This window comes from Butyrivibrio sp. XPD2002 (assembly GCF_000423945.1).
Lineage (GTDB): Bacteria > Bacillota > Clostridia > Lachnospirales > Lachnospiraceae > Butyrivibrio.
Genome location: NZ_AUIY01000001.1, coordinates 576,715 through 634,385, shown reverse-complemented (window position 1 = coordinate 634,385; position 57,671 = coordinate 576,715). Strand labels below are relative to the sequence as shown.

At 41.6% G+C, this 57,671-nt stretch carries 47 protein-coding genes and 1 other RNA gene (2 of these 48 only partly in view); 40 read left to right on the top strand and 8 right to left on the bottom strand.

The window, feature by feature from the left end; translation table 11 throughout:
* The 3 genes from G587_RS0102725 to G587_RS0102715 all read left to right on the top strand — a co-directional run.
* Positions 1-1,583 carry the 3' portion of a DUF6449 domain-containing protein gene (locus G587_RS0102725; RefSeq protein WP_026490995.1) on the top strand. 667 nt of this gene lie to the left of the window's left edge, so 1,583 of the gene's 2,250 nt are visible here — the last part of the coding sequence; its start codon lies off the left edge, out of view; it ends in the stop codon at positions 1,581-1,583.
* 145 nt (positions 1,584-1,728) lie between these two features.
* A complete protein-coding gene (locus tag G587_RS0102720) occupies positions 1,729-4,194 on the top strand; it encodes an EAL domain-containing protein (RefSeq protein WP_081673583.1) in 2,466 nt (821 codons plus the stop codon).
* 271 nt (positions 4,195-4,465) lie between these two features.
* The gene (locus tag G587_RS0102715; protein ID WP_196812490.1) at positions 4,466-5,128 is read left to right on the top strand and encodes a flagellin; all 663 of its coding nucleotides are present in this window, start codon (positions 4,466-4,468) and stop codon (positions 5,126-5,128) included.
* Here the strand turns inward: G587_RS0102715 and G587_RS21110 are convergent.
* Together G587_RS21110 and G587_RS0102705 are read right to left on the bottom strand one after the other, a co-directional pair.
* Complete coding sequence (locus tag G587_RS21110; RefSeq protein ID WP_242830014.1) at positions 5,125-6,177, bottom strand: FAD:protein FMN transferase; 1,053 nt, start codon at positions 6,175-6,177, stop codon at positions 5,125-5,127. The genes G587_RS0102715 and G587_RS21110 overlap by 4 nt on opposite strands.
* 88 nt (positions 6,178-6,265) lie before the next feature.
* Positions 6,266-7,081, bottom strand: coding sequence for an AP2 domain-containing protein (locus G587_RS0102705; RefSeq protein WP_035785320.1), 816 nt, complete (start codon positions 7,079-7,081; stop codon positions 6,266-6,268).
* Positions 7,082-7,302: 221 nt separating this feature from the next.
* Between G587_RS0102705 and thrC the strand changes: the two genes are divergently transcribed.
* From thrC to G587_RS0102635, 14 genes are all read left to right on the top strand, one after another.
* Positions 7,303-8,787 carry a threonine synthase gene (gene thrC, locus G587_RS0102700; RefSeq protein ID WP_026490991.1) on the top strand — a complete coding sequence of 495 codons (1,485 nt, stop codon included), beginning with the start codon at positions 7,303-7,305 and terminating at the stop codon, positions 8,785-8,787.
* Positions 8,788-8,806: 19 nt separating this feature from the next.
* Positions 8,807-10,186 carry a citrate/2-methylcitrate synthase gene (locus tag G587_RS0102695; RefSeq protein WP_026490990.1) on the top strand — a complete coding sequence of 460 codons (1,380 nt, stop codon included), beginning with the start codon at positions 8,807-8,809 and terminating at the stop codon, positions 10,184-10,186.
* Positions 10,187-10,208: 22 nt separating this feature from the next.
* The gene (locus G587_RS0102690) at positions 10,209-12,026 is read left to right on the top strand and encodes an aminopeptidase P family protein (RefSeq protein ID WP_026490989.1); all 1,818 of its coding nucleotides are present in this window, start codon (positions 10,209-10,211) and stop codon (positions 12,024-12,026) included.
* A gap of 220 nt (positions 12,027-12,246) precedes the next feature.
* Positions 12,247-12,456, top strand: a non-coding RNA gene (gene ssrS / locus G587_RS24945) — 6S RNA.
* A 140-nt stretch (positions 12,457-12,596) separates the two neighbouring features.
* Positions 12,597-13,826: an EAL and HDOD domain-containing protein gene (locus G587_RS0102685; protein WP_026490988.1), complete on the top strand. Its 1,230-nt coding sequence runs from the start codon at positions 12,597-12,599 to the stop codon at positions 13,824-13,826.
* A 227-nt stretch (positions 13,827-14,053) separates the two neighbouring features.
* Positions 14,054-15,358 (top strand): aminotransferase, encoded by a 1,305-nt coding sequence (locus G587_RS0102680; protein WP_026490987.1) that lies wholly within the window; start codon positions 14,054-14,056, stop codon positions 15,356-15,358.
* Positions 15,355-17,274: a YgiQ family radical SAM protein gene (locus G587_RS0102675; protein WP_026490986.1), complete on the top strand. Its 1,920-nt coding sequence runs from the start codon at positions 15,355-15,357 to the stop codon at positions 17,272-17,274. The genes G587_RS0102680 and G587_RS0102675 overlap by 4 nt, the downstream gene beginning before the upstream one ends.
* Positions 17,275-17,721: 447 nt before the next feature.
* Positions 17,722-18,729, top strand: a complete 1,008-nt coding sequence (locus G587_RS0102665) for an energy-coupling factor ABC transporter permease (protein ID WP_026490985.1) — start codon at positions 17,722-17,724, stop codon at positions 18,727-18,729.
* 59 nt (positions 18,730-18,788) lie between these two features.
* The gene (gene cbiQ / locus G587_RS0102660) at positions 18,789-19,562 is read left to right on the top strand and encodes a cobalt ECF transporter T component CbiQ (RefSeq protein WP_026490984.1); all 774 of its coding nucleotides are present in this window, start codon (positions 18,789-18,791) and stop codon (positions 19,560-19,562) included.
* A 13-nt stretch (positions 19,563-19,575) separates the two neighbouring features.
* Positions 19,576-20,325, top strand: coding sequence for an energy-coupling factor ABC transporter ATP-binding protein (locus G587_RS0102655; RefSeq protein WP_026490983.1), 750 nt, complete (start codon positions 19,576-19,578; stop codon positions 20,323-20,325).
* Positions 20,318-20,641: a metal-sensitive transcriptional regulator gene (locus tag G587_RS0102650; protein ID WP_026490982.1), complete on the top strand. Its 324-nt coding sequence runs from the start codon at positions 20,318-20,320 to the stop codon at positions 20,639-20,641. Before G587_RS0102655 ends, G587_RS0102650 begins: the two co-directional genes overlap by 8 nt.
* A 52-nt stretch (positions 20,642-20,693) precedes the next feature.
* Positions 20,694-21,779, top strand: a complete 1,086-nt coding sequence (gene mnmA, locus G587_RS0102645) for a tRNA 2-thiouridine(34) synthase MnmA (protein WP_026490981.1) — start codon at positions 20,694-20,696, stop codon at positions 21,777-21,779.
* Between the two features lie 183 nt (positions 21,780-21,962).
* A complete protein-coding gene (locus G587_RS0102640; protein WP_026490980.1) occupies positions 21,963-22,520 on the top strand; it encodes a hypothetical protein in 558 nt (185 codons plus the stop codon).
* A gap of 65 nt (positions 22,521-22,585) precedes the next feature.
* Positions 22,586-23,128 carry a hypothetical protein gene (locus G587_RS0102635; protein ID WP_026490979.1) on the top strand — a complete coding sequence of 181 codons (543 nt, stop codon included), beginning with the start codon at positions 22,586-22,588 and terminating at the stop codon, positions 23,126-23,128.
* On the opposite strand, the gene G587_RS0102630 is transcribed toward G587_RS0102635, so the two are convergent.
* Complete coding sequence (locus G587_RS0102630) at positions 23,121-23,723, bottom strand: NUDIX hydrolase (protein WP_051205989.1); 603 nt, start codon at positions 23,721-23,723, stop codon at positions 23,121-23,123. The two genes, G587_RS0102635 and G587_RS0102630, sit on opposite strands and share 8 nt — an antisense overlap.
* A 96-nt stretch (positions 23,724-23,819) precedes the next feature.
* Between G587_RS0102630 and G587_RS0102625 the strand changes: the two genes are divergently transcribed.
* The 4 genes from G587_RS0102625 to G587_RS0102610 all read left to right on the top strand — a co-directional run bounded on the left by G587_RS0102625 (position 23,820) and on the right by G587_RS0102610 (position 28,683).
* Positions 23,820-24,929: a cation diffusion facilitator family transporter gene (locus G587_RS0102625; protein WP_026490977.1), complete on the top strand. Its 1,110-nt coding sequence runs from the start codon at positions 23,820-23,822 to the stop codon at positions 24,927-24,929.
* 654 nt (positions 24,930-25,583) lie between these two features.
* Positions 25,584-26,915 carry an HD-GYP domain-containing protein gene (locus tag G587_RS24065; RefSeq protein WP_051200581.1) on the top strand — a complete coding sequence of 444 codons (1,332 nt, stop codon included), beginning with the start codon at positions 25,584-25,586 and terminating at the stop codon, positions 26,913-26,915.
* A gap of 100 nt (positions 26,916-27,015) precedes the next feature.
* Complete coding sequence (locus G587_RS0102615; RefSeq protein WP_026490976.1) at positions 27,016-28,107, top strand: YARHG domain-containing protein; 1,092 nt, start codon at positions 27,016-27,018, stop codon at positions 28,105-28,107.
* 21 nt (positions 28,108-28,128) lie between these two features.
* Complete coding sequence (locus tag G587_RS0102610; RefSeq protein WP_026490975.1) at positions 28,129-28,683, top strand: hypothetical protein; 555 nt, start codon at positions 28,129-28,131, stop codon at positions 28,681-28,683.
* Positions 28,684-28,708: 25 nt separating this feature from the next.
* Here the strand turns inward: G587_RS0102610 and G587_RS0102605 are convergent, their stop codons facing one another.
* Complete coding sequence (locus tag G587_RS0102605) at positions 28,709-29,539, bottom strand: AraC family transcriptional regulator (RefSeq protein WP_026490974.1); 831 nt, start codon at positions 29,537-29,539, stop codon at positions 28,709-28,711.
* Between the two features lie 165 nt (positions 29,540-29,704).
* Between G587_RS0102605 and G587_RS0102600 the strand changes: the two genes are divergently transcribed.
* The 9 genes from G587_RS0102600 to G587_RS0102560 all read left to right on the top strand — a co-directional run bounded on the left by G587_RS0102600 (position 29,705) and on the right by G587_RS0102560 (position 44,902).
* Positions 29,705-31,918, top strand: a complete 2,214-nt coding sequence (locus G587_RS0102600) for an alpha-galactosidase (protein ID WP_026490973.1) — start codon at positions 29,705-29,707, stop codon at positions 31,916-31,918.
* A 106-nt stretch (positions 31,919-32,024) separates the two neighbouring features.
* Positions 32,025-33,386, top strand: coding sequence for an ABC transporter substrate-binding protein (locus tag G587_RS0102595; protein WP_026490972.1), 1,362 nt, complete (start codon positions 32,025-32,027; stop codon positions 33,384-33,386).
* Between the two features lie 158 nt (positions 33,387-33,544).
* Complete coding sequence (locus tag G587_RS0102590; protein ID WP_026490971.1) at positions 33,545-34,435, top strand: carbohydrate ABC transporter permease; 891 nt, start codon at positions 33,545-33,547, stop codon at positions 34,433-34,435.
* Between the two features lie 18 nt (positions 34,436-34,453).
* Positions 34,454-35,278, top strand: a complete 825-nt coding sequence (locus G587_RS0102585) for a carbohydrate ABC transporter permease (RefSeq protein WP_026490970.1) — start codon at positions 34,454-34,456, stop codon at positions 35,276-35,278.
* Positions 35,279-35,457: 179 nt separating this feature from the next.
* A complete protein-coding gene (locus G587_RS0102580; protein WP_026490969.1) occupies positions 35,458-35,805 on the top strand; it encodes a hypothetical protein in 348 nt (115 codons plus the stop codon).
* Between the two features lie 66 nt (positions 35,806-35,871).
* A complete protein-coding gene (locus tag G587_RS0102575; protein WP_026490968.1) occupies positions 35,872-37,335 on the top strand; it encodes a sensor domain-containing diguanylate cyclase in 1,464 nt (487 codons plus the stop codon).
* Positions 37,328-39,187, top strand: a complete 1,860-nt coding sequence (locus tag G587_RS0102570; RefSeq protein WP_026490967.1) for a DUF3298 and DUF4163 domain-containing protein — start codon at positions 37,328-37,330, stop codon at positions 39,185-39,187. The genes G587_RS0102575 and G587_RS0102570 overlap by 8 nt, the downstream gene beginning before the upstream one ends.
* 177 nt (positions 39,188-39,364) lie before the next feature.
* Complete coding sequence (locus G587_RS24060; RefSeq protein WP_051200579.1) at positions 39,365-42,931, top strand: carbohydrate binding domain-containing protein; 3,567 nt, start codon at positions 39,365-39,367, stop codon at positions 42,929-42,931.
* A gap of 198 nt (positions 42,932-43,129) precedes the next feature.
* On the top strand, positions 43,130-44,902 hold the full coding sequence (locus G587_RS0102560) for an MATE family efflux transporter (RefSeq protein WP_026490966.1): 1,773 nt from the start codon (positions 43,130-43,132) through the stop codon (positions 44,900-44,902).
* A 19-nt stretch (positions 44,903-44,921) separates the two neighbouring features.
* On the opposite strand, the gene G587_RS0102555 is transcribed toward G587_RS0102560, so the two are convergent.
* A complete protein-coding gene (locus G587_RS0102555) occupies positions 44,922-45,665 on the bottom strand; it encodes a helix-turn-helix domain-containing protein (protein ID WP_026490965.1) in 744 nt (247 codons plus the stop codon).
* A gap of 81 nt (positions 45,666-45,746) precedes the next feature.
* On the opposite strand from G587_RS0102555, the gene G587_RS0102550 reads away from it, so the two are divergent.
* Positions 45,747-47,108: a sodium-dependent transporter gene (locus G587_RS0102550; protein WP_026490964.1), complete on the top strand. Its 1,362-nt coding sequence runs from the start codon at positions 45,747-45,749 to the stop codon at positions 47,106-47,108.
* Positions 47,109-47,183: 75 nt separating this feature from the next.
* On the opposite strand, the gene G587_RS0102545 is transcribed toward G587_RS0102550, so the two are convergent.
* Both G587_RS0102545 and G587_RS21095 read right to left on the bottom strand, forming a co-directional pair.
* Entirely contained in the window at positions 47,184-47,948 is a 765-nt protein-coding gene (locus G587_RS0102545) for a ParA family protein (RefSeq protein WP_026490963.1), read from the bottom strand.
* A gap of 12 nt (positions 47,949-47,960) precedes the next feature.
* On the bottom strand, positions 47,961-48,215 hold the full coding sequence (locus tag G587_RS21095) for a DUF6465 family protein (protein WP_035785317.1): 255 nt from the start codon (positions 48,213-48,215) through the stop codon (positions 47,961-47,963).
* A 165-nt stretch (positions 48,216-48,380) separates the two neighbouring features.
* Here G587_RS21095 and G587_RS0102535 point away from each other — a divergent pair, with 165 nt between their 5' ends.
* The gene (locus G587_RS0102535; protein ID WP_026490962.1) at positions 48,381-48,605 is read left to right on the top strand and encodes a hypothetical protein; all 225 of its coding nucleotides are present in this window, start codon (positions 48,381-48,383) and stop codon (positions 48,603-48,605) included.
* 54 nt (positions 48,606-48,659) lie between these two features.
* Here the strand turns inward: G587_RS0102535 and G587_RS0102530 are convergent, their stop codons facing one another.
* Positions 48,660-49,769, bottom strand: coding sequence for a cation diffusion facilitator family transporter (locus tag G587_RS0102530; RefSeq protein ID WP_026490961.1), 1,110 nt, complete (start codon positions 49,767-49,769; stop codon positions 48,660-48,662).
* Positions 49,770-49,894: 125 nt separating this feature from the next.
* Here G587_RS0102530 and G587_RS0102525 point away from each other — a divergent pair, with 125 nt between their 5' ends.
* From G587_RS0102525 to G587_RS0102490, 8 genes are all read left to right on the top strand, one after another.
* Complete coding sequence (locus G587_RS0102525; RefSeq protein ID WP_026490960.1) at positions 49,895-50,491, top strand: manganese efflux pump MntP; 597 nt, start codon at positions 49,895-49,897, stop codon at positions 50,489-50,491.
* Positions 50,492-50,505: 14 nt separating this feature from the next.
* Complete coding sequence (locus G587_RS0102520; RefSeq protein ID WP_026490959.1) at positions 50,506-51,114, top strand: NUDIX hydrolase; 609 nt, start codon at positions 50,506-50,508, stop codon at positions 51,112-51,114.
* Between the two features lie 100 nt (positions 51,115-51,214).
* Complete coding sequence (locus G587_RS0102515; RefSeq protein ID WP_035785312.1) at positions 51,215-51,913, top strand: YggS family pyridoxal phosphate-dependent enzyme; 699 nt, start codon at positions 51,215-51,217, stop codon at positions 51,911-51,913.
* Between the two features lie 118 nt (positions 51,914-52,031).
* Positions 52,032-52,304, top strand: coding sequence for a hypothetical protein (locus G587_RS0102510; protein WP_026490957.1), 273 nt, complete (start codon positions 52,032-52,034; stop codon positions 52,302-52,304).
* 41 nt (positions 52,305-52,345) lie between these two features.
* Entirely contained in the window at positions 52,346-53,497 is a 1,152-nt protein-coding gene (locus G587_RS24055; RefSeq protein ID WP_051200574.1) for a GGDEF domain-containing protein, read from the top strand.
* A 97-nt stretch (positions 53,498-53,594) separates the two neighbouring features.
* A complete protein-coding gene (locus G587_RS21085) occupies positions 53,595-56,279 on the top strand; it encodes a right-handed parallel beta-helix repeat-containing protein (protein WP_081679301.1) in 2,685 nt (894 codons plus the stop codon).
* Positions 56,280-56,298: 19 nt separating this feature from the next.
* Positions 56,299-57,600, top strand: coding sequence for a hypothetical protein (locus G587_RS0102495; protein ID WP_026490956.1), 1,302 nt, complete (start codon positions 56,299-56,301; stop codon positions 57,598-57,600).
* A protein-coding gene (locus G587_RS0102490) for a DUF6320 domain-containing protein (RefSeq protein ID WP_026490955.1) crosses the window boundary here: on the top strand, positions 57,600-57,671 show its start. 648 nt of this gene lie beyond the right edge of the window; only the first 72 of its 720 coding nucleotides appear in the window; it begins with the start codon at positions 57,600-57,602; the stop codon falls past the right edge of the window. The genes G587_RS0102495 and G587_RS0102490 overlap by 1 nt, the downstream gene beginning before the upstream one ends.

Here is a 57,671-nt window from a genome sequence, read left to right as displayed (position 1 = left end):
GCTATACAGGCTCACCTATGGGGCTTGCAGGTGAGGCAATAGCCAGATTACACGGCGATGTAAACAGTGAGATTGCCTTCTATACCTTTGATGCGGCGCCTGCAATTTTAAAGATGCTCGTAATAGCAATACTTTCATTTGTCGTTTCAAGGATTCTTGTGAAAAGAAGACCTGCAGAGGCAGCAGGTAAGGCTATGGCATTTAGTATAACAAGACCCGTAATTAAGGTTGCTATTGCATGTGTTGCAGGCCTGGGTGCCGGACTTGTTATGTATTATATCGGGGACATTCACAGTGTTCCGATGTTTATATTTGGAATTATCTGCGGAGTTTTAGTGGTTCACGCTGTGATCGAGACCATTTATGAATTTGATTTCAAGGCGTGCCTGAGTCATTATGCATCTTTGATAGTAAGCGCTGTTATTTCACTTATTGTTTTTGTAGTATTCTTCTTTGATATTTTTGGATATGAGAGCTGGCAGCCTATGCCTGCAAGGGTAGCAAGTGTTGCAATCGGCGATGACGTTACCTATTCAGGAATCATGGCTCCGTATAGTAAGACCAGGGATGTGGTCAGTGCAGATTTTTACTATGGTGCTACTGCCAATGGAATGGAATACGCTCTTTACAATATGAAGCTTACAGATATTGATAAGGCTGAAAAGCTTACAAGACTTGGTGCGATAAATGCAAAGGAGTTCCATAAGGATGCTTTTTCAGGTGGCCAGGGAATTTATGGTCATACATATCGTGAAGATGACGAGAATACCTGTTACCGCCAGTTCCAGGTACAGTGGAATTTAAAGAATGGTAAAACAGTCAGAAGAATATATGAACTGGATATAAATAACGAAGAGGTCCTTTCAGCGTTTAAGGATATTTATAATACTGATGAATTCCGAAAAGGCAAATTCCCCGTATATGACATTGCAAGAGGCGAGATAAACAGCCTTGAGGGTCAGACTCTGACAGGGGAAGTAAGAAAGAAGCTTACTGATGATGAGATGGATGAGTTCCTGAAAATCTATTCAGAGGAGCTTTCCGGTCAGTCCTTTGATGATCTTGCTACCCAGATTCCCAACATTACTCTGTATGGTGTCATGGATGCAGGAAAACAGGCTTATTATTCTCAGAAGTACAATTTCTATATTTTTGATTCCTTCACAAGGACTAATGAGTTCCTTAAGGCTCATGAAATACCGACTTCCTGGTGGAATGGCGATAAGGATGTGAATAGTATCAAGGTGGAAATTGAAAGATGGGATGATGTAAATAAGCAGGAGATATATTCAAATTGGGAAAGCAGTGACAGTTCAGAAATTGATACTGTACTAAAAAATATCATTCCTACTGATAACTACAATGTTACAGGAATGAATTCCGATGTCTATGATGAAGATGATGATGCCACAACTGTTCAGATTACATTTAATACATCCGCAGGAACCTACTCTGATTATCTTGTTATTCTTAACAAGGATGAGCTTCCTGACGAGCTTAAGAAAAAATGTTTTGTAGGTGATGATGCCGCCCTATATCGTGAAAGCAAAAGAGGCTGGGTAAAATGTGTTAATAACGGCTGATAAGCAATAAGAATATCTCTCATATTGAGGTGAAAAAACACCTCGATATGAGAGGTTTTTTTATTATATTAAAAAAGTCTAAACTTTGGTAATATTCCGTAAAATCAATACTTTTTACCGATAATTCAGTTACAATAAAATTGTTATGGATGACTTAAATATTTATGTTATTAACAAAATAGACGAAGCTGTTGAACAAGGTTGGATAGAAGTATTTTTCCAGCCTGTTATTCGTGCCATAACAAATGAACTATGCGGCATGGAGGCACTGGCTCGGTGGAATGACCCCCACTGGGGGATGCTTGCGCCCTATAAGTTTGTAAAGCCTCTTGAGGATAATGACCTCATATATAAGCTTGACTGCTACATTGTTAAGGCAGTATGCAGAACTCTTGATGATTTATTGAAAAAAGGTAAGCCTGTAATACCTGTTTCGATTAATTTTTCACGCCTTGATTTCCTCAAATGCGACATGTTCGGCCTGGTCGAAGCAGAGGTCGCCAAATATGATATTCCCAGAGATTATATACATATAGAGATTACAGAGAGCATCTTTGTTTCGGACGAAGGCTTCTTAAATGATGTCATTGATAAGTTCAGAAGCAGAGGCTATGAGATATGGATGGACGACTTTGGAAGTGGCTATTCATCCCTTAATCTTTTGAAGGATTATGATTTCGATATGCTAAAGCTCGATATGAACTTCCTGACATCCTTTACAGATAAGTCCAAGGCCATCATGCGCTCTACCATAAATATGGCCAAGGAAATCGGAATAAAGACACTGGCTGAAGGCGTGGAGACCGAGGAACAGCTTGAGTTTTTAAAGAGCATAGGCTGCGAAAGAATACAGGGCTTCTATTTTGGAAGACCTGAACGCATTGACGATATGCTTGAACACATGGCTGAGAAGGGCATAAAAACTGAGGAGAGGCAGTGGCGTCATTTTTATGATGTTGCAGGCTTCCACGTAAAGGATGTGGATGTTCCGCTTGAGATCATTGAAGATGATGGAAAGGAATTCCATACACTTTTCATGAATAGGGCCTATATGGAGCAGATTCTTCATATATATGATATTGACTATGCAGAGATTGACAGGCGAATTTATCACACGGGATCTCCGCTTATTGAAAAGTACAGGGAATTCGCAAATATTATAGAGGCAAGCTCTAATATTGAGACCTTCTATTATACAGATAACGGTAATTACTTAAGATTCAGAGCTAAATGTCTTGCAGAACATGATGGACACTATATTATCAAGGGCTCCATCATTAACATATCAATGGATCAGAACAGCAATCAGAGGGATATGCTTGATGGCAAGCTAAGGGTGCTTAACCTTCTCTTTGATGTGGTTGATCTTATTAATCTGGGAGATAACGTAATTCTTCCGCTTCTTGGCAGATTTAAATATATTACCAATGAGTCTTATGTTTATTCGGACCTTAGGAATGCTGTAAAAATAATTGCCAGAGAGAGTATATATCCTCCTGAGGGAATGGATTTCCAGAAGTTTATGGAACTCGACAGCCTTGAGGAGAGGATTGAAAAAAGTAATAAGGGCTACATAGAAAAGATGTTCAGAATAAAGCAGCCCAATGGCTCCTATAAGCGCAAGAATATTATAGTTATGATGGTTCCGGGAACCGGTGGAAACGAATATCTTTTATGCTGGAAATCTGTGCCGGATGAGATTGCAAGAGTGCTTGACGGACTCACTGCATCTGCACGTTCTCTTGTTGATAAATATCTGCTTGATAGCGGCGCTATCACCTACACAGAGCTATGGGAGAACATGATATGGGATTCCTCAATAAAGTTCTTCTGGAAGGACAAGAGTAGAAGATTCCTGGGTGCCAGCCAGTCATTCCTCGATTTTTATGGCTTTAAATCTCTGGATGAGATACTGGGGAAAACAGACGAGGACATGGGATGGCATGTGAATGAGGATCCTTACAAAAATGATGAGTACCGCGTCCTTGAGAACGGTGAACGTATTATAGATGCATCCGGACAGTGTATTGTAAACGGTGTAATACACGATATAAGATGCCAGAAGATGCCAATTTACAGGAATGGTGAGATTGTAGGACTTGTAGGATTTTTCGAGGATAAGGACGAGGAGCTCTACAGGCTTGAAAATATCGCTATTCCAAATAACATAGATGAAGTCACAAAGATGATGAATGCAAGGGCTGTGATGATCTGTCTCCTTGACTATGCAGGAGAATTTATTGATAAGGGCAGAAACTACGGAGTGATAATTATCCGTAATGAAAAATATGCAAGAATTCTTGAAACCTATGGGAAGAAGATCTGCGATAAGTTCCTTGTAGCCATGAGTAAAAAGATCACTTCAGTTACAAGCCAGACCTGTGCTGTTGGAAGACTAAAGGAGAGCTATTTTGTAATCCTTACATTTGTAAAGACCAATGATGCATTAAGCTATCTTGCAAAGTCCATTATGGAAGCGGTAGAAGAGATAACCGAGGTGGAAGGCTATAGTGTGACTGTAAGAGCAAGGATAGCCTGTGCCCTCAGGACTGATGAAGGTATGACAGATGAGAATATTTTCCAGACAGTTCTCGCTGAGGTGGAGAAATAAAAAGAGTTGTCTAATACTTCCAACTGGATGACTGTAATTTTATGAAAAATCATATAATAAATTGTATTTACAAATAATTGCGAAAATGTTATTGTATTAATTAACTATAAGTTATTCTGTCCTGAGTGGCAGATGTTTTAGGAAGGATCCTAGGCATGACATCAATCTGCAGGTGGCATGCCCAGCAGCTTATTAATGGTGGGGACCGGAGAGGAGCTGCGGCGCGAAAATGGATTTATCCTTATTCATGGAGGAAGAAAGGAGCGCACATATGATAGGAGGCATAGGAAGTAACAGTTACCGCAATGATTATTCCTATGGCAAGATCGCCAGTGAAAACAAGCTCCCGAGAGCAGCCGACGGTGCAGCTGAACTTGCAATCAGTCAGAAGCTTGAAAAGGAGCAGAGAACAGACAATGTTCAGGTAAGAAATGGCAGAGACAATATTGGGCAGATGAACATTAAGGATGGTGTCCTTGATGGAGTTACTGATTATCTGCAGAGCATGCGTGAGAATGCACTTTATGCCAAGAACGGTACATTGTCTGATGGTGAAAGAGGAGATATTGCCAATGCTAATTCACAGCTTATGAAGGGCATTGGACAGGAGCTTAGCTCCTCACAGATGAAGTCGTTGGGGCTTGATAATCTGGATGTCAACGACGTAGATTCAATTGATAATGCACTTAAGAGCGTTAGTGATGCCAGAGGCGGAGTTGGTGCAGTAACCAATGGTCTTGAGCATAATGTAAGCTATAATTCTATAGCAAGAGAGAATCTCTTAAGCGCACAGAGCAGTATTGCAGATACTGATGTTGCACAGGAGATTACGGAGCTTAAGAAGAATCAGACACTGGACGCTTATCGTCTGCAGATGCAGAAGAAGCAGCAGGAGGATGAAGCCCAAAAGAACAACATGAACATCATGCTTTAAGGCTTTAGTCCCGGAAAATTGTCTGAGGAAACAACTTCATATTGATCTGTTATAAACAGAAGATATGTATCAGGGATGGACTCTATGAGCTCCATCCCTTTTTCTTGGCCAAGACAGTAGCAGATGGTGGAAAGAGCATCTCCGTCAGCAGAGGAATCAGAAACTATTGTGGCGCTGTAAAGGTTGTTCTCCACGGGCATTCCTGTTCTGGAATCAAGAAGGTGATGATAGATATTGCCGTCCTTCTCGAAGAATCTGTCATAGATACCGGAGGTGACAACGGATTTATCCTCAAGAGAGAGGGTTACCATTGTTTCGTTTGCTTCTCCAAAGGGCTTTTGAACTCCGGTTGTATAGGAGATAGAAGCCCCTGTGCCGGAGGGCTTTGAACCTATTAAAAGTACATTTCCTCCAAGGTTTATTATTCCGCTGGTAGCACCGCGCTCTATATAAAGCTCCTTTAATCTGTCAGCAATGTAGCCCTTTGCTATTCCGCCAAGGTCAAGACGGGCATCCTTATCAAGAAGCTGCACTTTGTACCTGCCATCTTCACTTGAGAGCACTACATTTTTGTAGTCGACATGAGAGAGTGCTTCAGACATTGAGCTGTCATCCGGAACAGCCATGTCCGTGTCAGCATGAAAATTCCAAAGGTCAGTCACAGTGCCGATAGTTGGGTCAAAGGCACCATCAGAGAGCTCTGCATAGTACAGAGCTTTTTCTATTAGGTCATAGGTTTCCTTATCAACCTCGACAGGATCACCCTCTGCATGGTTGATGCTCCAAATATCGCCGCCCTCCTTGGTGGTAGAGAAGAGGAAGTCGTATCTGGTGCATGCAGCCGAGCATTCATCTATAAATTCTTCGCATTTTTTCTGCGCATCCTTATTTCTTGTGAAAAATGAGGAATCCTCTGAAATAAAATCCTTTTCATAGACGGTAAAGGTTACGACGGTATCAAAAAAGAACCCCACCTTTTCGTATGAAGTATCATTTGCGGGGGCAGAGCAGCCGCAAAGTATAGAAAAAAGGAGAAAAATAAGCGCCATCTTCATCCGGCGATTTATGCCGGGATTATTATATTGTGCCTTCCCACAGTGGGGGAAGGTGGCGCGAAGCGCCGGATGAGGGCAATAGTTACGCATCCTTCTTTATGTTATCTCCCGTAAGTTTTATTATTTTTGGCGATATACGGATCTTTGTATAAATTTCCGCATACTCCGAAGCAGTCAGATCTTCTATATAATTAAGCATATAGTTTCTGTCTATGCCGTTTTTCTTAAGAACATCAGCAGCCTTGTTATAGGCAATGGCAGCTTCGTTTTCAGTATTGTATTTTCCCACAACAAAATCGCCATTTACATGAATGACGGCTTTGTACTTCTGGAAGCCTCGCTCAGCGTACTGACGTACACCGTGGTAGCGGTTTAGTACCTCGATATTTTCATAGCGAAGGTCATTGGAATTGCCGTTGGCAAAGCGGTAGTCTCTGCCTTCAACAGCATAGCTTCTTATTCCGTATCTGCTGAGGATACTTATCTGTGAACCATAGTCAGCCACAAAAAGATGTGAGCCACGCTTCATTATTTTATGAGATGAATAATAAAACAGATCATCGATATCGAAAATCAGCGTGTGATGTGGTGACAGATAATAGAAGAAATACTTTTTTTCCAGGTAAATCGGAGTTGGTATGTACAGGCCCTTGTCTCTGAAATTAACTAAAACCACACACTTTTCGAATGGCAGAGACTGCCCCTTCCTGTAAGAGGATAATTCATAGGAATTATCAGTCAGAATTTTTTGCGCTTGAGAATAAGCCCTTCCCGCTGCCTTCGCATCGGAAAAGGAACCAAGTGCTATGTGCTTACCCCTGAATGTTATTGACGCCCTAAAGGACTTTGTTCCGTCCTTTAAACAAGTTTCATACACCCCCGTAACTTTACCAGTCATTTTAAGTTTACCCCCATAAGCTTAAAGCCAGCAGTCACTAAAGCATCATATGTATAACTGTATTTATATTCATTTTTGTGGTATACTTTTTATTCAAAGTATTAAAGTTATTTTCATAAGAAAAATTTCTAAGACTCATAAGTGTAGAGTCATCTTTTATTACTTTTATTTTATCATATCTAAAACAAAGACAGAACAAGAAAATGGAGGAGCCTAGCAACATGAACGTTATGTATTCGAGTACCAGAGGAGATAAGCAAAAGGTAACTGCATCACAGGCAATACTGCAGGGACTTGCGTCAGACGGAGGACTTTTTGTTCCGGACAGTTTCCCTAAGCTTGACAAGACTTTTGCAGAGCTTAAGGAGATGGATTATCGCGAGACAGCTTATCAGGTTATGAAGCTTTTGTTTACTGATTTTACCGAGGAAGAGCTTCGTTATTGTATTGATCATGCCTATGACTCCAAGTTTGATACTGAGGAGATGGCTCCCATGACAGAGGCAGACGGTGCCTTCTACTTAGAGCTTTACCACGGAAAGACAATCGCTTTTAAGGATATGGCTCTTTCAATTCTTCCTTATCTTATGACAACAGCTGCCAAGAAGAATCAGATCAAGAACGAGATCGTTATTCTTACAGCTACCAGCGGTGACACAGGTAAGGCAGCACTTGCAGGCTTTGCAGATGTTCCGGGCACAAGAATCATCGTATTCTATCCCAAGGATGGCGTATCACCTATCCAGAAGCAGCAGATGGTAACCCAGGAGGGAGATAACACCTGCGTTATCGGTATCGAGGGTAACTTTGATGACGCTCAGACAGGCGTTAAGAAGATCTTCACAGATCCCGATTTTGCCAAGGAGCTTGATGCCAAGGGCTTCCAGTTCTCATCCGCTAACTCAATCAATATCGGAAGACTTGTTCCTCAGATCGTATATTATGTTTACGCATACACACGCCTTCTTAAGGAAGGCAGAATCGCTGAGGGCGATGAGATAAACGTAGTAGTTCCCACAGGTAACTTCGGTAATATCCTTGCTTCTTACTATGCACGTAAGATGGGACTTCCTATAAAGACCTTTGTATGCGCTTCAAACTCAAACAAGGTTTTATATGATTTCTTCAAGACAGGTGAGTATGACAGAAATCGTGATTTCATCCTCACAACATCACCTTCAATGGATATTCTTATCTCATCCAACCTTGAGAGACTTATCTATCACATCGCAGGCGATGAGGCAGCTAAGAATGCTTCATATATGAAGCAGCTTACAGAGGAAGGAAAATATGCTATTACCGATTCAATGAAGCAGTCACTTGAATGCTTCTTTGGCGGATATGCTTCAGAGGAAGAGACAGCAGCTGCTATCAAGGAGCTCTTCGAAAAGACAGGATATCTTATCGATACTCACACAGCAGTAGCTTCAAGTGTATACAAAAAGTATGTTGAGGAAACTGGTGATAAGACAGTTACTGTTATCGCATCAACTGCAAGTCCTTACAAGTTTACAAGAAGCGTTATGCAGGCACTTGGTAAGGATGATGCAAATCTTGATGACTTCCAACTTGCTGACAAGCTCTCAGAGGTATCAGGGGTCGAGATACCTGAGGCTGTAACATCTATACGTGATGCAGCTGTAAGACATACCAAGATCGTAGGAAAGGATGGACTTGCTGACGCTGTTCGTGCTTTTTTACAGTAAATTATAAACAGGAGGTAGTATGGGAAACAAAGATAACGAGAGAAACATTTACTCAGATAACACACCGGAATTAGTAGATCTCGCGAAGGTTGTTGAGGGCGCAGATAGAATTGATCCCGAACTTTTTGCTAAGTACGATGTAAAAAGAGGTCTTCGAGATTTAAATGGTAAGGGCGTTCTTACAGGACTTACTAACATCTCCACAATCAATGCTACTAAGGAAGTTAATGGGGAAAGGATTCCTGCTGACGGTGAGCTTTTTTACCGCGGCATAAATGTTAGAGATATTGTTCATGGAACTGCCAGTGAATCTAAATTCGGCTTCGAAGAGGCAGCATATCTGCTTCTTTTCGGTAAGCTTCCGGATAAGGATGAGCTTCAGGGCTTCACACAGCTTTTAGGCTTCTACAGATCTCTGCCTACAGGCTTTGTCAGAGATATCATCATGAAGGCTCCCAGCCGTGACATGATGAATACGCTTTCAAGAAGTGTGCTTACCTTATATTCTTATGATAATCACGCTGATGACGTATCCATGCCTAATGTATTAAGGCAGAGTCTTCAGATGATAAGTCTGTTCCCGCTTCTGGCTATTTACGGTTATCAGGCTTATAACCACTATCATGAAGGCAACAGTCTTTTCATACATCCGCCAAAGGCAGAGCTCTCAACAGCAGAGCACATTCTGTATCTTCTTCGTCCGGACAGTAAGTACACAGAGCTTGAGGCAAGGCTTCTTGATATCTGCCTTATTCTCCATATGGAGCATGGTGGTGGTAACAACTCATCCTTCACAACTCACGTTGTGAGCTCATCAATGACAGATACCTACTCTGTTATAGCAGCAGCTATCGGATCTCTTAAGGGACCCCGTCACGGTGGTGCCAACATCAAGGTTATTCACATGTTTGACCAGATGGAAAAAGAGCTTAAGGACTGGGCAGATGAGGAAGAGGTTAAGGCCTATCTCGGTAAGCTCCTTAACAAGGAGGCCTTTGATAAAGCCGGTCTTATCTATGGTGTAGGTCATGCTATTTATTCAAAGTCTGACCCGAGAGCAGTTCTTCTTAAGGAGTATACTGTTAAGCTTGCCAAGGAAAAGGGAATGGAAAAAGAGCTTGCTCTTTATGAGATGGTTGAGCGTCTTGCTCCTGAGGTTATAAGTAGCGAGCGCAAGATGTACAAGGGTGTAAGTATTAACGTCGATTTCTATTCCGGATTTGTATATAAGATGCTTGAGCTTCCTGAGGAGCTTTTCACACCGATGTTTGCTATTGCACGTATCGTTGGTTGGAGTGCTCACAGAATGGAGGAGCTTGCAAATAATAGTAAGATTATTCGTCCTGCATACATGGCTGTAAGTGATATCTATGACTATGTTCCGATGGAAAAACGATAATCTTAGGGAGGATATATTTTTAATGAACAAAGTTATACAGGACAGACTCTCTGCCCTCAGAGAAAAGATGACCACATACGGCATTGATTATTATCTTATGCCTACATCGGATTATCACAATTCTGAGTATTCAGCGGACTTTTTTAAAGCGAGAGAGTATTTCTGCGGATTTACAGGCTCCAACGGAACACTTGTTGTTTCTAAGGACTGGGCAGGAATGTGGACTGATGGAAGATATTTCATTCAGGCTGAGAGAGAGATGAAGGGTACAGGGGTAACTCTTTACAAGATGGGTGAAGAGGGCGTGCCGACTATCTCGGAATATCTTTTTGATAATATGGAAAACGGCCAGGTTCTCGGTTTTGATGGAAAAGTGGTTCCTGCAAGGGAAGGCCTTTCCTACGAGAACAAGCTTAAGAAAAAACAGATCAAGATAAAGTTTGATAAGGACCTTGCCGGTGAGGTATGGGCAGACAGACCTGCGCTTCCCTGCAATCCTATTTATGTTCTTTCAGATGAGCTCTGTGGTAAGTCCTTTGCAGAAAAGCTTGCAGAGGTAAGAGAGGTTATGGAGAAGGAAAAAGCTAATTCCTACCTTCTTTGTAAGCTGGATGATATCTGCTGGCTCACTAACTTAAGAGGTAACGACGTAGAGTGCAATCCCGTTATCCTGAGCTACCTTTTTATCACAAAAAAATCTGTAAGCATGTTCGTTCAGTTTGATGAGCTTAATGACGAGGTTCGCGCTTACTGTGAAAATAACGGTATTGAACTTGTTGCTTATAACCGCATTATTTCATGGCTTGATGAATATGAGTACGAAGGCATAACTCTCTACGATGAGAGAAACGTAAGCTATTCCGTATACAGGACAGTTAAGGACAACTCAGAGTCCGCAGGCGCAGGCATCAAGAATATCTATGATCCTACTGAGATGATGAAGGCCTGCAAGAATGAGACTGAGATTAAGAACATCCGCGAGGTTTATATCAAGGACAGCGCAGTTCTTACTAAGTTCATCTACTGGGTTAAAAATGAGATTAAAAATGGTGCTAAGTTAAACGAGTATACGGCAGCAATGCATCTTGACGGTATGAGAGCAGTCCTTCCGGGATTCATCGAGCTTTCATTCCCTACGATCAGTGCTTACAAGGATAATGCAGCAATGATGCATTATGAAGCTACTGAGGATTCAAACGCAGAGCTTGCAGCAGAAGGCTTCCTTCTTGTAGATTCCGGTGCAACCTATATGGGCGGTACCACAGATGTAACAAGAACAATAACCTTAGGACCCCTTACTGATGATGAGAAGAAGCACTACACTCTGACAGCTGTCGGAATGCTTCAGCTTGCAAATGCACATTTCCTTGAGGGCTGCAATGGTAGAAATCTTGATATCCTTGCAAGACAGCCCCTTTGGAACATCGGTATTGATTACAAGTGCGGAACAGGTCATGGAATAGGCTATATGCTTAACGTTCATGAGGGACCTCACAGCATCAGATGGAAGTCCAGATCCTCAGAGGATGAGGCTGCGCTTAAGGTCGGCATGATAATGTCTGATGAGCCCGGTGTTTATATCGAGGGTAAGCACGGTATCAGAATCGAGAATATCCTTGAGGTCGTAAATGGTGAGAAGAACAGTGATGGTCAGTTCCTTGAGTTCAGACATCTGACCTATGTACCTCTTGACCGTGATGCAATTGACAAAAAGTACTTACAGCCCAGAGAAGTGAAGGCAATTAATGAGTACAATAAATTGGTCTGCAAAACACTCCTTCCTCTTATCGAGGAGCCTGAAATTCAGGAGTGGTTAAAGGAAGAGACAAAAGCCTTATAAAGCCTGAAATGCATAGCTTTTTCCATGGGGAGAAGGTGGCAGACAGACTAACGGATAAGCGAAATAAAATTTCACAAAAAAAGCGCCTGAAACGTGGATTTCATGCGCTTTTCTTCATATAATATTAAGAATTTTTTAGGGAAAATCTATTGATTTCAGAATACTATGAATTATAATGTAATTAAAGAACCACCAGAGAGTGGTTTATATCGAGCCTTGAGCTCGCCTGAGATGTTCGACAACTCCGGTTTAATTTGAACCTACAGTTACTTTAAACGGGACACCTAGATCGCATTTTCAAATGTCACGCCTCCGGCCCTGCACATGTGCAGACAAGCTATGGGAGAGGAAGACAGCGAAAAGGGCTGCGGTAACCCACCTGGCGTTTGCTAGGAGTCAAATAACCGGAACCGGCATCCTCGGGATTATTTTTAAACAGCCCTAGTTGGCTGTTTTTTTTCTTTGAGTAAATTCTTCAAGCGTTATATTGTTTATACTATTTTGTGATGATATAATAAATTAACAGACATATTTTTACGATATTCGAGACTGTTCGAAAGGAGTAATGTAATGCTTGCTTCGCTTATTCCGTTGTTTGATGATGAAATGAAGGTTTGCGCATATTCTGTTTTTGCGCAAAGAGATAATCATCTTATGCATCCCCATCTCATGGGCACTGGTTTCCTCGATAATGTTGTTAATATTGTTGGACTCGATATTGTTGAAAGTATCGGGACATCTGTACTTTCAGGTGGAAAAGAAGTATTTGTTGAGATAACCAACATTTCACTTTTTGCCAATATAGAAGAACAATGCAAAGCTCCCAAGGACATCATAGTGTTACTGCTTGATACTTCCGTCCTTCCAGAGGAGCCATATCTGTCCAGATTATGGGATCTTCGTGGTCAGGGATATAAGATTGCAATCCGTAAGCTTGCAGGTAATCAGTTTGAGACCTATAAGCCTATTCTCGATATGTGTGATTATATTCTCCTGGATCACAGGAAAATCAATATCCGCAGCGCCAGAATTTATTTCAACAGAGCATATCCCAATATTAAGCTCTGTGCTGTAGGTGTGGACACCAAGGAAGATTATGAGAGACTTGCATCTGACGGTGCTTATGATCTCTACGAGGGTAATTTCTTCCGTTTACCCGTTGAAGAATCAGAAAAGACAGTAGCACCTTTGAAGGTGACATACATAGAGCTTTTGAACGTGGTTAACAATCCTGATTTTGATCTGCAGGATGCTGCTGACGTTATCGGAAAAGACCCCGCTCTTGTAATTTCACTTCTTGAGATGGTTAATCACCTTACCATCAACTCCGAGATCACATCCGTAAGACATGCGGCTGCAATGCTCGGTCAGAAGGAACTGAAGAGGTGGATCAACACTGCGGTTACAAAGGAGCTCTGCTCAGATAAGCCCAGTGAGATCATGCGTATATCAATGGTACGTGCAAAATTCGCAGAGAATCTTGCAGAGTGCTACGAGGTAAAGGGCTTTGCAGCTGAGCTGTTCCTTGCCGGACTGTTCTCACTTCTCGATGTAATGCTCGACCAGACCATGGAGCAATCCCTTAAGCTGGTTCATGTATCAAAGAAGATCGAGGATGTTCTTCTTCGCAGAAGCGGTGATCTGTGGCCTATTATGCAGCTTATGTTTGAATATGAAAATGCTTCATGGCAGGAAGTATCCAGACTTATGATTCTTGAGAATCTGGAGATGGATGCAGTGTATAAGGCATATACCGATGCACTTAAGTGGTATAGAGATCTCATTGATCCTATCAAATAATTATCTGAAATGTATATTTAGCCAACGCATAATTATGCGTTGGCTATTTTTTAATTTCTTACGAAATTAAAACGCTCCGCGAGGATGCGCACTCGTGCGAAATGTATATGATGCTAAAGCATCCGCACTCGGCGCGAGAGTTTTGCAAGCAAAACTCTTTTTTAGAATTGCAAAATGTTGTATAATTTTTAGCAGTTTAAATCGAAGTGAGGAGCTTTTAAATTATGATTAAAGATTATAAGGAGATGACAAAGCAGGAGCTTGAAAAAGAACTTGCTAATTTGCGTGCTGAATACAAGAGATTCCAGGACATGGATCTGACTCTTAACATGGCAAGAGGTAAGCCGTGCCACGAGCAGCTTGATATTTCCATGGGAATGATGGATACACTTAATTCTGAGGCTGATCTGTCCTGCGAGGATGGAACGGACTGCCGTAACTACGGTGTTCTTGATGGTATCCATGAGGCTAAGGTGCTTATCGGTGCAATGATGGAGAATAAGCCTGAGAATATTATTATCTATGGTAATTCTTCTCTTAACGTTATGTACGATACAGTATCAAGAGCATACACTCACGGTATCATGGGCAACACACCCTGGTGCAAGCTTGATAAGGTTAAGTTCCTTTGCCCTGTTCCCGGATATGACAGGCACTTTGCTATTACAGAGTACTTCGGAATTGAGATGATTCCGGTTGAGATGACACCTACAGGTCCTGATATGGACGTAGTTGAGAAGCTTGTATCAAGCGACGAGGCTATCAAGGGTATCTGGTGCGTGCCTAAGTATTCCAATCCTCAGGGTTATTCATACTCAGATGAGACAGTAAGAAGATTTGCAAGACTTCGTCCTGCTGCAAGAGACTTCCGTATTTTCTGGGATAACGCATACGGAATTCACCACCTTTACGATGATCATCAGGATTACCTGATCGAGATTCTTGAGGAGTGTAAGAAGGCCGGAAGTCCTGATATGGTCTACAAGTTTTCATCTACTTCCAAGATCACATTCCCCGGAAGTGGTATCGCAGCTATCGCTACATCTCTTAACAACCTCGAGGAGATCAAGGCGCAGCTCACTAACCAGACCATCGGACACGATAAGGTTAACCAGCTTCGTCATGTAAGATACTTTGGCAATTTCGAAGGAATGAAGGAGCATATGAAAAAGCATGCTGCTATTATCAGACCTAAGTTTGAAGCAGTTTTAGAGATTCTCGACAGAGACCTTGCTCCTTACAATATTGGTGAGTGGACAAGACCTAATGGTGGTTACTTCATCAGCTTTGATGCACCCGAGGGCTGTGCCAAGGCTATTGTTGACAGAGCTAAGAAGGCCGGTGTAACAATGACAGGTGCAGGTGCGACCTTCCCTTACAAGAAGGATCCTAAGGACAGCAATATCAGAATTGCTCCCACATATCCTTCACTTTCAGATCTTCGCACAGCTATGGAAATATTCACAGTTTGCGTAAAGCTCGTTTATGCAACCAAGCTTTTAAAGGAAATGGATGAGGCAGAGAAGGCATGAACTGGTTTCCTCCTTTCAATAAGGAAGACTTAAAAGAACGTGGTATCGACCAGCTTGATTTCGTCTATGTTTGCGGTGATGCTTATGTAGACCACTCAAGCTTTGGTGCGGCCATTATTACAAGAACACTTGAGGCTCACGGTTATAGCGTGGGCCTTATTTGTCAGCCCGATTTTAGGGATGAAAAGAGCATAACAGTTCTCGGAACTCCCAGACTTGGTTTTCTGGTATCAGCAGGTAACATGGATTCCATGGTTAACCACTATACGGTTGCCCTGAAAAAAAGAAAGACTGATGCCTACAGCCCCGGCGGAGAGATGGGACGCCGCCCTGACTATGCGACGATCGTTTATTGTAATCTCATAAGGAAGGTTTATAAGCACGAGCCCATTATCGTTGGCGGAATTGAGGCGAGCCTCAGGAGACTTGGCCATTACGATTATTGGTCTAATAAGGTTAGAAGGTCGATCCTTCTTGATTCCGGAGCGGATATCATATCCTATGGAATGGGAGAGGTGAGTATCGTTGAGATAGCAGATGCTCTTGCCTCCGGGCTTGATGTGGCTGATATAACCTTCATTAATGGAACTGTCTTTAAGACCAGAAATGAAGAGAATATCTATGATGCCATAAAGCTTCCCTCCTTCGAAGAGATTAAAACAGATAAGAAGAAATACGCTGAGAGCTTCAGCATTCAGTATAGAAACACGGATCCCTTTAATGGAAAAAGACTTTACGAGACCTACGACGGAAGTCTTTATGTGGTACAGAATCCGCCCTCAAGGCCTCTTACCCAGCAGGAGTTTGATGACGTTTATGAGAGAGAGTATCTTAGAGCCTGGCATCCTTCTTATGATGCGGCAGGAGGTATTCCTGCTTTCAACGAGATCAAGTATTCCATCACCTCCAACAGAGGCTGCTTTGGTGAGTGTAATTTCTGCGCCCTGACCTTCCACCAGGGACGTATCATCCAGAGCAGAAGTCATGATTCCATAATCCGTGAGGCTAAGGTTTTCCTGGAAGAGAAGGACTTCAAGGGCTATATCCATGACGTGGGAGGTCCTACAGCCCAATTCAGGAAGCCTGCCTGCAAAAAGCAGATGAAGGTTGGAGCATGCCCGAATAAAAAGTGCCTCCACCCTGAAGTGTGCAAAAACATGGAGGTGGATCACAGTGACTACCTCAGTATCCTTAAGAAGCTTCGTGGCCTACCCGGAGTGAAGAAGGTATTTGTGCGTTCCGGAATCAGATTTGACTATCTACTGGCAGATAAGGATGACACATTTTTACGAGAGCTATGTAAGCACCATATAAGCGGCCAGCTTCGAGTTGCTCCTGAGCATATATCAGATAACGTATTGGAAAAAATGGGTAAGCCCAAGGTAAAGGTATACGACCGCTTTATTGAGAAATTCGATAAGGTAAACAAGCAGATAGGACTGCAGCAGTATGCAGTACCTTATCTTATGTCATCCCACCCGGGAAGCACCCTTAAGGATGCTATAGCCCTTGCGGAATATCTGTGTAAGCACAGACTTAGCCCTGAGCAGGTTCAGGATTTTTATCCCACACCTGGAACTGTATCAACCTGTATGTACTACACGGGAATTGATCCGCTGACCATGGAACCTGTTTATGTGGCAAGAGACCCTCATGAGAAGGCCATGCAGAGAGCACTTATTCAGTTTAGAAGACCTGAGAACTATGATCTTGTAAAGGAAGCACTACTCCGGGAGCATAGAGAGGATCTTATCGGATTTGGACCGCAGTTTTTGATCCCGCCGAGAAAATCATCTGATAAACCGCCGGTTAAAGCTTCAAATAATAATTCCAAGCATACGAATAAGAATACAAATAAGAATGCACCTAAAGCTAACAGGTCAAACAATAGAAGAAAATCCGGAAGGAGAAAATAAAAAACTCCGGAGCTAAGGCTCCGGAGTAACTAATTTATCCCTAAACGGAGGAGGAGCCGTCAGATGGGGAATCTGACGGCTCTGGTATGAAAAAAGTTTTGTTGGGGGAGTCAGAAGTTCTCACTTCTGATAAGTCTATAATAGCGATTATATTTGTCCAAAGTATGTCCGAAGCCTAAAAGAACAATTATAATTCTAAGGAAAGTTTGAACAAAATATAATAAAATCATAAACAAATCACATAATGCAAATGCACCCTTTAAATATGATTGAATTGTATGAGTAACTGAATTTTTTGCATACAATATACAAGATTTAATAACCCCCTGGGGGGCTTGTAAGTAATATTATGTATGATTATACTTATCCCTGGAACTGACATGGATACTACCAGTTTCTAAGATAAAGCTAATTTTAAACAATTCAAATATACGGAGGATTTGTATTATGCACATGGCGGATGCTTTGGTATCACCTGCTGTTGCGGGGACAATGTATGTATTATCTACAGGAGCTGCTGCTTATTCAATTAAGCAGGTCAGAGAGGAGAATGATCCTAAGAAAATTCCTGTAATGGGAGTTATGGGTGCGTTTGTTTTTGCTACTCAGATGCTTAACTTTACAATACCCGGAACCGGATCATCAGGACATCTCTGCGGAGGCATGATGCTTTCATCTCTCCTTGGCCCCTATGCCGGATTCCTTACCATGATAGGAGTACTGCTTGTCCAGTGTCTGCTATTTGCTGACGGCGGACTGCTGGCGCTTGGGTGTAATGTTTGGAATATGGCCTTTTACGGGTGCTTTATAGGGGCGCTGCTTATATGGAAGCCCATTATGAAAAAGGGAGCTACAAGAGGCAAAATTCTTCTTGCTTCTATATTAGGATGCGTTCTGACACTTCAGCTTGGAGCTTTTTCAGTTACTCTTGAGACACTTGCATCAGGTATTACAGAGCTTCCCTTCGGAGTATTTTTAGCAACCATGCAGCCGATTCACCTTGCTATCGGCTTTGTTGAAGGCCTTATAACAGCAGCAGTGCTTATCTTTGTTAATGAAGCAAGACCTGAGCTTTTATGGGGCGTAGGTGAGGAGAAAAAAGAGAGTAAGCTCTCACTTAAGACAACTGTTATCGTACTTGGAGTTGCAGCTGCTATCTGTGGCGGTATCGTTTCTCTCTTTGCTTCAGCGTTCCCGGATGGTCTTGAGTGGTCCATGGAGAAGGTTGCAGGAACCACTGAACTTGAGGCAAGAGGCGGAGCTTATGCGATTGCTGACAGCATTCAGAGCGCAACATCACTTCTTCCTGATTATGCATTTAAAAACAGCGAGGCTGCTGCAGGAACCAGCTTCTCGGGAATAGTTGGTGCCCTTGTAGTAGTGGCTATTCTTGTTGGCGCCTGCTATGCATTCAGATTCTTCAAGAAGAAGGGGGCAGATCAGCAGACTGTATAATAATCGAAGAGACTTTATTATCCTCATGTGGGAGAGAGGATCTTCGTGAATGAGGTTTAATGGATTCAATCGAAAAAAAGCTACACGAATTTCAGAAGATACAAGAGCTATGGCAGCGTTCTCACTGGATGAATGACCTTCATCCTCTGGGGAAGCTGCTTGTTAGCGTTTTGTATATTTTTACAGTGGTATCATTTGGGAAGTATGAAATGGCACCACTTATTTTGATGTCAGCATATCCGATTTTCGGTTTTATTGTGGGAGAACTGTCCATAAGGCAGGGTATATACCGAATGAGGCTTATTCTTCCACTGGTGATCTTCGTTGGAATTCTGAATCCGTTTTTTGATACGGACATCGTACTCTATATAGGAGAGATTGGTGTTTCAGGTGGTGTGATATCAATGCTGACGCTTATGCTTAAGGGCTTTTATTCCGTTCTGGCAGCGTATATTCTGATCGCTACGACTTCAATTGAAAAGCTCTGTCAGGCACTTCGGATGATCCATGTACCCAAGATAATAGTTATTGTCATACTTTTGATAGAACGATATTTTTACATCATGGGTGAGGAAGCTGACAGGATAATTACCGCTTATAAGCTCCGCGCTCCCCGTCAGAACGGTATCCACTACAGTGCATGGGGGACACTTGTTGGAATGTGGCTCATAAGGAGTATGGACCGTGCCGGAATCGTCTATGAGAGTATGCTGCTTCGCGGCTTCAAGGGCGATTTTGATCAGGAAAAAATAAAGGCGAAACCAATTGATATAGTATATACTGTTACCTGGATATTGATATTTGTGATTATCAGGCACTTAATAGCTTTGTGATAGAGGTGGATTTATGCATACCGGTGTTCACGGCGAACTACTGACAATTGAACATTTGAACTTTTCTTATGAAAAGAGCCACCAGGTCCTTTTTGATATTAATCTTCATGCTAAGGACGGCGAGAAAATAGGACTCATAGGAGCAAACGGAATAGGTAAATCAACCCTGTTAAAGCTTCTTGTGGGGCTATATCTTGATTATGAAGGCAAGCTCGAGGTTGCAGGACATGCTGTAAACAAGGCTAACCTGAATCATATACGAGAGCATATAGGATATGTCTTTCAGGACTCCGACAGTCAGCTTTTTATGGCTACTGTTGAAGAGGACGTGGCTTTTGGTCCAAGGAATTATGGCCTTACAAAGGAAGAGGTGGAGAGCCGCGTGACAGAGGCTCTAAAAAAGGTTCACATTGAGAGCCTTCGTAAAAAGCAGAATTATAAGCTCTCTGGTGGTGAGAAGAAGCTTTCTGCAATAGCCACCATTTTATCAATGGAGCCTGATATAATACTGATGGATGAGCCGTCAATAGCACTTGATCCCAGAAACAGGCGCAATCTTATAGGGATTTTGAACGAGCTTACCTGCCTTAAGATAGTTGCATCTCATGATCTTGATTTTATAATGGATACCTGTGACAGGATTATTCTTCTTCATGACGGAAAGATTGTCGCAGATGACAGCGCAGATGTTATACTTAAGGATAAGGAATTATTAGAAGCACACGGACTTGAGCTTCCGTTGAGGTATCAAAAATATGAGTAGCCACGAACATACACACAACCACGCGGGACACGTGATACACGAACACGCCCACTATCACTCCCCGGAGGAGAAGAAAAAACAATTAAACAGACTCAGCAAGGCGATCGGCCATCTTAACCATGTAAAGGCCATGATCGAAGAGGATGAGGATTGCGCAGATGTACTTATGCAGCTCTCTGCAGTTAATTCAGCCCTTAAAAGCCTTGGCAAAGAGATAATCAACGAGCACATGTCACATTGCATTGTGCATGCCCTTGAGGACGGTGACATGACTGCAGTTGAGGAATTCCAGAAGGCAGTACAGAAATTCATCTGACCTCTGGTTATATGTCGGTACTTTGAGACGGCTATTTTGGAAATGAGGAAATATGAGTAAGACAGCACTTATCGCCATGAGTGGTGGCGTAGACAGCAGCGTTGCGGCAGAACTTATGAAGGAGAGAGGCTTTTCCTGCATAGGCTGTACAATGCGCTTATATGAGAACGATATGATAGGTGAGGATCTTTTCGGAACCTGCTGCAGCAAGAAGGACACTGACGATGCCAGGGCAGTCACTGAGAAGATTGGGATACCCTATCATATTTTTCATTATGAAAAGGAATTCATAGATAATGTAATAGAGCCCTTTGTATGCAGCTATGAGAGAGGAGAGACACCCAATCCCTGCATCAGATGCAACAAGTATCTTAAGTTTGATATTCTCTATAAAAAGGCTAAGGAGCTTGACTGTGAATATATCGTCACAGGTCATTATGCGAGAATTGAAGAGAAGGACGGACATTTTTATCTGAAAAAAGCCGCTGACCTTAACAAGGATCAGAGCTACGTTTTATATGACCTTACAGAGGAACAACTGTCCCATACCGTTTTCCCGCTTGGTGAATTTACTAAGACGGAAGCGAGACAGATTGCAGAGAATAATGAATTTGTGACCTCTCATAAGAGCGACTCTCAGGATATCTGCTTTGTTCCGGATGGTGATTATGCCGGCATGATAAAACGTTACAGGGGTAAGGAATATCCCGGCGGCGATATTGTTGATAAGGATGGCAATGTTCTTGGACATCACAACGGAATAATCAACTACACCATCGGTCAGCGCCGCGGACTGGGCGTTCCGGCTGACAGAAGGCTCTATGTTACCAAGCTTGATATAAAGAATAACAAGGTGGTTCTGTCAGATAATGAGGACCTTTTTGAGAGAGAGGTTATCGTGAAGGACTTCCACTGGATAACCGGTAAGATGCCTGAGGGTGATATCAGATGCAGCGCTAAGATACGATATAAACATAAAGAGCAGCCTGCTACGGTTACACTTCCTGCAGAGGAAGGGGGAGTGGCGCGTATACTTTTTGACGAGCCTCAGCGAGCTATTACAGCGGGACAGTCAGCTGTTTTATATGACGGTGATATTGTCCTTGGCGGCGGCATAATCCAGAGAGAACAGGATTAAATACCATATTGCGATCAATAGTGCACGGATCTTGGGATTTTTGAATTTTAATTTCAGGATTCGTGCATTTTTTTGATATATAAAATCATTGTCAGTGGGATTTTATATGGTGTTTATAGTATGTAACAACAGCGATTCATATAATAAAGGTGTTGAAGAAGAGTTATTTATGGAGGGTTTTCTATGGCTATAAATAAGAGATTTGTTGCTGCTTCAATAATTGGAATTATGATGTCGTTTGTACTTGCTCCTTCTGTTAAGGCATACGCTATAGAAGGAAGCGTAAGTGGAGATACAAAAAAAGCTGCTATTGAGATAGATGCTGAGACTGCTGAAGAGGATGTAGAGCTTAGCCCCAGAGCTATAGCCGAGAATATGAATCGCGAGGAGCTCATCAAGTTTACCGAAGACCAGATGAAGGGTGATGGCAGTACCGATTGCGTATTTAACGTTGGAGAAGACTATATTTCAATCGAGGTCAGCTTTAATGATGTTGCCCAATTTGCTGAGCTGGCAAAGAACAACAGCGCGTATAAAGAGTCATGGGATAACGTGGTTGATGGCATAAGCGACGTCACAGGAGTTTACTATGACTTATATAAGAAATTTGATATGAATGTTCATCTCTATGCAGTTGATGACTCAGATCGTGATAAGGTCCTGATCTATTCCTGCAATGGACAGAAGATATATGACATAGTAAACGATGGCGAATCAGATATAGAAAAGGTTGGCAGATGATATTGAAAAGTTAAGGCATGGGGATGTATCTCTGTGCCTTTTTTAGGAGAAGGAGGTAAACATTTATGACAATTAGCAAGAAATTAGTAGCGACTTCAGTTTTAGCTATCATGATGTCACTGGTTATGGTGCCTGCTGTTAAGGTATATGCTATTGAAGGCAGCACTCAGAGTGTAACAGAGCCTATAGCCGGAGAATTAACTGAAGAGGAGATTATCACTGAAGGCGCGGAAGCGTTGGATTCCTTTACCAAGGAGGAACTCATTAAATTCACCGAAGGACTGATGAAGAGTGATGAGAATGCAGAGGTGAAATTTACAACAGGAGATGATTATGCACTTGCAGAGGTTGCATTCGAAGACGTTGGAGAGTTTGCAAAAATTGCCAAGGAAGATAGTCAGTACATAGATAGCTGGAACTATGTAGTTGATACAATGAGGCAGGTTACAGAGGTATATGCACCGTATTATCAGAAATTTGGTATGGATTTTAGTATCTGCGTTGTTGATGACAAGAATCCCGGTACGGCTCTGATATACTGCAAAAATGGTGAAGTTATATATGACTGCGTAAATAATATTGGTTCAGAGTCGGATATTATCAGATAAGCTCTAAAAATGCGTGGAGAAGCCTTCCTGTAAAGCCCCAGACAACAGGATCGGTATCTTCATATATCCACATATCATATTTTTGTACATGCCAATTGTAAGTATCAGTTCCTCCGGTCACTTTCTGAAATGGGAAATTGTCCGGAGGAATTGTTGGTTTCTGCATAGGATATCGATTAGCAGGATGCTCCTTAAAAAATGAGATAGGATAGGTAAATACCTTTGCTACCTCATCAGTAGAATATGTCATTTTGTAATCATGCAAAAGAGCGACATAGGGGTAAACCAGTGAACCCGTAGGGCCAAACAGTGGTGCTAGAGAGCTTATTATTTCTGTTTTACCGGAATCGATAAGAAGCTCCTCGCTAATCTCCCTAAGAGCAGCATCCATTGGCGCTTCGCCAGCTTCGATTCTGCCTCCTGGAAAGCATACCTCTCCAGGTTGGAATTTAAGGGCAGGGGAGCGCACTTCAAATAAAACATGAATCTCACCGGATATCTCAACCAGTGGAATTATCACAGCTGAGCTCTTTGGGGGAATCATGTCTTCTTTTGTGTTGTTTCTGATTTTTTCTAGCAATTCTTTTGTATTCATATTCCAATTATAAGCGACAAAAACAATTTCACACAACAGATACAAATGTGTATAATCCTTATATAAATCTATTTTACATCAAAGGGGATTAACATCATGGATAGAAATACCACCATTATAAAAACAAGTATTATTGGAATAATCACTAACATGCTTCTTGCTGGCTTCAAGGCAGCTGTGGGCATATTATCAGGCTCAATTGCGATTGTACTTGATGCGGTAAATAACTTAAGTGACGCATTATCTTCCGTAATCACGATCATTGGAACCAAGCTTGCGGGAAAAGAGCCGGATAAGAAGCATCCGCTGGGATATGGACGTATCGAGTATCTTAGTGCAGCACTGATTTCTGTGATCGTTCTCTACGCAGGTATAACTTCGCTTGTTGAATCAATAAAAAAGATTATCAATCCTGAACTTCCCAATTACCAGACGGCATCGCTTGTAATTGTTGCTGTTGCAATTGTAGTGAAGATTGTTCTTGGAACCTATGTAAAAAAGGTAGGAGAGAAAGTTAATTCAGAATCACTGGTGGCTTCCGGTGAAGATGCAAAGCTGGATTCTGTTATTTCAGCATCCACCCTTGTTGCTGCAATTATTTTTATATTTACACATGTAAGTCTTGAAGCCTGGCTTGGCGCAATTATTTCACTTGTGATCATTAAGGCCGGCCTAGAAATGCTCCGCGATAACTTATCACTTATTCTTGGTGAGAGAGTTGATCTTGAGCTTTCCAGTGAGATAAAGAAGACGATCGCATCATTTCCTGAGGTTCAGGGAGCTTATGACCTTCTTCTTCACAACTACGGACCGGACAGATATATCGGGTCAGTGCATATAGAGGTTCCTGAAAACATCACTATTTACAGACTCGACCAGCTGCAGAGAGAGATAGCTTCAAAAGTATATGAGAAGCATGGAGTTGCAATCGAGGGAATAAGTATCTATTCCCAGAACTCAGACAGCTCAGCTGCAGGAAAACTTAGGAATGAGATAGTAAGAAGCATAATAAACAAGCATGAAAATATAAAGCAGATTCACGGATTTTATCTTGACGAGATCAAAAATATAGTAGCGTTTGATATGGTAGTTTCCTTCAAGGAAAAGGATAAACAAAAGCTACATGAAGATGTGATTTCCGAATTAAAAGTACTGTATCCTCAATATGATTACAAAATAAATATGGACCGAGATTTCAGTGATTGAAGTAATCACCTGGCGAGGTTCTTCCGAGCCTGGTGTACTACTTCTCTCACCAGTGAAGGCATAGCCCAGCTTCTGAAGTGGTGTTCCTGTATAAGTGGGTTGAATAATGGAGGGATTTTTACTATACGCGTTGAAATATGTTATAGATATGTTATTATTTTATTAAAGGTACTGCCGATAGCGGTCAGTCCCGTTTATAGTTGTTAATCAAAAAAATGACCGTCAACTATCCCGAGCTGTGCGGTCATTTTTGATGTTTATCTTTAAGTAGTGTAACACAGATACTGATGATGGTCACAATGATCCCGATAATTGTGACTACAATACCTGTGATTTCAAGTATTAATTCAAACACCTATCTCTTTCGAGCCTTTCCCACATATTTTCCATAATGATCACCTCCGGGATCGGAAGTTCTCGGATAACTCCGGTAAAGGACTGACCGCTACCGCATTTTAAGGCAGCACCCGGCGAAGAGTATAACACTAAATTAATGAGTTTGTATCGAACACAATCTTAAGAAATTCTTAAAGCGCGATTTACGTAGTTTTTAGAATTATATGAGAGAATGAATATTAGAAAAAGGCATGGGGTAAGGGGGCTCTATGCCTTTTTTTATAAAATCTTTTGATTATAGTCCACCGGAGGTAGGACGTGCAGGAGATAATCACTTATTACTGGCCAAGACTGATAGTCGCACTGTTCTTTGCCTGCATATGCACACGTTTTTCACTAAAAAAGCGTGAGGGTATAAGCAGGCTGTTGTACTTTGCGGCTTTTTTCTTTTTATCCTGCACAGTTATATCCATTGCTTCCGAGATTCTTTTGGTTGTGCCGATCAGATATTTAATACTTAAACCAATAATATCTGATCAGGTCACTTTCAATGCAGTATATGCATTGGTAAAGATAATTATTGATCTTTTTATATACATAATTCCAAGCTTTATATGCGCTAAACTCCTGCATGAAGATCGACTTATTATAGGAACGGTGTACATGGAGTTTATACTTCAGGACAGATTTGCACAGATTATTTCGTTTTCTCCTTTGTCATACCTGATCGTTTATATAGGTGAGCAGGTTGTGCTGGGGCTTATTCATCATAAAGAGATGGACTATATTTTTGGACACAAGGATGCAGTCAGTTGGAAACCGGTATTTTATTATAACCTTTCGCTTTTCATAACCATGGATGCCTGTTATGTAGCCTATCTGTTTGTACCGGAGCTTGGAGCGTATGGAATTACGATTCCTATCATATGGATTGATGCTCTTGTGATAATGTCCGTGCTTGCAGCTGCAGGCTTTTCAAAGTTGAATATTACCTTGTCGCAGGAGCAGGAAGATAAAATTACATATATGCGTAAATTCCAGGATAACCAGACGGATATTATCAGGGATTTCGCAACTATTTCAGAGGCTAAATCAGGAGAGACGGGGCAACACGTCAGAAGAGTATCTGAATATACTGCCATCCTTGCAAAAGGTGCGGGGCTTGGAGATCTTGAAGTCTCATATATCAAGGTTGCAGCAATGATGCATGATATAGGAAAACTTATGATTCCTAATGAGATAATCGAAAAACCCGGGAAGCTTACACCTGAAGAATTTGAGACTATCAAGATGCACTCAGGATATGGAGACTATCTTCTCTCACACAGCAAAGGTGAGATCATGTCCATGGCAAAAATAATAGCCTATGAGCATCATGAGAGATGGGATGGAATGGGGTATCCAAGAGGGCTTAAAGGAAAAGAAATTTCTATATATGCAAGGATAGTATCCGTTGCTGATGTCTATGATGCCCTTACAAGTGCCCGCTCCTATAAGGAACCATGGCCACCGGAGGAAGCAAAGGCTGAGATAGAAAATCAGAGAGGTGGGCAGTTTGCGCCTGAGATTGTTGATGTGTTTGTTGAACATTATGACGAAATAGAAGCGATAAGAAATAAATATACTGATTCATATGTGGATGAGGATTAGGATTATGACTTCTTGCGTGCAAAAGTGGAAATGCACGCAATAATCTATAGATTTCTGTTTCTGAAGAAAAAAATCTATCTGTATCGGAAGGGAGGTCACCATGAGACACTACGGAAAGATTATTGCTTCATTTTTTATGACGGGAATGGTATTGATATCGGGCATTCTTCCTACCAGTGCTCACACCGGAAAACAGGATGCGGCTACTGTGATGGAAATTAACAGCCGTGGCGAAAATGGCACTGACAGTCCGCGAAGGTATGCGATGAGTGGTGGCACCTGGGAGAAAAACAGTGATGGTGTGTGGATGTATAGAGACAGCACAAACCAGATTGTCAGAAACTGTTGGGTTTTGGATCAGGATATGCTGTTTTTTGTAGGATACGACGGCTGTATTGTAAAGAATAATTATTCCTCTGACGGCTTTTACTGTGGAGAAAATGGAGCATGGGACAGCACGAGAACTCAGAGAACCTGGGATGTTGATCCCTATGAAGGAGCTTATGAAGGTAATGGTAATATCTGGATTTTTAAGCTAAACAATACCGGCGGCACACAGAAAGTACAAATTGCGTATATGCAGACCGGTGAAGTCTATATGACCTGCACTCTTACTCCCGTAGGGCATGGATGCTATATGGCATGGCCTGAGAATAGTGGTGATGTAACAACGCAAATGCTTATAGCGGTTTCCGATGATAAGAACACCGTAAGGATAAGTAGTGGCGGTCAGACACATGTCTGCACATATACTCCGAATTCTTACTATTACGACCCTAATAATACACAGAATGGTCCTGCCAATAATCAGTACAATAACAACTACAACAATGGCTATAGTGATGGCTATAACGATGGTTACAACAGTGGCTACTATAATTCAATACAGCAAAACCAGGGATATAATGCCGCTTATGAATTTGTTTTTCCGTATTCGTCAACGAACCTGATATCAGAGTTTGATGCACAGATATTGTCAGACTATGAACTCAGGATTGCTTTAAATGAGATCTATGCAAGACATGGCAGACGTTTTAAGGACAAAGAGCTGCAGAACTATTTTAATAGTACATCATGGTATGTGGGAATGTATGAGCCTGCAGAATTCGATAAGATTCAGGATGGACTTCTGAATGACATTGAAAAAAAGAATATAAATATTCTTGTAAAAGAGAGGAATAGAAGAAAGTAATAATTAAAGGAGGACTTTTTTATGATTATTAAGAAATTTATTGCTACCTCAGTTATTGCATTGATGATGTCGGTAATGCTTGTACCTGCAACCAAAGCTTATGCAACATCAGGATCTGTTAATGGGAGTGATTCAGTACCAAAGACAGGAACCGTTACTGAAGAAACAGAAGACCTTTCCGGACTCTCCGGCGTGGATCCGGCGAGTATGACAAGGGAAGAACTTATAGAGCACACAAAAGCAGCTTTGGATTCATCATCTCCGGTTGAAGGTGGCTATGAGCTTGAGGAAAAAGATGATTGTATCATAATTACCATGTGGTATGACGGCATGGATGACATGCTTAAGATTGTGGAGACGGATCCTACTTATAAAGAGTTGTGGAGTCATATGGATGATAGTATGTGTGAAGCATGTGACCAATATTATCAGGCGTATAAGCTTCATGATATGGATGTTTACTTATATCTTGTTAATGAGCTTGACCATGATAAGCTTATCCTCGCATCACGCAATGGTGAGCTTATCTATGATTGTGTAAATGAAATAGATAAGAGAATAGATTATAACCGCTAAGTTTTGCTGTTTTTATAAGTTAGTACTAACCCTTGCCAAGTTTTTTTCTATAATCACTTGGTGATTCATTACGATATCTTTTAAAGGCTTTTGAGAAGGTGAAGGAATCAGAGTAACCGACCAGAAACGCAATCGAGTTTATGGTCTCTGAGGTTTCCTGAAGCAGCTCAGAAGCCTTTTTTATGCGGTAGCTGGCAAGATATGCCTGCGGAGTGTAGCCTGTTGCATGCTTAAAGAGTCTTGTCAGGTAGCTTCTGTTAAGTCCGCAGGCTGCCGCAATTTCTTCTACGCCTATGGGCTCAGAATATTTGAGACGAATAAAGCTGATAGCGCTTTTTACGTAAGCAAGGCGTGGGTCTACGTCATTCTTTACCTGATTTTCCGAGGTGGCGATCAGATAATCAAAAAATTCATAAACCTTTGCATAGCAAAAACACTCCCTGTCACTATTGCGAAAGATTTCTGCAATACATTCATAGACCATGGAGGAATCTGATACAGGGTTGTATATAGGATTTTCCGAGGTGATACCTGCACTTGCAAAGAGCTCCAGGGTTCTTGGACCGTCCACGTGAATCCAGGCGTATTCCCAGGGCTCCTCGGTGTCTGCCTCATAGTAAGCCTTGACCCTTGCAGGGATAAGGAAGCCCTGATGCTCATGTATGTCGAATCTCTTGTCGCCTATTACGAGGTGACCTTTTCCTGACAGAACATAATGAAAAATGGTTCTTGTTCTTACGATAGGACCATAGCTGTATCCGGGTCCGCATTTATATTTTCCTACCTCAAATAAATAGAAGTCATTGGACTTTGTATAATCAACGAATTTAACCTTATCAACGCCTGTAACTATCATGATTTGAAATCCCCTTATATAAAAAAGTGAAATTTTTTGCTGCTCATAATGTCACATACTGACATAAATAAATGATATTTAGACATAAACATGAAGCCGTACCACAAATATAATGATGTACGTATTCACTTAACATTATAAAAAATAAGCAAAGTGGGAGGCAAGATGGGAATTATATTTCATGAAAAAGAAAAGCAGTTTCATTTGTTCAATTCTCAGGTGAGCTACTGTATGGGCGTTTGCCCTGACGGTGAGCTTGGACAGTTGTATTTTGGGAGAAAAATAAATGAAAATCAGAAGATAACATACACTCAGACAAAGGGAGTAAGGCCTCTTTGCTGCAATTTAAAAGAGGATGAGAATTATACCAAAGAGCTCTCAATGCTTGAATATCCTGCATTTGGCAATGGTGATTTCAGAACTCCTGCCTATGAGATAAAGCAGAAGAACGGCTCAAGGGTTACTAATCTCATCTATAAGAGTCACAGTATTTACAATGGCAAAAAGCCGCTAAATGGACTTCCGGCATCCTATACCAACACGGATGATGAGGCTACAACCCTTGAAATCCTGTGCGTCGATGAGGTTGCAAAGGTTGAGGTTACACTTTTTTACACAGTATGGGAAAAGTACCCTGTAATCTGCCGTCACGCATCTATCAAAAACGCAGGAGATGAGGAAGTTGTGCTCACAAAGGCTCTCAGCCTCTGTCTTGATCTTCCGGATGTAGAGTATAACTGGATGCAGTTTGAAGGTACATGGGGAAGAGAGAGATACCCTGTAGAGAGAAGCCTTTCAAACGGAACAACCCAGATAGAGAGTATGCGCGGACACTCCAGTGCAAACTACAATCCCTTCGTCATTGTTAAGAGAAAAAACACTGACGAGTTCATGGGAGAGGCAATTGGTCTCAATTTTGTATACAGTGGTAACTTTGTTGCACAGAGTGAAGCAGATACTTACGGAAAGCTCAGAATCCTTATGGGAATCAATCCCAGATGGTTCGAGTGGCCTCTTGCGAAGGACGAAAGCTTTGAGACTCCCGAGGTTATAATCAGCTACTCAAATAGCGGATTAAATGCCCTCAGTCAGAGTATTCACGGCTTCATGAACAACAACATTGTAAGAGGAAAATATAAGAATACACCCAGACCTATTCTTCTCAATAACTGGGAAGCAACAGAGATGGATTTTGATGAAGAAAAGATCCTGAAAATCGCTAAGAAGGGCAAGGAAGCAGGAGTTGAGCTCTTTGTTCTCGACGACGGATGGTTCGGTAAAAGAAATGATGACTACGCAGGTCTTGGTGACTGGTTTGTTAACACCAAAAAGCTGCCGGAAGGTGTCAAAGGGCTTGCTAAAAAGGTAAATGACCTTGGGATTAAATTCGGTATATGGATCGAGCCCGAGATGGTAAATGAGGATTCAGATCTTTACAGAGCACATCCTGACTGGGTGCTGGCTGCTCCTGACAGAGTAAGATCCCTTGGAAGACATCAGATGGTTCTTGATTTCTCCAAGAAAGAGGTTGTTGATAACATTTTTGACCAGCTCTATGCAGTGTTTGCAGATGCAAATATAAGCTATATCAAGTGGGACATGAACCGCTCAATCACGGAGTGCTACAGCCAGGGAGCAGCTGCAGGCGTTCAGGGTATGGTATATCACAGATATATCCTGGGTGTTTACAGCCTCTATGAGAGACTGATAAAGGCATTCCCTGACATTCTCTTTGAATCCTGTGCAAGCGGCGGATCAAGATTTGATGCGGGAATCCTGTACTATGCACCTCAGGCATGGTGCTCTGATGACACAGATGCCCATGAGAGAATAAAGATTCAGTACGGTACCAGCTACGGTTATCCGTTATCAATGGTAGGTGCACACGTATCAGCATCTCCGAACCTTCAGACAGGAAGAGCAATTGCAATAGGTGACAGAGCGAACATTGCTTGCTTTGGTACCTTCGGATATGAGCTTGATCTTAATGAGATTTCAGAGGCTGATTTTGCCCAAGTAAAAGAGCAGATAAAGTTCATGAAGGAATACCGTGAGCTTCTGCAGTATGGTGATCTCTACAGATTAGAATCACCCTTTAAGAAGAATATTTCTGCATGGATGGTTGTTTCAAAGGATAAGTCCACAGCGCTTGTTGCGGTATATAAAAACCTCAAGAGCCCTAATGAGGGAATAGTAAGAATACGACTTAAGGGACTTGATCCCAATGCTGTTTATACAGTGGATGAGAAGAAGGAATTGTACGGAGATATCCTTATGGAGGGCGGAATACAGGTGCCTGATGGAGATAAGGAATGGTTCTTCGCAGATGGCGATTTCACATCAAGTATGTATATCTTGAAAAAGAATGTCACAAAATGACATGAAAAGTTATTATTATTCCATATAAATAAAATCATAATACTAGTATTATTACTATAGTTTTTGAGAAACACCAAAAATTGCACATAATAAAGGGAGGATAATTATGAAAGCAAAAAAACTTGCAGCATTACTTATGAGTTCAGTAATGGCAATGTCACTGGCAGCCTGCGGAGGCTCAGGTTCAACTGGAGGCGCAGAGCCGGCTACAGCAGAGAGCACAGAGACAACAGAGGCAGCTGCTGATACAGCTGAGTCTACAGAAGAGGCTCCTACAGAGATGAAGGGCAGTGTTGAAGGCGAGCTCACAGTTACTATCTGGGATGAGAACCAGAGACCCGGACTTCAGCAGATCATCGACGAGTGGTCAGCAGAGTCAGGTGTTAAGGCTACAATTCAGGTTGTAGGCTGGGATGATTACTGGACACTCCTTGAGGCAGGCGCTTCAGGCGGCGAGATGCCCGACGTATTCTGGATGCATTCCAATCAGGCTCAGAAGTATATGGAAAACGATATGCTTATGGACCTTACAGATAAGATTTCTGGAAGCGATAAGATTGATATGGCTAACTACTATCAGGGTATCGTAGATCTTTATCAGCTGAATGGAAAGCAGTACGCAGTTCCGAAGGATATCGATACAATCGCTCTTTGGTACAACAAGACAATCTTTGATGAGATGGGCGTTGCTTATCCCGATGACACATGGACATGGGATGACTTCTCAGAAGCAGCAGCTAAGCTCACAAACGATGATCACTGGGGATATGCAATTGCACCTTCAAACAACCAGGATTCATTCTATAATGCAGTATACTCCATGGGCGGAGAGATCATAAGCGATGACAAGAAGGCTTCAGGCTATGATAAGCCCGGCACAATCAAGGCTATTCAGCTTTTCGTAGACATGGTACAGGCTGGTTCCTGCCCTGACCTTAACACAATTTCTGAGTCTGGCGCAGACGTTCTTTTCGAGTCAGGCAAGGTTGCAATGGTAACACAGGGTTCATGGATGGTAGCAGCATTCAAGGACAACGAATACACAGCTGAGAACTGTGACGTAGCAGTTCTTCCTAAGGATGCAGAGACAGGCAAGAGAGTTTCTATCTACAACGGTCTTGGATGGGCAGCTTCAGCTAACACAAAGAACCCCGATGCAGCATGGAGCCTTATCGAGTGGCTTGGTTCCAAGGAAATGCAGGAGAAACAGGCAGAGCTTGGTGTAACAATGTCAGCTTATGAAGGATGCTCAGATCTCTGGGTTAACTGCACAGATAAGTTCGATCTTAATGGCCACATGAAGATGCTTGAGGCAGACCTCGTATTCAGACCTTACTCAAAGTACACAACAGTTTGGGAAGACATGCAGACTGAGAAGCTTAAGGAAGCTTGGACAGGTGAGAAGAGTGTTGAAGATGTCTGCAAAGAAATTTGCGACAGCATGAACCAGACTCTTAGTGAAGAGTAATTAAACAGTTTTACATTAGAGTAGGAGCTGGGGACCGTTATCGCACGTACTTTGGGCGATTACGGACCCCGTATCCGACCTGACTCAGTAAAATATAAGCTTACATTAGAGTAGGAGGAAGCAATTTCTCCTACTCTTTATAGGGAGAGATATAAATTATGGCAAGAAGCAAAATGACATCAAGAGAAAAAAGTGAGTTTATTTGGGGATGGGCTTTCATACTTCCGACTATGGCAGGTCTTATTATTTTAAATATTTTCCCGATCTTTTCTACAATATATCAGAGTTTTTTCAAGACTGGTGATTTTGGAAAAGGAAACATATTTGTCGGATTCAACAACTATGCTAAGGTATTTGCCGACACAGAAGTGTGGCAGGCTCTCTGGAATACAATAAAATATGCAATAGTAGAGGTTCCGATTTCGATAGCAATTTCACTTGTGCTCGCTGTTTTCCTTAATGGAAAAATTAAAGGAAAGGGAACATTCAGAACAATTTTCTTCTTACCTATGGTAGCTGCTCCTGCAGCAATAGCTATGGTTTGGAGATGGCTTTACAATTCTGAGTTCGGTCTTTTGAACCATATTTTACCCGGAAAAACAAACTGGATTTCAAATCCTAACATCGCAATCTATTCAATCGCTGTTATTGGTATATGGTCCATTATTGGATATAACATGGTTCTTTTCCTGGCAGGACTTCAGGAGGTTCCAAAGGATTTTTATGAAGCTGCATCAATCGACGGAGCTTCAGGAGTACAGCAGTTCTTTAACATCACAGTACCGCTCATTTCACCCACAATTTTCTTTGTACTTGTTACAAGAGTAATTGCTGCGATGCAGGTATTCGATGTTATTTACATGGTAATCGATAATAACAATCCGGCACTTAAAAAGACACAGTCTTTGGTATGCCTGTTCTATAAGTATTCATTTACACAGAGCAATAAAGGATATGGATCCACTGTTGTGGTTGTTCTGCTGATGGTAATATTGCTCCTTACTGTTTTGCAGATGATAGGACAGAAGAAATGGGTTCACTACAACTAAGGAAAAAGGTGTAAAAAAATGGAACGAAATAGAAATAAGATTTTGATATATATAATACTTGCGATAATGTCTTTCATAATGCTGGTGCCTTTTTTATGGATGGCCCTTACAGCATTTAAGACAGTAGGAGAGTCTACACAGATGGATCCCTTCGTAATCTTTCCTTCCAAATTCAGGATGGATAACTTCAAAGAGGTTATGAACAACGTCAACTTTGTAAAGCTCTACTACAACACAATTATGATGATAGTACTGAGAGTTCTCTGTGCGGTGCTTACAGCTACACTTGCCGGCTACGCATTTGCAAGACTGAACTTCTTTGGAAAGGACTTCATGTTTGGTCTTGTTCTTTTCCAGATGATGATTCCTTCACAGATTTTCATCATCCCTCAGTATGTAATGGTAAGTAAGCTTGGATGGACTAACTCAATGTTGGGACTTCTGTTCCCCGGACTTGTATCTGCCTTCGGAACCTTCCTTTTAAGGCAGGCCTATATGGGACTTCCCAAGGAACTGGAAGAAGCGGCAAGACTTGATGGATGTAACATTGGACAGACCTTCCTGTTTATCATGGCTCCACTTACCAGATCATCAATGGTCGCTCTTGGTATCTTTACAGCAGTGTTCGCATATAAAGACCTCATGTGGCCCATGATCGTTTGTCCTGATACAAACAAGACAACACTTGCAAGTGCACTTTCCAAGATGCAGGGACAGTTCTCTTCAAACTATCCCGAGCTTATGGCTGCAGCACTTATTGCATGTCTCCCTATGATAGTTATCTATGTATTCTTTCAGAAGCAGTTCATTGAAGGTATTGCTACTTCCGGTGGAAAGTTATAATTCTCGTTCAAAATTATTATTCGTATTATATGAAAAAGAGGTATGGTATTGTCTCGCCATATCTCTTTTTCATTTATGAAAATATAGGACTTAACCCAAATTTAATATACATTTTAGCAGCATTTAAGCGCTATATAGGATAATTAAAATGTAAGTATGGGAACATAGGAGGATTTGCTTTGGGAAATATGGAGCATAAGCATGTTGATCCTTTTCATATAGCTGAAAAACATAAGATAAAAGATGACATCACCGATCCTGAAGAATTAGCCAAAAAGATGGAACAAAAATTCCATGATGCCTCTGCACTACTGGCTATCTTAATGAGTGGAATATGTGCATGGCTCTTGTTTTATGCATTATGGGAATCTTTGGGAAGACCATTCTCAATCGCTTATATGGTTCAGGCTGAGGATGCGCTTGGTGTGTTTCTTTTTATCGAAATGATGAGACACACCAGCTTTACCTGGAGTGTGGATAGTGCACTGGTTCCTGGGAGTGGCAGCGTATTTACTCGGAATAATTGAGCAGTGAAAATCTGAATGATATAATTACAGCTGGTAGTCGATGAAAATTAAAAAAGGACTGTCAATATGAAGAAAAAGAATTATACCGCAATAGCGAATATAGTTATAATCATACTGATTGTGGTTGTGTTTGCCGGTATTCAGTTTAATGAATTTTCTTTTTATAAAGAAACGGCCAGAAATCAGGCGCAAAACGATGTTGGGCTGACATCTATAGACATCAAATCCCGTATCACAAGCATTTCTTCTGAGCAAAGAGTTGCATCTCAGATGATGGCAAATGATATATTTTTAAAGGAATGGTGTAATAAAGAGACCTCAGATGTAAATTCCGAACATGCAAAGCAGTTGTATGGATACCTGAATGAATACAAAGAAAAATATAACTATGATGTTGTGTTCTTTGTGTCGAACAAAACCTATAATTATTACTATGATGGCGGCCTTAATAAGGTTATATCAAAGGATGACGATTTTGATATATGGTATTTCAATTTCCTTGATCTGAATCAGGAATATGATATACAGATTGACCATGACGAGGTAAATGATTTTAGCGTAACACTATTTGTGAATTGCCTGGTACTTAATGAAGCCGGTGATATTGCAGGTGTAGTTGGAGTGGGGCAGAAAATCGATGATTTTGAGTCTTCTGTCAATGAAATAATAGAATCTTTTGATATAAATGTTTGTATTGTTAATACCGGCAATGCGCATAATTCCTTTACCGGGAGCTCCGGGGTATACAAGACTGCAGAAGACGCTGCCAATGAGCTTGGTATATCTAAAGAAGATGTTTTGATGGATGTTGGTAGTAATGGTCATGTTTGGACTAATGGGAATAAGATAACCTCTGTCCAAAAGAACGAGGATCTGAAATGGAATATCATTGTGCAGAAAGACATTTCGGATGAGATAAGTGAATTGCTGAAACGATCTTATATGAGAGTGACATTTTTATTTATTATCATTGTTCTCTATATTCTGATCAGCTTCACTTTCCTGAAAAAAATACATGACTTAAATTCGATTGCTGAAAATACTGATGAATTTACCGGACTATTTAATAACAAGCTCTTTAAGGAGAGGTTTGATAAAAGACATAATGCCAAGCTGAAAAAACATGTAAAAGAAACGGCTGGTTCTTTGTTTATTCTTGATGTTGATGATTTTAAAAGCTTCAACGATACCTTTGGACATTTATATGGAAATACTGTGCTAAAGACCATGGCCAATGAGCTCAAGGATTCCGTAGGTGATGATGGAGAATTGTGCAGATGGGGCGGCGACGAATTTGTAGGCGAGATATATGAAGAACCTGAAATTGCGTTAAGCATTTTGAATGGGGCTTTGGAAAACTTGAAGCATAAGGATACAAAGATGCCAATTACATTTAGCTGTGGTATATGCAAGATTGATTCGAGATTGTCCCTGGCTGATAATTTGAAGATGGCGGATAAGGCTTTATATAAGTCAAAAGAAAAAGGGAAAAAGTGTTGTACTATATGGGAGCGGAATGGAAATGAATAAAAGAATAGTTACATATTTGCTTTGTACTGCAATGACAGCATCCATGATTTCAGGCTGCAGTTTGGCAGACAAGCTGGGAGAAACAGGTAAAGAAAACGGTTCAACCGATGCGCAGGCTGATACAGGGGATGATTTTTTATCTATAATCGATAAGAACAAAACTTCAGAAGCTGACAATGTAAAGGAAGCAAAAGAGGATACTGTAGCAGATGCGACAGAGGAGCCGTCTGAAAGCACCGGGGAAGCTACAGATTCCGAGGAAGAGACTGGTGAAACTGTTGAATCCAGGGTATCTTACAAATGGGAAGCCCCTTCGTTCAGAATTACCAGAAAATCCTTTTCGCAGAAATACGACGGCGATGCAAAATTCGATGAATCAAATGAGAATTCAAAGGATTACTCCAACGGTGTTTTATATGAAGGAGATTTTGCCTTTATCTATGTAGATGAAGAATCAGCAGCAAAATATCCCGCTCTTTATAAGAATATAAATGATGCTGCAGAAAAATCATTTAAAATTACTGAAGATTGTGTTGAAGAAACAATAAAGGATGCAAAAGAACAATATGAAACTTCTGCTAAAGAAGGCTACAGTTTTTTTGGTCCATATTATGATCACTGTGATATCACAGTGAAAAGAGCAGATAATACAGTTGTAAGTATATATGACTGGGATGACAATTATATGGGCGGAGCCCATGGAATGTATGGCGCTGGCGGTACAAACTATGATGCTCAGACAGGTGAACTTCTTGATATATCAGATGTCATTGATGTGACCAAGGAAGAACTGGATGAGATTATTAAAAAGAAGCTCCTTGAGATTCAGGAGTATGATAATCAGTTTGTGTCCCTTGATGAGAATCTTAAGGATTATAAATTTAATCCCATAAATGATTCAGAAAACAATATTTTTGAGTTGGGATATAAATGGTACTTTGCCCATGATGGTCTGCATATTATTTTTAATGTATATGAGCTCGCTTCCTATGCGGATGGAATGCAGGATATAGTTATTGGCTACACTGAGTATCCCGGGACTATAAAGGATAAATTCATACCTGACACTAATGCACCTGACTGTCAGAATGGAAACCTTATGTTTGTAAAAGAAGGAAATGATTCTGATATAGATTATTTGCACTTCAGGTATACACCATTAGCCGGCATGGAAGAGTATGATGACTGGATTTATGCTGAGTCCTTTGAACTGGTTTTAAATGGAAAATCAGCAAAGGCAGATACAGGCTTTAATGTTCCAAGTGATTATCATTTTGAAACCTATAAGATAACAACGATGGATGGTAAGGAGTACGTTTATTACATCAATCCTACTGATAATGATTACTGCGAGCTCCTTGTTTTTGACATTACAGGCGGCGATGTTAAGTATGTTGGAAAACAGCACTATCACTATTTTGAGAACTTTGATTATGAGAAGGGCACAGAAACTGAGCCATTGTATTCCAATCCGTACAACATGCACTTTGGCTCAGTTGGAGATGCCTTTGGAACCTACACCTGCTATACCTCGTATGAGGTCGGAGATGACGGAATGCCGGTTCAGATCTCTGATGAATATAAGTTCAGCTGGAAAACTGAGGATGCAGTTTCCACTGCTGAGATCAAGGGTGATGAAGTGGATGAAAATGGAAAGGTGATAAATGCCGGTGTGACAATTCAGGTAGGAACGCATTTTGTTCCCCTTCGTACAGATGAGAAAACGTACATGGATTTTACTATCGACGGTGGTAAGATCATAAGACTTACATATACATCCTTCGATTATCCTGCAGCCCTTCCGGAGGGAAATATCGATGATCTGTTTGAAGGACTGATATATGCAGGCTGAGCATAAACTATAAAAATGTGAATGACATGGATATCTGTTACAGAGCAGACTTCCATGTCATTTTTTGTTACTTTTTGGCGCCGATATGAAAATTATAAAAAAAGCATAAATTTGATATAAACTCTTTCTAAAATTCAATAGGATATATTCATCAATTGAGTTTGGAAGGAGAAGGACATGGGAAAAAGAAAATGGGGAAGAATGGTTGCTATGGCAATGGCAACAGCCTTGACTGTTACAAGCATTCCGCTTACTGCAAGGGCTGAGGAAGAGCCTGCAGACACAGGTGATGGCTATTCTCTGGTATGGAGCGATGAGTTTGATGGCGAAAGCTTGAACACAGACGACTGGAATGTGGAAAAGCATGATCCGGGCTGGGTTAACTCAGAATGGCAGAGATATACATCACTGGATGGTGGGAATATTGCGGTTAAGGATGGTGCGCTTCATATTATTCCTAAATATGTTGCAGGCGAAGCAGCAGAGGAGGGATCAGAGGAGTCCTCTGAGAGAACCTTCGAGACATTCAATGTGGGGGTTGATGTCGGAGAAGATATGGAAGAGTCTGAGTCAATTGCGCTTCAGATTAATTTCGGAGCTGTTAATGCTGCAGATGATTTTCCTGATAATACAGAGGCTTTTGATTCAAAGGCAGAGGTTACTCTTAAAAATATCTCCCTTGTTGATGTAACTGAGGGTGAGGAAGTAAATATTCTTGCCGGAGGCTTGGATAACCCGGATACATGGAATATGGGTATAACAGCTCCCGCTGAAGGAACTTACAATTTTGAAGACGGAAGTATCAATATCAAAATAGATAATGCAGGCAACGAAAACTGGAATATACAGCTACAGCAGGGAGGCTTAAAGCTTATTCCGGGACATAAATATGTATTTTCAATGGATGCTGCATCTGATATTGACAGAGTCAGTGAGATAAGTCTTCTTGATACTAATGGATGGAAATGGTACGGCGGCAAAAAAATTCTCATAAAGGGAAGCGGCAAGTCCGGCAGCTCATTAGGAACAGAGAGCGAGATCACATCCGGAAGAATTACAACCCAGGGTAAGCACGACTTTACCTATGGACGTTTTGAAGCAAGAGCTAAGGTGCCTGAAGGAAAGGGCTTCCTTCCTGCATTCTGGCTTATGGCTACAGACGAGGGCCTTTATGGACAGTGGCCTAAGTGCGGTGAGATCGACATCATGGAGGTTATGGGACAGAACACAGATAAGTCCTATCACACCATTCATTATGGATATAACTCAGGAAATGGTCACAAAGAAAACCAGGGTACAAAGACGCTTACAGACAGCAGCTTTTCAGATGACTATCATGTATTCAGAGTTGACTGGGAGCCCGGTAAGATCACATGGTTTGTAGATGATGAGCAGGTCTATGAGACAAGCGACTGGTACACAGGAACAGATGATGATAATCAGATCACATATCCTGCACCCTTCGACCAGAACTTCTATATTATACTGAACCTTGCAGTAGGCGGCTCGTGGGTAGGAGATCCTGACCTTGACGCTATAAATGACAAGGAATATGCCATTGATTATGTTCGTGTTTATCAGAAGGATGAGAGCGAATATGAGCAGGGTGAAAATGAAGCAAAGCGCCCTGAAAAGGAGCCTGTAGTTTACAGAGAAGCAGATGAAGAGGGTAACTACGTATTAAACGGCAGCTTCACAGAGAGCATTGAAAGCGATGAGACCGGTGATTCTAATAGTAACTGGGTTCTTCATACAGAGTCTGATGCTGATGGATCAACAGCAGTTGTAGAAAATAATGCTGTTACAATCACACCTTCTGCAAATGGATCAGTGGACTATGCAATCCAGCTTAAGCAGACAGGTATACCCATGTATAAGGGATGGGATTACGAGCTCTCCTTTGATGCATATGCTACAGAGGATAGAAAGATAGTTGTAGATGTTGAAGGCCCTGACAAAGGCTGGACAAGATACATGCAGGATACACCCTTTGCCATAACAACAGGTGAGGCTCACTACACCTATGCATTTACAATGAATGAAAAGACAGATCCTAACGGTTCACTGGAGTTCAATCTTGGTAATCAGGGCTCCGTAGCACCTGTAACAATCAAGAACGTTAAGCTTATTCACAAGTCAGGGGAAGAGGTTAAGGAGGACAACGAGAAGGTTATCCGTCCGGATGGAAACTATGTTTATAACGGCTCCTTCGACCAGGGTGAAAAGAGACTTGGCTACTGGGAATTTGATGAGGAAGATGCAGCTCAGATTTCCGTAACAAATAAGAAAAATGACAGACAGCTCATGGTTAAGATTGAGGTTCCGGAAGGAGCAACCGAAGCTGATCCTGTAAAGATTTCACAGTCTGATCTGGCACCTCTTATAAAGGGACAGTATGACCTTTCCTTCAGTGCTTATCATGATGGAGGAGAAGCAGATGGCCTTAGAGTAAATGTAGTCGGTGAGGAGTTTGTGCCTGAGCTTACTACTGAGAAGACAACCTTTAGCAGGATAATAAATCTCGACAAGGACCTTACAAGAGAAGAGTCTGACATTGAGTTTTCATTTACAAAGCCCGGAACCTATTACCTGGATGATGTATTCCTGACAGAGAAGGCACTTCTTAAGAATGGCTCCTTCAGCGCAGGAATAGCAGGTTGGTCTCCCTATATCGACAATGCAGCAAAGGCTAACTATGTCATCGACAGCATGAACGGCAATGAAAATGCATTTGCAATTACAATCGAAGATACAGGAGAAAGCAACGACTGGTACATCCAGCTTAATCAGGACGGCCTTAAGATTGAAGAAGGCAAATACTACTATGTATCATTTAAGGCAAAGTCCACTATGGACAGAATTATCAAGTACTGCCTGCAGCAGAATGGTGGCGACTGGGCTAACTATAGCGGAACAGGTGAAGTAGAGGTTGGAAGTGAGTGGAAGACATTCTCTCATGCATTCCAGATGACTAATGCTACTGATACAAAGACTAGATTCAACATTACCTTTGGTTCAATAGGTGGTGTGAGAATCCAGAGCAGGCACGATGTGTATGTTGATGATATTGAACTTGTCGAGCTGACAAAGGAAGAGTTCGATAAGCTTAATAGCTCTGAGGAGCCTGTAGAAAATCCTTCTGAAGAGCCCTCAGAGCAGCCCTCTAATGAGCCGGAGGAAACTCCTGCAGTAGAAGACAAGGAGGAGCAGACTACGACAGATGAGTCTCAGAAGGCAGCTGATACTGTAGAGGCTAAGCAGGACGAGACAAAAGAGCAGACCAAGGTTAATAACAACGGCAAGGCTGAAAAGGGTGAAATCAGGGTTACAAAGAACTCAATTTACACAGTGATCGGTAAAAAGAGTGTCAGCTACAAGCAGAACCCTGAATCAACAGGTAAGAATGTAACAGTTCCTTCATCAGTTGTTATTGACGGAACAAAGCTTAAGGTAACCAAGCTTGCCAAGAATGCATTCAAGGGCAATAAAAAGCTCAGGAAGGTAACACTTGGTAAGAATGTTAAGACCATCGGAAAGAGTGCTTTCAGCGGCTGTAAAAAGCTCAGAAGTATTACTGTAAAAGGTAATAAGCTTAAGAAGATCGAGAAGTACGCTTTCAAGAATTGCAAGCTTAACAAGGACTTCAAGGTTATCATTTGGGCAAATGATGATGAAAGCTATGAGAAAGTTGTTAATCTCTTTGAGGATGCGGGGCTTACAGATGTAACCTTCGTACGTAAATAACAGCTTTTCATATACAAAAACTCCCTATACTTTGTTAAAAAAATACGGCGGAGGCACTTTGGCAGAAATGTCAAAGTGCCTTTTGCTATGTAAATCTAAATCTTTCATTAAAAAATTCTTTAAATCGCATTTTTATAAATGTTGCATGGTAAAATTTTAATGTAATTATTGTCTTTTTTCTTATGATCAGGGGCTATTATGAGTAAAAAAAGTGGAAATGCAAAAATGATATCAAGGCTGATGTTACATCTTTTGCCTGTTCAGATCATGTTTGCGCTTATAGGAAGTGTGAACGCAATTGTTTCCAGTTACTTTGCGACTAATTACATAGGCATAGATGCAATGACTGCAGTAGGACTATATGCACCATTAAACCAGCTGATTTCGGCACTCAGTTCAGTCTTTGTAGGTGGTGCTGCGATTATATGTGGTAAATATATTGGACAGAATGACAGAGATGAAGTCAAGGCAATTTTTACCGGAGACATAACTATTACCGCTTTGCTATCTATAGTTATTTCACTGGTGCTGGTAGCTATTGGAACTACTCCCATGGTCTACATGTTCACACAGGATGAAAACGTTATCCCGTTTTTTGGAAGGTACCTTTTAGGTCAGGCTATAGGTATAATTCCATTTATTGTTGGAAATCAGCTGACAGTATTTCTCTCCCTTGAAAACAGGCAGAGACTATCGGTAGTAGCCAGTGTGACATTTATATTTGCAAACTTATTCTTTAATTATTTATTTGTCCAGGCGCTCAGGATGGAAGCCTTTGGACTGTCACTTGCTTCTTCACTTGGAATGTGGGTGTTCTGTCTGGTTGAAGCTTTGTACTTCATGTCAGGGAAATCCTATATCGGTTTTGCTATTTCCGCATTTAATATAAAGAAAACTTTCAAAGTATTTACCAAGGGTATTCCCAGTGGCCTTTCATATATATATCAGGCCGGAAGAGGTTTGATCGTAAACGCACTTCTTGCAGCGTATGTTGGAAGCGCCGGTATTTCTGCTTTCGGCACTGCGAACAACTTTATGGGACTTTTCTGGGCAATTCCGGGTGGCATGCTTGCTGTTTCACGATTACTCATAAGTATAGGCATGGGTGAAGAGGATAAGCATGCACTCACAGAAATCATGAAGGTTATGCTGACAAAATATATGCTGATACAATGCGCTGTTAGTGCAGGAATTATAGCATTTGCCGTTCCGTTCACCAATATTTTCTATCATGATCCTACGCAGCCGGTTTATCTGATGACAGCGTGGGGATTTAGGATTCTTCCACTTTGTATGCCGTTTTCTATACTGTGTATGCATTTTACATGCTATGCACAGGCATCAGGAAAAAATGTTCTTATCAATATACTTGCAATCGTTGACGGTGTTATAGGTGTTGCAGCCGGAGCGTCATTTTTGATTGGCTCCATTGGCATGAATGCAGTTTATATTGCCAATGTTATCAATGGAGTACTGACTACAATAATTATTTTCCTTTATGCAGCTGTAAATATTAAACATATACCTCGAAATCTGGTAGACCTGATGGTATTTCCCGAGGACTTTGGTGTGCCTGATGATCATGTACTTGAGCTCTCAGTCCACAAAATGGATGAGGTGGCAGGAATTTCCGAGAAAGTACAGGAATTTTGTGAGAGAAAGGGAATTGATCACAGAAGATCAATGATCGCAGGACTTTCCCTGGAAGAAATGGCAGGAAATGTTGTGGCCCATGGTTTTACCAAGGATAAGAAGAACCATTCTGTCGATATTAAGACCGTTACAAAGGATGACACCCTTATTCTCAGAATAAAGGATGACTGTGTAGCGTTCGATCCTGCAACCAGAAATAATATAGACGATGCAGATGATATTACTAAGAACATAGGCATACGTATGGTTTACAAGCTTGCAAAGGATGTTACCTACCAGAACGTACTGGGACTGAATGTACTTACATTGAAATTATAAAAGAAAACCTGAAAGTGTATCACTTCCAGGTTGTTCCGTAATAGGTTTCTCTGTATTTTTTTGGTGTCATTCCGGTATCCTCGAAGAAGAGCTTACTAAAATGACTTTGTGAAGAGAATGAGAGATAGTTGGAAATCTCTATAATAGAATAATCGCTGAATCTTAAAAGGTTCTTGGCTTTATCGAGCTTTACATTGCGGATATAATCGCTGGGGGATATCCCGAGCTCTTCCTTAAAAAGCCTTGAAATATGACTTGTGGATGTATCCAGATGGTCAGCCAGATCATCAATTGTTATTCTGTCATTTACATTGGCATAAATGTAATTCAGACATTCATTGGTGGTCTTTGAGAGATTCGCGTTGTGGCGAAGGTCCTTCATTCGCACTGTGTAGTCCATTACCATCTTTGAGTGGAGATTGGATAATTCCTGTATGGAGCTTATGTCGTCAAGCTTTTGTATATAAAAATCGCTTAGCCTGAAGGCTCGTTCCATTTCCATTCCTTTTTCTGTACAGATTCTGGTGATGAGCGCAACACTGACTACAAAGTGATATTTTAGATTTTGAAGAGGATCTCTTGATAATGTTCCAGTTCCGTTGGAATCAAGGAACCTGTGATTGTCGATATTGTCCTGAATGGCGTCGATATCACCATTTGCCACACTTTGATAGAACATGTACTCATCGTTTTGCTGACGGTGAGTTACCTCGTTCTCTGATAACCTTATTTCGTTTTCTTCCCAAGCTTTATGAAAATCCATAGTACACCTTTGTTGATAAAATAGTAATTTCTTAATATGATTATACAATAGAGTTTTGTATAAAAAAGGGGATATTAAAAAATGAACGAAGAGAGAGGGAGTTTTGGCTCCAGACTAGGCTTTATTTTAGTTAGTGCAGGATGTGCTATCGGAATAGGAAATGTATGGAAATTCCCGTATGTTGCCGGTGCTAACGGAGGAGCAGTTTTTGTACTTTTTTATCTGGTGTTCCTTGTTCTTATGGGAATTCCGGTAATGACCATGGAGCTGGCAATAGGAAGAGCCAGCGGTAAGACGGTTGTCCGTGGATATCAGAAGCTTCAGAAAAAGGGGCAGCACTGGCATATACACGGATGGCTGTGTATGCTTGGCTGTTATCTTCTGATGATGTATTACACAACCGTATCAGGCTGGATGGTCGACTATTTCTTTAAATTTGCTTCCGGACAGTTTTCAAGGATTGATCCCGAAAATGTGGGAGATGTATTTACTTCCATGCTTGCAGATCCTGAGGAGATGGGCATATTCATGGCTCTTACAGTAATTTTTGGCTTTGGAGTGCTGAGCCTTGGTGTTGCCGATGGCCTTGAGAGAGTAAACAAGATTATGATGATTGGACTTCTTGCTCTTATCATAGTTCTTGCAGGTCATTCACTTACACTTAGTAATGCCGCTGAGGGCGTGAAGTTTTACCTTCTTCCCGACTGGAACAGAGCTATGGAGGTGGGAATAGGAAAAGTTATAAGCGCTGCCATGAACCAGGCCTTCTTTACACTAAGCCTTGGAATCGGCGCCATTGAGATATTTGGAAGCTATATGTCAAAGGATCATACTCTTACAGGAGAAGCAGTGAGAATTTGTGCGCTTGATACCTTTGTTGCACTTATAGCCGGACTTATCATTTTCCCTGCATGCTTCAGCTTTAATGTTGAGCCAGGTCAGGGGCCTTCACTTATTTTCATAACTCTTCCCAGAGTATTTATGAATATGAACATGGGAAGGATTTGGGGAACACTTTTCTTTGTATTTATGACCTTTGCAAGCTTTTCAACTGTTACAGCTGTATTTGAGAATCTGGTGGCGTTCCTTTCAGATAATTTTGGCTGGAGCAGAGGCAAGTCTATTCTTGTAAACGGTGCATTTATTCTAATCGCAAGTATTCCCTGTGTTCTGGGCTACAACGTGTGGAGTGATCTCCACATCATAGGAGCAAGGGACGTCCTTGATTCTGAGGACTTTATTGTAAGTAATCTGCTTCTTCCCGGTGGATCACTTATATTCCTGCTTTTCTGTACAACAAAATTTGGCTGGGGATTTGATAAGTATCTTGCAGAGACAAATACAGGATCAGGTCGCGAGATGCCTGCCTTTTTGAAAAACTATTTTAAGTTTGTTCTTCCAATATTGATACTTATTATATTGATTCAGGGACTTATTCCTTAATTAAAGCTACATGAATAGAAAAAATGAACTCCGCCTCAGATTTGAGACGGAGTTTTTGTTCACATAAAAATGTTTTTATTTTGATTTCTTAAGAAGCTCTTTTGAAAAATCGATGTAATCAAGACAGGTATTGCACTTGGGGGCGTAGTCTATAAGGAGTTTTTTAGCTTCCTGTGCTTCCTTTGTCTTTACGCATTCGCGGATGACAGTCTTAAACAGACGTGTATCCATTTTCTTGGCAACCTGTTCTATGTTGTCACGGGTTTCTCTTTCAAGATTGGACCTGCCTGAGTACCTGACAAGAAGGAGACCTGCGATAGACAGATTTTTGTTCTGACGCTTCTTCACTGACATGATAGTGTCGTGGAGCTGCTGAATACCCTGCATGGCATAGGAGTCTGCAGTTACGGGAATGATAACCTTGTCAGCGGCGATAAGGCAGTTATAGAGAATTACGTTAAGTGAAGGGGCAGTATCGATAACGATATATTCGTAGCCCGCAAGCTCATCAAGAGCGTCCTTCAATCTGTAAAAGCCCTCAAGGTCACCGTCAAGCATCTTCTCAGCTTTTACAAGCAGAGGGTCGGATGCAACGATGTCTCCGTTTTCTGTGTGCTGAATTGCTTCTGAAATAGGAAGCTTGTCTGAGTCAATGATTACGTCGTAAAGAGTTGCGACGTCTTCAATTTTAGCTTCATAGGTGCTGGTGCTATTGCACTGTGGATCAGCATCTATTAAAAGTGTCTTTGCCTTCTTCCCCAAAATTCCGGCAAGATTTGTTGCTGTTGTACTTTTTCCAATACCGCCTTTTTGATTGGCGACTACAAATATTGTAGACATTTTTCCTCCTCCTTAGAAGTCAATAGAACCGTTGACCTTATCGTTAACAACGTAGAATACTTTCTGTTCTTCAGGCTTTACATAGACATCAATCTTTTTGAAATCAGCCTCGGATACGCCCTTTAATATGGCATCCTCCTTGATCTGCTTTAAAAGCTCATCTGTGTTACGATCCTTGTTCTGAAACTGAACTACAATATTTTTCTGTGCGCTGGCAAAGCTCCCTGTTGCCTCAAGAGCTCTTTTGACGCTACTTTGTCTGGCCATGATGGATCCCCCTTTGCTGTTGTTTATGAATTTTTAATATTTTATCACATATACGAGGAAACTTGGCGTTCAATTTTTATTAAGATTATGAACACAATTTGATAACAAAACCTTGTTACCATCTTTATTAGGGTTTTTTATGGCAAAAAATTTGGAAAGGACGGTATGAAAATGGGTTTACTTGAACTGAAAATTGCGGAGTTTGTTGGAAACTATTCCAGAAATCACGGCTATCAGCCTACAGTGGAAGAGCTTATAAGAGTATTTGGATTACCTATAATTATGTATAAGATGTTTTATGTACTTAATCTTTACAGGATCGGAATGATCCGTAATTCATTATTCTTCGGAACAGGGAATCTGCAGCTGATTCCCATGAAGTGCAACTAAATATGCAAAATAAAATCACAGTCATTACGTAATGGCTGTGATTTTTTGTGGAAGCTACATGTCTCTGTCGCTGTGGATGTCTATGGTGTAGTCGGGATAGCTCTCAGTGAGATGCATCCTTGCGTGGTCAACTACTGCGTCAGGGTATTGTGCATCAAAGCTTACAATTACATCCAGATCAATGCTTTTTTCTTCAATATCTATGTGAACTCCATGAACCTGTAATATACCATCTATATGCTCAAGGCGTCTTATGATCTCATCGCGCATATCATTGCTTTCGCTGTTTACAACGCATATACCTATCGCACTGAGGATAATGTTGTAGGCATCAAGAGCATCATCCTTTATGTGGTGACTTATCTTATAGATCTCATTGGCTGTCATATTGCTGTCCACATCAATGACAACAGAGCCTATAAGTCTCTCGGGACCATAATTGTGGAGAACAAGATCATGGACATCTAAAACCTCTTCAAAGCCTGAAATATACGCCTTTAGTCTGTCGGCAAGCTCTCTGTCTGCGCGTCTTCCCAGAATATCATTCATATCATCGAAAAGAAGCTCAAAGCCTGCTTTGATAATACAAAGAGCTATTAAAAGACCTATATATGCATCTATTTGTATATGGGCAAAAATAGACAGGATTGCCGATACCAGAACTGCCAGTGAGATCATGCAGTCATTTATCGCGTCCTGTCCGGATGCAATAAGGGCGGGAGATGAGTTTTCTTTTCCGCGGTGCTTTACAAAGTTTCCAAGGGAGTACTTTGTGAAAATTGTGATGAGAAGAATTAAGATGCTATAGCCTGAATAATTGGTAACAGTGGGCTTTAGGATCTTTTTTATGGATTCAAAGCCGGCGGTCGCTCCTGCATAGATAATGATTATGGCTACAATTACAGCACTGATATACTCGATTCTTCCATGTCCCATGGGATGGTCCTCATCAGGTGCCTTCTCAGAGAGCTTTAAGCCTGCTATGGTGACCACGGAGCTCACTACATCAGTCAGGTTGTTCAGGGCATCCATAAGCATAGCGATAGAGCCCGCCATCACTCCGAATATGGACTTTATTATTACAAGTCCGATATTGACCAGAATCCCAATGAGGGAGGTATGCAATATTCTTTTATATCGTAGTTTTGTCTTTTCGTTTTCCATAGAAATATTATACAGCGAAGGCGCAGTGAATGATAATAAAAAAATCCCGCTGTTGATTGACTTTAGCATGCTTGGAAGTGCATAATTGTGAGTATACTTTTTTTAGATAAAGTTGGAGATTTTTTATGACAAATTTAATACTTCTTATCGGTAATTCCATTTTGCTGGGAATAGGACTTGCGATGGATGCCTTTTCTGTATCTATAGCTAATGCAATGGCCGATCCGGCCATGAGTCCCAGGAGAAAAAATGTAATTGCAGGTACTTTTGCGGGATTTCAGTTTCTGATGCCTCTTCTTGGATGGATATGTGTACACACGATTGCTACCTTATTCACTCAGTTCCAGGCTTCGATTCCCTGGATTGCCCTGATTCTTCTTTCATATATCGGCGCGAAGATGCTTAAGGAAGGAATTGTTGAGCAAAAGAGCGATGAACCTGTAGAGAAGGAGCCCTTAACCTTTAAGCTCCTTATGATTCAGGGCATTGCCACAGCGATAGATGCGCTATCAGTAGGCTTTACGATTTCAGACTACGGGGTAGCAGAGGCAGTTGCTTCGTCGCTTATTATCGGAGCGGTGACCTTTGTTATATGCAGAATAGGACTCCGCCTTGGAAGAAAATTCGGACTTAAGCTTGCGGGAAGAGCTACCATTGTAGGCGGACTCATTCTTATCGGCATTGGAATAGAAATATTCGTAAAAGGAATTTTGGGCATTTAAGGAGATAATGAAAAATGGCAACAATCAATTCTGTTGAACAGCTTACAGAAAACAGATTTGTGAATCTTTTCCATGTAAAGGGGGAAAATGATAAAGGACATCAGGCTAATTACTATGTGGCATCAAGGTCAAAAACAAAGGATGATCTGATGATAACCACAGGTAAAAACGTGGCTGATGGTGTATCAATCTATGCACTCTGCGGAGAAAATAAGGATAAGGTTGTACTCGTAAGACAGTACAGATATCCCATAGATACTTATATTTATGAATTTCCGGCAGGGCTTTGTGAGCCCGGCGAGGACTACAAGGAAGCTGCAGTAAGGGAGCTTCATGAGGAGACAGGACTTGATTTCCATCCCCTTGATGTGGATCCTATGTACGAGCTTCCCCGCTTTTCATCAGTTGGAATGACCGATGAATCCGTAGCGATGGTGTTTGGATATGCTGATGGCAAGATTACAGACAAATATCAGGAGGCCAGCGAAGAGATTCAGGTAGTTATAGCAGACAGAGACGAAGTGAGAAGAATTCTCAGGGAGGAGCACGTGGCAATTCTTGCAGCCTATCAGCTCCAGCACTTCTTACATGATGAGGATCCGTTCGCATTTTTGCAAAAATAAGTTTCACAAAATGGCTGTAGCGCCAGATGGTTAAATCATCTGCCTTATCCCTTGGGGAGAAGGTGGCACGAAGTGACGGATGAGGGGAGAAGGGAGAAAAATGTCAATAAGAGAGAATCTACAGGACGTAGAAAAGAAAATACAGGCCGCCTGTGACAGAAGCGGTCGCGACAGAAGCGAGGTTACACTTATTGCTGTAAGTAAGACTAAGCCCGTATCTGACATAAGACAGGCTATGGACTGCGGAATAACAGTTTACGGCGAGAATAAGGTTCAGGAGATAAGGGATAAAACCGAGGAGATAAAAGAGCCTCTTCATTGGCACATGATAGGACACCTTCAGACCAACAAGGTTAAATATCTTCCCGGAAAGGTGGATATGATCCACTCCGTTGATAAGCTCAGCCTGGCTGAGGAGATAGAGAAGCAGGCAGCAAAAAATGACCTTGTAATGGATGTTCTCTGCGAGGTAAATATGGCAGCTGAGGACACAAAGTTTGGACTCACTCCGGAGGAGACTCCCGAGTTTGTAAGAACAATAGCAAAGCTTCCTCATGTACGTGTCCGTGGTCTTATGACCATTGCTCCTTATACAGATGACCCGGAATCAAACAGGGTATATTTTAAGGGCCTGCGAGAACTTCTGGAAGCTCTGAAGGCTGAGAATATTGAAGGAACACAGCTGGATACCCTTTCAATGGGTATGACCGGTGATTACGAGGTTGCAATCGAAGAGGGAGCAACCTTTGTAAGGGTTGGAACCGGAATATTCGGTGAGAGAGATTACTCTAAAAAGTGATAGCGAGTTTACCAATTTTTCATATTCATTTAATTGATAATATACCGCTTGGACTTTAGAATAATTGTAGGGCTTTTTAATCATTTTTTTTAGCCAAATACTTCGTCGGAGCTGTCTGATGCTTAGAACAATGCCTCTTACAAAAAATCTTACACTGGATCAGATCAATCATCTGATAGATACCGGTCATGTTTTTGTGGCACCACTTGGCATGAACAGGACGGCTTATATTGTCATAAATCACAAGCCGTTTATGGTTGTTGTGACAGATGTTTCCATTAATGGCATTCAGCTTTCAGGCTCCTGGTATACCTGGAATGAGCTTGAACAGATGGGCGGAGTTTTTGAATCGGAATTCGAGGCACTTAAGGCTGTGGCCAACGGTGCATAATATATCGTGTTTTACGAAATAAAGTTTTTAGGGGGCTTCAAGTGACAGAAGTTTTTTACTATGCAGAGGCTAATATAGCCTGCATGCTTATTTTGGGGCTTGTTCTTGTTAAAATCAATCAAGGCATAGATCGTCAGATTTCAACAATAGTAATAAGACGCATGATTTGGATTATGATGGGTTACTTTCTGTCCGATGCAGTGTGGGCGCTGTTTGAGGGCGATGTATTTCCTGTGAACGAAAGCGGAATGTATATTATTACTATTATTCCATACGGATTCATTGTGGGCTGCAGCTTTTGCTGGTTCATATACTGTGAGCTTCTTCAGCAAAACAAGAATATAGTCACGGCGAGATCCTTGATTCGCAGCTCGATTCCAATGCTTGCAGCGATAATAATGATAATATTCGGCTCCTTCAGAGGTTACGTGTTCTATTTTGATGAAAACGGAACCCTTAAGTATGGTCCGCTTTACGCGATATTCCTGCTTATTCCTACAGGATATATGCTGTATTCCTCTGCAAAGGGCTTCTATAGAGCCTACACCCAGGAGCGTTACCTTGATAACAGCCTTTATTTTGTAGTAGGTATTTTCCCTATCCTGCCTCTTGTGTGCGGCGCTCTGCAGTCGATTTTCCTTACTACACCGATCATGTGCTATGGCGCAACACTTTCTGTGCTGATTGTTTATCTTACTTCTATTGAGAATCTGGTATCCATGGATTCACTCACTCAGGTAAATAACCGTCACCAGATGCAGAGATATCTTATGAGAAAAATGAAAGCACCGTCTCCCGGACTTTCACTTTATCTGATGATCATCGATGTTGACCATTTCAAGGAGATAAATGACACCTACGGACATGTGGAGGGTGATAAGGCTCTGGTCCGTGTGGCAACAGCAATGAAGGAAGCATGTCAGGCACACAGAAACCGCTTCTTTGTATCGAGATATGGCGGAGATGAGTTTATTATCATCGCTGAAACAGAGTATAAGGGCGAGGTCAACTGGCTCTCTGACAAAATAAGGTCAAGCGTTCGTATATTGAATGAGAAGGCGGGAGCACCCTATAACCTGTCTGTCTGTGTCGGAATTGCTGAATATGATTTTGCATCACCAGTTCCGATTCCATCACTGATAGCAAGAGCGGATACGGACCTTTACCATATGAAACATGCTAGAAATGAGTAAAATTTTCGGGCTGCCGTATAGCAAATCGGCAGCCCTTTTCCTTACATATCTGCTATAATTGTTTGTATAAATTATTCTTAATTATGGGGGTATTGCCATGCAGATTTATGTTTCACAAAGCGTAGTTCGAAGTGGCGACGGAACGAGAAATCATCCATTCCGCTTTATTCAGGAAGCTGCTGACATTGCGCAGCCTGGTGATATTGTAATAGTTGCACCGGGCATTTACAGAGAATATGTTCATCCTGCTCACGGCGGTACAAAAGATAATCCTATTGTCTACTGTACTACTGAGCCTCAGGGCGCCGTTATTACCGGAGCCGAGGAGATAAAGGAGTGGGAGCTCTTTAACGGAGATGTATGGAAGGTAAGTATCCCGAACAATATGTTTGGTAATTACAATCCATATACTACGATCCTGGAAGGTGACTGGTGTATTCCCGGGAAGATTAACCATACAGGTGAAGTGTTCCTGAACGGTAAATCCATGTATGAATCCGAGACACTTACCTGTGTTGAGAAGCCTGAAGTGCGTAAGGATTCCTGGGATCCGGAGTTTAGCGTATATGCCTGGTACACGGCTCAGGACATGGATAATACGGTTATCTTTGCCAATTTTCACGGAAAGAATCCAAACGAAGAAAATGTCGAGATCACTGTCAGAAGAAACTGCTTCATGCCACTTGAAAACGGCATAAATTATATAACTGTTTCAGGCTTTGCACTGAGGCAGGCAGCTACTCAGTGGGCTCCGCCTACGGCATATCAGGACGGTCTTATAGGACCTCACTGGTCAAAGGGCTGGATAATCGAGGACTGCGAGATATCAGAGTCCAAGTGCTCAGGTATTTCACTTGGAAAATATCTGCAGCCTAATAACAATAACAAGTGGACAAAGACTTATATAAAGGATGGCACTCAGACTGAAAGAGATGCTGTCTGCCAGGCTGTAAATGAGGGCTGGGATAAGGAGACAATAGGCTCACATATTATCAGAAGATGTGAGATCCATGACTGCGGACAGACAGGTATTGTAGGTCACCTCGGCGGTATTTTCAGTATTATTGAGGATAATCACATCTACAGGATAAATAATAAGCATGATGTTGATGGCGCTGAGATTGGCGGCATTAAGATGCATGCTGCTATTGATACGATTTTCAGAAGAAATCACATTCATCATTGTACGAGAGGTCTGTGGCTTGACTGGCAGGCTCAGGGAACGAGAGTCACCCAGAACTTCTTCCATGACAACACGCCTCCGGAAGGTTGCGAGATTACAAACGGTCTTGCGCTGGGAGAGGATGTCTTTATCGAGGTTTCCCATGGACCTACCCTTGTTGACCACAACATTATGCTCTCGGATATTTCCTGCAGACTCAGTACCCAGGGAATTGCTCTTGTGCATAACCTTTTCTATGGCTCATTTTCATTTGTTGGAGAGGGCACGGATAATGGTGGTAAGAGATTCCAGAGCTGCAGATACACGCCTTATCATGTTCCGCATTCCACTAAGATTGCGGGCTTTATGACGATACTTCACGGAGATGCAAGATTCTATAACAACATCTTCGTACAGAAGGAAATAAGGCAGGATCTCAGGGATTATGTTCATTCCGTAGGCTTTGAGTCCCTTAATCTTTACAACTTTATCTGCGGAACCAAGCCCTATGACGGATATCCCACAAGAGAGAAGTATCTTGCCACATTAAAACCCATGTCAGGAGACTTTGCTACTCCCGGTGAAAATGACAGATACTACGATCATCTTCCTATCTACACAGGCGGCAATGCATTCTTTAACGGAGCGCAGCCCTGCGATAGTGAGAAGGGTGCATATATTGAGAACAATCACACCGTCAGGATCATGGTATCAGAGGAGGATGGACAGTTCAGACTCCATACCAATCTCTACGAGTATCTGCCACGGAGCATGACCTCCATGATCTCCACGAAGGTTCTCGGCGAGGCATTTGAGCCTGAGCAGCTTTTTGAAAATAACGACGGCACAGAGATTATTCTTGATACGGATTATTTTGGAAGGAAAAGAAGTATCCATCCACTTTGCGGACCCTTCGAAGAGGGTGCGGGAGACCGCTTTACAGTGGCTTATCCTACCATGGGAGGCCGCGCAATATATCATCATGATAAGCACCGCCTTGAAGGCCGCGCAAGAAAAAGAATTTCTCAGAGGGAGTTTTCTGAGGTAGAGCCTGAGACTTCACCCTGGGGAGATTTTGAGACCGGTCCTGAGGGAGAGGGCAGCTGGGAGGCTGCTGAAAAGGAAGACGAGATTGTAAGGGTTCAGGCTGACATCACCATGACAGGCTGTGAGAATATAACCTTCCCTTATAATGGAACACTTTTCCAGGTTCAGGATATATTCGTAAGAGGTAATACTGCGTGGCTGAGGGATATGAAAACCCAGAAGCTTGTTGAGGTAGACTGCGAATATGGTATATACTCTGAGAGGAAAAGATGGAGTGTAAACTCCCTGCAGTCAATTGATGTAAGTCGGGATCCCAATATGAGCGGACTTGCTCAGACAGTTGGAACACTTCTGTGTGTACTTAGTAAGAGCATGGCTCACGATCCCACGGATGCCTGCAAGGCCATAAGCACAAGGGTCAACAAGGCTTTAGAGCCCAGGATCACAATGAGACTTACACCAAAATATCTGAAATTTATACAGGAGAAAAAATTTATCTCACTTGAGGACGTCATTTACAGAGTAAAGACAGCTCCGATTGAGCCTGTCACTGAGATTGTAGAGAATCTGTGACATTAGATTTATATATATAATGGAAAAACGTGCAAACTGGTACAAACTTGATAATGCAGCAAAGATCATTCCCTCCACGGTTCGCGGAGCAAATACGAGAGTATTTCGTATTTCCTGCGAGCTATTGGAGGAAATAGATCCTGTCATTCTACAAAGGGCACTTGATGAATCTATCGTCGAATACCCTTTCTTTAACTGTGTCCTGAGGAGGGGACTTTTCTGGTACTACCTTGAGGACAGTAATCTGTCCTGTACTGTTGAGGAGGAGCATCTTCCTGCCTGTAGTCCGCTTTATCTTCCCGGAAAAAAGAACCTTTTATACAGAGTTTTTTATTACAAGAGAAGAATAAGCATAGAGATGTTCCATGTTCTGGCAGACGGAACCGGTGCTTTCATGTTCTTTAGAAGAATGATCACAAGATATCTTGAGATTGCCCATGATTTTCATGTGGATACAGGGTTCTTCGCTGAGGAGATAGCCTCTCTGGAGGAGAGAAACAAGGACGCATTTACTCATTACTATCGCAATCAGAAGGGATTAAAACAGCTTAAGACACTGGCAAGAAACAACGCCTACCAGCTTCATGGTGAGATTGACAGTAACAATGAATCCCACATAGTTGAAGCCTGCGTGTCAGCTGAGAGATTTAAAGAGCTGGCAGTGAATTATGGTACAACAGTAGGAATTCTTAGTACCTCGATTTACATTCTGGCCATAATAGATACAATGTCTGAGGCTCAGAAGAAAAAGCCGATAGTTGTAAGTGTTCCTGTTAACTTAAGGCAGTATTTTCAGTCCTACACAGCAAGAAACTTTTTTGGCGTTATCAGCATAAAGTTCGATCCCTATGACTATGATGGAACTCTTGAGAGCGTAATAGAAGAGGTGGATGATGCCTTTAAGCAGCAGCTTGAGCCCACCAGAGTAAATTCAACCATGAATTCCTATGCGGCACTTGAGCATAATATAGCGATCAAGGTTGTTCCGCTTTTCATTAAGGACTATGCCATAGGGCGTTTTGATGCCGCAGCCAAGAAGGGTGTTACAACATCAATTTCCAATATGGGACTTATAAAAATGCCAACGGAAGTAACACCGTTTATCGACAGATTTTCAGCCTTTATGACTGCAGCTAAGGAGCAGATCACTATATGCAGCTTCGGCGATAGGATGGTGTTTGGTGAGTGCTCTGCATTTACATCTCATCCCACAATGCTGAATCTGTGCAGAAGACTGACAGCGGAGGGACTTGGCGTTGAGCTTAGTACCAACGATTTTGATATCCCTGTTCATGAAAAGAAAACAAAGGAGAGTAAGTAATGTATTATTGCCCGAAATGTAAAATTGTAATAAGGGGAAATAAGTCCTGCTGTCCTTTGTGTGAGGGTAAG

Bases quoted from the DNA above. Each gene is read 5' to 3' on its own strand.
- G587_RS0102720 (WP_081673583.1), top strand. From the start codon at position 1,729: ATGGATGACTTAAATATTTATGTTATTAACAAAATAGACGAAGCTGTT.
- G587_RS0102715 (WP_196812490.1), top strand. From the start codon at position 4,466: ATGATAGGAGGCATAGGAAGTAACAGTTACCGCAATGATTATTCCTAT.
- G587_RS21110 (WP_242830014.1), bottom strand. From the start codon at position 6,177: ATGGCGCTTATTTTTCTCCTTTTTTCTATACTTTGCGGCTGCTCTGCC.
- G587_RS0102705 (WP_035785320.1), bottom strand. From the start codon at position 7,081: ATGACTGGTAAAGTTACGGGGGTGTATGAAACTTGTTTAAAGGACGGA.
- thrC (WP_026490991.1), top strand. From the start codon at position 7,303: ATGAACGTTATGTATTCGAGTACCAGAGGAGATAAGCAAAAGGTAACT.
- G587_RS0102695 (WP_026490990.1), top strand. From the start codon at position 8,807: ATGGGAAACAAAGATAACGAGAGAAACATTTACTCAGATAACACACCG.
- G587_RS0102690 (WP_026490989.1), top strand. From the start codon at position 10,209: ATGAACAAAGTTATACAGGACAGACTCTCTGCCCTCAGAGAAAAGATG.
- G587_RS0102685 (WP_026490988.1), top strand. From the start codon at position 12,597: ATGCTTGCTTCGCTTATTCCGTTGTTTGATGATGAAATGAAGGTTTGC.
- G587_RS0102675 (WP_026490986.1), top strand. From the start codon at position 15,355: ATGAACTGGTTTCCTCCTTTCAATAAGGAAGACTTAAAAGAACGTGGT.
- G587_RS0102665 (WP_026490985.1), top strand. From the start codon at position 17,722: ATGCACATGGCGGATGCTTTGGTATCACCTGCTGTTGCGGGGACAATG.
- cbiQ (WP_026490984.1), top strand. From the start codon at position 18,789: ATGGATTCAATCGAAAAAAAGCTACACGAATTTCAGAAGATACAAGAG.
- G587_RS0102655 (WP_026490983.1), top strand. From the start codon at position 19,576: ATGCATACCGGTGTTCACGGCGAACTACTGACAATTGAACATTTGAAC.
- G587_RS0102650 (WP_026490982.1), top strand. From the start codon at position 20,318: ATGAGTAGCCACGAACATACACACAACCACGCGGGACACGTGATACAC.
- mnmA (WP_026490981.1), top strand. From the start codon at position 20,694: ATGAGTAAGACAGCACTTATCGCCATGAGTGGTGGCGTAGACAGCAGC.
- G587_RS0102640 (WP_026490980.1), top strand. From the start codon at position 21,963: ATGGCTATAAATAAGAGATTTGTTGCTGCTTCAATAATTGGAATTATG.
- G587_RS0102635 (WP_026490979.1), top strand. From the start codon at position 22,586: ATGACAATTAGCAAGAAATTAGTAGCGACTTCAGTTTTAGCTATCATG.
- G587_RS0102630 (WP_051205989.1), bottom strand. From the start codon at position 23,723: ATGAATACAAAAGAATTGCTAGAAAAAATCAGAAACAACACAAAAGAA.
- G587_RS0102625 (WP_026490977.1), top strand. From the start codon at position 23,820: ATGGATAGAAATACCACCATTATAAAAACAAGTATTATTGGAATAATC.
- G587_RS0102615 (WP_026490976.1), top strand. From the start codon at position 27,016: ATGAGACACTACGGAAAGATTATTGCTTCATTTTTTATGACGGGAATG.
- G587_RS0102610 (WP_026490975.1), top strand. From the start codon at position 28,129: ATGATTATTAAGAAATTTATTGCTACCTCAGTTATTGCATTGATGATG.
- G587_RS0102605 (WP_026490974.1), bottom strand. From the start codon at position 29,539: ATGATAGTTACAGGCGTTGATAAGGTTAAATTCGTTGATTATACAAAG.
- G587_RS0102600 (WP_026490973.1), top strand. From the start codon at position 29,705: ATGGGAATTATATTTCATGAAAAAGAAAAGCAGTTTCATTTGTTCAAT.
- G587_RS0102595 (WP_026490972.1), top strand. From the start codon at position 32,025: ATGAAAGCAAAAAAACTTGCAGCATTACTTATGAGTTCAGTAATGGCA.
- G587_RS0102590 (WP_026490971.1), top strand. From the start codon at position 33,545: ATGGCAAGAAGCAAAATGACATCAAGAGAAAAAAGTGAGTTTATTTGG.
- G587_RS0102585 (WP_026490970.1), top strand. From the start codon at position 34,454: ATGGAACGAAATAGAAATAAGATTTTGATATATATAATACTTGCGATA.
- G587_RS0102575 (WP_026490968.1), top strand. From the start codon at position 35,872: ATGAAGAAAAAGAATTATACCGCAATAGCGAATATAGTTATAATCATA.
- G587_RS0102570 (WP_026490967.1), top strand. From the start codon at position 37,328: ATGAATAAAAGAATAGTTACATATTTGCTTTGTACTGCAATGACAGCA.
- G587_RS24060 (WP_051200579.1), top strand. From the start codon at position 39,365: ATGGGAAAAAGAAAATGGGGAAGAATGGTTGCTATGGCAATGGCAACA.
- G587_RS0102560 (WP_026490966.1), top strand. From the start codon at position 43,130: ATGAGTAAAAAAAGTGGAAATGCAAAAATGATATCAAGGCTGATGTTA.
- G587_RS0102555 (WP_026490965.1), bottom strand. From the start codon at position 45,665: ATGGATTTTCATAAAGCTTGGGAAGAAAACGAAATAAGGTTATCAGAG.
- G587_RS0102550 (WP_026490964.1), top strand. From the start codon at position 45,747: ATGAACGAAGAGAGAGGGAGTTTTGGCTCCAGACTAGGCTTTATTTTA.
- G587_RS0102545 (WP_026490963.1), bottom strand. From the start codon at position 47,948: ATGTCTACAATATTTGTAGTCGCCAATCAAAAAGGCGGTATTGGAAAA.
- G587_RS21095 (WP_035785317.1), bottom strand. From the start codon at position 48,215: ATGGCCAGACAAAGTAGCGTCAAAAGAGCTCTTGAGGCAACAGGGAGC.
- G587_RS0102535 (WP_026490962.1), top strand. From the start codon at position 48,381: ATGAAAATGGGTTTACTTGAACTGAAAATTGCGGAGTTTGTTGGAAAC.
- G587_RS0102530 (WP_026490961.1), bottom strand. From the start codon at position 49,769: ATGGAAAACGAAAAGACAAAACTACGATATAAAAGAATATTGCATACC.
- G587_RS0102525 (WP_026490960.1), top strand. From the start codon at position 49,895: ATGACAAATTTAATACTTCTTATCGGTAATTCCATTTTGCTGGGAATA.
- G587_RS0102520 (WP_026490959.1), top strand. From the start codon at position 50,506: ATGGCAACAATCAATTCTGTTGAACAGCTTACAGAAAACAGATTTGTG.
- G587_RS0102515 (WP_035785312.1), top strand. From the start codon at position 51,215: ATGTCAATAAGAGAGAATCTACAGGACGTAGAAAAGAAAATACAGGCC.
- G587_RS0102510 (WP_026490957.1), top strand. From the start codon at position 52,032: ATGCTTAGAACAATGCCTCTTACAAAAAATCTTACACTGGATCAGATC.
- G587_RS21085 (WP_081679301.1), top strand. From the start codon at position 53,595: ATGCAGATTTATGTTTCACAAAGCGTAGTTCGAAGTGGCGACGGAACG.
- G587_RS0102495 (WP_026490956.1), top strand. From the start codon at position 56,299: ATGGAAAAACGTGCAAACTGGTACAAACTTGATAATGCAGCAAAGATC.